The sequence below is a fragment of the Aeromonas sp. QDB03 genome (assembly GCF_027707985.1).
Taxonomy (GTDB): domain Bacteria; phylum Pseudomonadota; class Gammaproteobacteria; order Enterobacterales; family Aeromonadaceae; genus Aeromonas; species Aeromonas hydrophila.
The window spans coordinates 1-55960 of the sequence record NZ_JAPCJG010000002.1 but is presented as its reverse complement, the minus strand read 5'-3'; the positions used below and the strand labels follow the sequence as shown (position 1 = coordinate 55960).

The window sequence follows — 55960 nt, the reverse complement described above, 5'->3', positions numbered from 1 at the left end:
CATTGAGGGCGAGACGGTTGGCGTCGGCCGGGTTCAGTACCAGCACGGGCTCGCTCATGCGGGCCTGGATGACCGGGCTTCTGGCGGACAGCTCTTCGCCGCCAAACAGCTGGTCATAGCTCACCACCTGCAGCGCCTCTTTGGCGCTGAACGGGGCGGGGACGGCGTCGAACCAGCCGAGGCTGTCCTCGCCCGCTTCCAGCAGACGGCGACCGGGATCCCCGGCGCGCAGGTTGCCACCCACTTCATCCTGGAACTTGTTCCAGGCGGACGGGGAGTTCCAGCCCGGCGCCCAGGCGAACGGCACCTGTTGCAGCGGCTGGCGGGCACCGGCGTAGCCTTCCATGGAGAAGTTGAAGGGCGAGTCGGGATCCTGAGCGACTCTGGGCTCGCTCACGTTCTGATCCGCCAGCATGGAGGTGCGGCCACTGTAGCGGTGCGGCTCGCGGGCGAGCTTCATGCCACGGATGCGCAGACCCGCGTTGGGTGCGGCTTCGCGCATGCTGGTCAGCAGCGGGGCGCTGGCGGCGCAGGCACTGCTCACCTCGTCGAAGGTGTTCCAGCGCAGCGGTTTGCGATCCAGCACGCCTTGCAGGGCGGCCAGCCAGCGCCAGCTCTCGCGCACCTGGATGTCGGCGTTGTAGAAGGCGGGGGCATAGACCTGGAAGAAACGCTGGGCGCGGCCTTCCATGTTGATGAGGGTACCATCGGCCTCGGCGAAGCTGGCGGCAGGCAGCACCAGGTTCGCCTTCTGGGCGGTGCCGGTATCCTGATGGTCGATCACCAGCAAGTGCTGAAGATGGTCGATGGCTGCATCGACCCGGCTGCGCGGTGCGCGGCGGTAGAGATCGTTCTCGAGCATCACCAGCGCGAGCTTCTCTTCTCTTTCGATACGATCAAAAGCGGCTTCCAGCGGGGCGGCATTGCCGGCCAGCATGGCCAGCCCCAGGCTGTTGGTCTCCTGAGCTACCAGAGCGAGCTCCACGGCCTGGCCACGGCCCTTGAGGGCGCGGGCGATGTTGCTGGCCGCCTCGAGCAGGGCCTGGCTGCGGGCACCGGTGCCGGCGATAATGAGCGGCTTCTTGGCGTTGCCGAGCAGCGCTGCCCAGCGGCTGGCTTGGGCCAGCTGATCGGCGTCCAGATCCTGCGGGGCAGGGGCGCTGCCATCGAGCAGATGGGCGATGGCGAAGCCGAGGCGCGCCTGATCCGCGTGGGGGGCATGCAGGGTATCGGCGGCCACGTCGTCGAGACGGGTCTGATCCAGGCTGGTGATGAGCAGCGGGTAGCGCTCGTTCTGGGCCAGTGTCTGCACCGCGGCGACCTGCCACAGGTCCACCTTCAGCTTGCGGGCGATTTCGCGGCCCTTTCCCTTGACTGCCTGACGCAGGGCCAGGGCAATGCGGGCGGCGGTCTGGGTGACATCCTCGCCGAGCACCAGCACGGCGTCGGCCTCTTCCATGTCACGCAGGCTGGGGGTGCGCAAACCACCGTGCTGCAGGATCTGCAGCATCTTCTGCAGGCATTCCCATTCGCTTTGCTCGACGCCGCTGTAGAAGTTGGCGGCTCCCACCAGTTCGCGCAGGGCGAAGTTGCTCTCAAGCGAGGCGCGGGGCGAGCCGATGCCGATGACACCGGCAGCGGTGCGCAGGGCATCGGCGGCCCGGTTCAGGGCACCGTCCACCGTGATGGCCAGCTTGTCACCGCCATCCTGCAGCAGGGGCTGGCGCGGGCGGTCGGTCAGATTGACGTGGCCGTAGCCGAAGCGGCCGCGGTCACACAGGAAGTAGTGGTTGAGGGCACCGTGATAGCGGTTCTCGATGCGGCGCAGCTCGCCATAACGCTCACCCGGGCTGATGTTGCAGCCGACCGAGCACCCTTGGCAGATGCTGGGGGCGAACTGCATGTCCCATTTGCGGTTGTAACGCTCGGAGTGGGTCTTGTCGGTGAACACGCCGGTGGGGCAGACCTCCACCAGGTTGCCGGAGAACTCGCTCTCCAGGGTGCCGTCTTCGACCCGGCCGAAATAGACGTTGTCGTGGGCGCCGTAGACCCCGAGATCCTCGCCGCCGGCGTAGTCCTTGTAGTAACGGACGCAGCGATAGCAGGCGATGCAGCGGTTCATCTCGTGGTTGATGAAGGGGCCCAGATCCTGATTCTGGTGGGTGCGTTTGGTGAAACGGTAGCGGCGGCTGTTGTGGCCGGTCATCACCGTCATGTCCTGCAGGTGGCAGGAGCCACCCTCTTCACACACCGGGCAGTCGTGGGGGTGGTTGGTCATCTGCCACTCCACCACCGTCTTGCGGAACTCCTTCGCCTCTTCATCCTCGATGGAGATATAGGTGCCATCGGTGGAGGGGGTCATGCAGGACATGACCAGGCGGCCGCGTTTGTCGTCGGCATTCTGATACTGTTTCACCGCACACTGGCGGCAGGCGCCGACGCTACCGAGCGCCGGGTGCCAGCAAAAATAGGGGACGTCCAGACCAAGGGACAGACAGGCTTGCAGCAGGTTATCTGCCCCGTCTACCTCGTACTCTTTACCGTCTACATGAATGGTGGCCATACAACTTCCCTGACTTCAATGAGATAAATTCTTTGGCTCGCGCCGGTTCAGCGGGCCCGCGGCGGGCGCCCTGCGTGCCTTACCAGCGCTCGCCCAGCAGGTTGGGCTGGATACCCTTGAGCTGCTTGCGATTATCCTGCGGCGCCTTGACGCCAGCCTCGAATTCCGACCGGAAATACTTCATCGCACTGCCCAGCGGCTCGATGGCGCCAGGGGCATGGGCGCAGAAGGTCTTGCCTGGGCCGAGGAAGCTGACCAGCTGCTCCAGGGTGGCGAGATCCCCTGGCTGACCCTCGCCCCGCTCCAGCGCGCGCAGCAGCTTGACACTCCAGGGCAGGCCATCGCGGCAGGGAGTGCACCAGCCGCAGGACTCGCGGGCGAAGAACTCTTCCATGTTGCGCAGCAGGGAGACCATGTTGATGCTGTCATCCACCGCCATGGCAAGGCCCGTGCCCATCCGGGTGCCGACCTTGCCGATGCCGCCGGCGTACATCTGGGCATCCAGGTGCTCGGGCAGCAGGAAGCCGGTACCGGCTCCGCCCGGTTGCCAGGCTTTCAGGCGATAGCCGGGCTTCATGCCGCCGGCATAGTTCTCGAACAGCTCGCGGGCGGTGATGCCAAACGGCAGCTCCCACAGGCCGGGGTTGTTGACCTTGCCGGAGAAGCCCATCAGCTTGGTGCCGTGATCTTCCGAACCCGGCAGCGCTAGCCCCTGATACCAGGCCACACCGTTGCCGATGATGGCGGGTACGTTGCACAGGGTTTCGACGTTGTTGACGCAGGTGGGCTTGCCCCAGACGCCGGAAACGGCAGGGAAGGGGGGCTTGGCGCGCGGGTTGGCGCGACGCCCTTCCAGGGAGTTGATGAGCGCCGTCTCTTCGCCGCAGATGTAACGACCCGCGCCGGTGTGGACGAACAGCTCGAAGTCAAAGCCCGAGCCCAGGATGTTCTTGCCGAGCAGACCGGCAGCCTTGGCCTCTTCGACCGCGCGGCGCAGGTTGGCGGCGGCATCGACGTACTCGCCGCGCAAAAAGATGTAGCCACGGTAGGCCTTGAGGGCCTTGGCCGAGATGATCATCCCTTCGATCAGCAGGTGGGGCAGCTGCTCCATCAACAGCCGATCCTTATAGGTGTTCGGCTCCATCTCGTCGGCGTTGCAGAGCAGGTAACGGATGTTCATGCTCTCGTCTTTGGGCATCAGGCCCCACTTCACGCCGGTGGAGAAACCGGCGCCGCCGCGACCCTTGAGGCCGGCATCCTTGACGGTGCCGACGATCTCGTCCGGGCTCATCTGGCTCAGTGCCTTGCGGGCCGCATCGTAACCCTGCTTGCTCTGGTATTCATCCAGCCAGACCGGCTGACCGTCGTCGCGCAGCCGCCAGGTGAGTGGATGGGTCTCGGCCGCGCGGGCGATGCGGTTGGCGGTACCAAGGGATGCCAGACTCATGGGTAAGCCTCCAGGGTCTTGAGCAGGCTGACGGCGTCGAGCCCACCGTAGGTGTCATCGTCGATCATCAGCGCCGGCCCCTTGTCACAGTTGCCGAGGCAGCAGACCGGCAGCAGGGTGAAGCGGCCGTCGGCGGAGGTCTGGCCGGGGGCCAGGTCCATTACCTCTTTCAGCCCGGCCAGCAGTTGTTCGTGGCCGTTGATGTAGCAGACCATGCTGTCGCAGACGCGGATGATGTGGCGACCAACCGGCTGGCGGAAGATCTGGCTGTAGAAGGTGGCGACCCCCTCCACGTCGCTGGCGGGGATGCCGAGCTCGGCGGCGATGGCGTGGATGGCACCGTCAGGTACCCAGCCGCGGGCCTGCTGCACTATCTTGAGCGCTTCAATGCTGGCAGCACGGGGATCTTCGTAGTGGTGTTTCTCATGCTCGATGGCATCGCGTTCTGCCTGGCTCAGGACGAAATCGTTCCCCTTGCCCTGACATGAACTCTGTCCCTGCGGGGACTGATTGTGTTGGCACTGACATTGCTGGCTCATGGCTTAACCTTTTGTGGCTTGTCCTTTTTGTCGTGTAACGGGTCTTGGTAACAGCCGTTACTCAACGGTCCACATCCGACATAACGAAATCGATACTGCCCAGATAGACGATGAGGTCCGACACCATCTGGCCACGGATCACCGAGGGGATCTGTTGCAGGTGAGCAAAGCTCGGGGTGCGGATCCGGGTCCGGTAGCTCATGGTGGAGCCATCGCTGGTCAGGTAGTAACTGTTGATCCCCTTGGTCGCCTCGATCATCTGGAAGGACTCGGCGGCCGGCATGACCGGGCCCCACGACACTTGCAGGAAGTGGGTGATCAGGGTCTCGATGTCCTGCAGGGTGCGCTCTTTGGGCGGCGGTGTGGTGAGCGGGTGATCCGCCTTGAACGGCCCTTCCGGCATGTTCTTCATACACTGCTCGATGATGCGCATGCTCTGGCGCACCTCCTCGATGCGCACCAGGGCGCGATCGTAGGCATCACCGTTGGCGCCGACCGGCACCTCGAATTCGAACTGATCGTAGCCGGAGTAGGGGCGCCACTTGCGCACGTCGAAGTTGAGGCCGGTGGCACGCAGACCACCGCCCGTGGTGCCCCAGGCCAGCGCCTGCTCGGTATTGTAGGCGGCGACGCCGATGGTGCGGCCACGCAGTATGCTGTTGCGCATGGCGGCCTTCTCATAGTCCATCAGCCGCTTGGGCAGCCAGCTCAGCAGGTTGTCTTGGACCAGTCGCTGCCAGCCGACGGGCAGATCGTGGGCCACGCCGCCGATGCGAAACCAGGCCGGATGCATACGGGCGCCGGTGATGGCCTCGATGATGGTGTAAATCCGCTGCCGGTCGGTGAAGGTGAAGAAGACCGGGGTCATGGCGCCCACGTCCTGGATATAGGTACCGATGAACAGCAGGTGACTCTGGATGCGGAACAGCTCAGCCAGCATCACCCGGATCATGTCGACCCGCTGTGGCACCTTGATGCCGGCCAGCTTCTCGACCGCCAGTACGTAGGGCAGGTTGTTCATCACCCCCCCTAAGTACTCGACCCGGTCGGTGTAGGGGATGTAGCTGTGCCAGGACTGGCGCTCGCCCATCTTTTCGGCACCGCGGTGGTGATAGCCGATGTCGGGCACGCAATCGCGGATCTCCTCGCCATCGAGCTGCAGCACCAGACGGAAGGCACCGTGCGCGGAGGGGTGGTTGGGGCCGAGGTTCAAGAACATGTAGTCCTCGTTCTCGTTGCCACGGGCCATACCCCACTCTTCCGGTTTGAACAGCAGGTTGTCCTGCTCCTGATCCTGCTTGACCGCATCGAGCATGAAGGGATCAAATTCGGTGGCGCGCGCCGGATAATCCTTGCGCAGCGGGTGACCCTGCCAGCTCTTGGGCATCATGATACGGGTCAGGTGGGGGTGACCATCGAAATTGATGCCCATCAGATCCCACACTTCCCGTTCATACCAGTTGGCGTTGGGGAAGTGGCGGCTGACGGTGGGCAGCGTGAGGTCACCCTCCTTGAGCGGCACCTTCAGCATCAGGTCGGCGTTGCGATCGATGGAAATGAGGTGATAGAAGACGGTGAAGTCGCTGTCGGGCAGGTCGTGGCGATGGCTGCGCATCCGCTCGTCGGTGGCGCTGAGATCGAACAGCATCACGAACGGGGAGGGGAGCTTGCGCAGGAAGCCCATGACATCCAGCAGCAGCTCGCGGGAGAGCCAGACCACCGGTACGCCGGTGCGGGTATTCTGGATGGTGAAACGTTCGGCTCCGAAATGGGCGAACAGCTCGCCGATCACCTGAGCGTCTTTGTGATCACTCGGTTGCCACTGGGCCATGGCGTAGTTGCTGGGAAATTCTCGAGTCAGTTTCATGGTCAGATCTCATCCGGCGTGCGCAGGTTGGTGACGTTGATCCGCTCGCCACGCTTGCGGTCCTTCTCGGCAGGCATTTGGGGGCGATAGATACCCTGATCGCCAACCACCCAGGAAAGTGGACGGCGCTCCTTGCCGATGGAGTCCTGCAGCAGCATCAGCGCTTGCAGGAATGCCTCGGGACGGGGCGGACAACCCGGAATATAGACGTCGACCGGCAGGAACTTGTCGACGCCCTGAACGACCGAGTAGATGTCGTACATGCCGCCGGAGTTGGCGCAGGCACCCATGGAGATGACCCACTTGGGTTCGAGCAGCTGTTCATACAGACGCTGGATGACGGGGGCCATCTTGATGAAGGGGGTGCCGGCGATCACCATGAAATCGGCCTGGCGCGGTGAGGCTCGAATAACTTCGGCGCCGAAGCGGGCCACATCATGGGGGGAGGTGAAGGCGGTACACATCTCTACGTAGCAGCAGGAGATACCGAAGTTGTAAGGCCAGAGGGAGTTCTTGCGGCCCCAGTTGACAGTGTCTTGCAGCACCTCTTCGAGGCGCCCGATCATGATGCCGCGGGAGGCCTCTTGAGCCAGAGGATCCTCGACGGTCTGGCGCTGTTCCTGGGGGTAGCGCTCAACGGGCGCATCTGGGTCGATCCGGGTCAGGGTGTACTTCATGGTGCAACCTCAAAGGGATAATCAGTAATTCAGTCTGGCTTCTTGTCGGTCAGGACGCGTTTTTTCGGTGCCCAGTCGAGGGCGCCAATGCGCCACAGGTAGACGAGTCCTACCAGCAGCAGGGAGATAAAGATGGTGGCTTCGATGAAACCGACCCAGCCGCTTTCTCGAACGGAGACGGACCAGGCGAAGAGGTAGAGTGCCTCGACGTCGAAGATGACGAAGAACATGGCAACCAGATAGAACTTGGCGGAGAAGCGTAGACGGGCATTGCCCACCGAATCGACGCCAGATTCGAAGGGTTTGTTCTTGGCACGACCATAGGCTCGACCACCCAGCAGGGCGGCAAGGCCGATCATGGTCAGGCAGATGCAGATGGCCCCAACTACATAGACAGCAAAAGCCCAATGCTGGACAGCAATATCAGCAAACATAGGAGTTTTCCCTAACCGAATTAATCACGCGACTTAACAAGGATGTTACGTATTATGCCACTTTCGTACTGATTTACATGTCATTTCAAAGGATTAATTATTAATCAGCGGGAGGAAAATCGTATTTTGCTAGCGGAGTCAATGTTCCTGTTTGAGAATCATTTTCAATTGCTTTTAGGGTGTGGCGGAAATGGCGGGATCGTGTGAAAAATAAACTAATCGTGAAAGGAGAGACCCCGCCAGGCGGGGTCTGCTCGATCAGGGTTTGAGGATGGGTAGCGCCTCTTCGGCTGCCTTGCCCTGGGAGAGGGTGATCTCGACCCGGCGGTTGGCCTGACGGTGCTCGGGTGTGTCATTGGGATAGCGGGGCTGGGCATCCGCTACCCCCTGAGCGATGACCCGGGTGGCATCGAGTTTGGGGTTGGTCAGCAATGTGTGCACGATGGAGGCGGAGCGCAATACCGACAGTTCCCAGTTGCTGCGATAGAGCTCTACCGGGGCCTGGGAGTTGTCGGTGTGGCCGGTGACCACCACCTTGCCCGGAATGTCAGCCAGAATGCCGGAGATCTTGTTGACCAGCGGGATGAACTGGGGCTGCAGGAAGGCGGAGTCGGCCGGAAACAGTGCCTTCTCGCCGATGCGGATCACCAGCTGGCTGCCCAGTTGTTCCACTTCCAGATCCTTGGATTCAATCTGTGCCTTGAGCTGCTGCTCCAGCTTCTTCTTGGTGACCTGTACCCACTCCTGTTCCTTGGTTTTGTGAGGCCATGACTCCGTTGCGCTCGGCTTTTCCGAGGCGCCGATGGTCTCGTTGAAGGGGTCCGAGGCGGCCATGGGGGCATCCTTCTCCAATACCGTCTCTTTCTTCGGGCTGCTGGGGGTGGTCTTGGACTCGGGTTCCAGGATCCCGGTACCGCCCTGCATCACGGGGGAGCCCGCGGGAGGGGAGATGAGGCCAATTTTGCCCAGCGATTCGATGAAACCCTGGATCAGCACCCGGGTTTCAGACTGTTTGGCCATGGCAAAGGAGTAGAGCACCACGAACAGGGCGAACAGCAGTGTCATGAAGTCGGCATAGGAGACCAGCCAGCGTTCGTGGTTCTCCGGCGCTTCAGCTTTTTTCTTTTTTGCCACCATGGCCTCCGAGGTAGGGTTCTAGGGTGACTTGCAGGCGTTGCTGTGATTCGCCGTCCACGATGCAGAGGATACCGGTGAGGGTCATCTCCTTGTAGTGGCGGATCTGATGGGCAAACGCTTTGTAACGGTTGCCGAAGGGCAGGAAGATCAAGTTGGCGGCCGATACCCCATAGATGGTGGCGATAAAGGCCACCGCGATGGCGCCACCCAGTTTGTCAGGGGCATCCAGCAGGCCCATGGCGTGGATCAGGCCAAACACGGCGCCGACGATCCCCATGGTCGGGCAGTAGCCGCCCATGGCTTCATAGAATTTGACGGTCTGCTCGAGATCTTCTTGCTCGAACTCGATCTCGTTCTCCAGCACCTCGTGGATCTTGGTCTTCTCGTAGCCATCTACCATCATCTGCACCCCTTTTTGCAGGAAGGGATCTTTGATCTCGTCGATCATGCCTTCAAGGGCCAGCATGCCGCTGCGTCTGGCGTTACCGGCCAGGTTTTCCAGCAGTTCGGCCTGCTGCTGCATGTCGAGTTTGAGGGGGGCCAGCAGCCACTTGAAACGCTTGAGAGTGCTGCCGACAACGGAGAAGGGGAACTGGGTCAAGGCGGCACCTATGGTACCTCCGATCACGATGAGGAAGGCGGGCAGATCGAGCAGGGCGCTGGGATGTCCACCCTCGATCATGTTGCCGCCCAGGATGGCGATCAATGCCAGGACCAAGCCGATTAAACTCATTTTTTATACATCCCTGAATATTGATAATGGCTAGTGTAGCTATTTAAGTATCAGTTTTTCAAAATGATATCCAATCGATGAGCAATAAAGTCAGAGCCTTGACCTTGATGGACAGATTTCTTTCCCGGGTGGCAAGGAGCCGGGCCACGAAGGGCGTTTTACCGAAAAAGAGGGGGCTGTCGCGGGATTTTGACGAGAAGGGGGTCTGGCATATCAGACTGCAAATGCTGAAAGGTAAAAACCGGCACCTGAGCCGGTTTTTTTTAGATTGGGTGATGGGGAGAGATGCGTCACTCTGCGTGATCCTTTCGGGGTGGAAGCCAGCCGTTCGCCACAGGTAACGTTGCTTGCCCCTGTGGGGGGTTGCTTTTTCTAACGGGAGTTACGCATCTGAAAACCCAAAAAGCAAAAAACCGACCATCAGGTCGGTTCTTTAAATTTGGCGGTGAGGGAGGGATTCGAACCCTCGATACGTTGCCGTATACACACTTTCCAGGCGTGCTCCTTCAGCCACTCGGACACCTCACCAAATTTTCGATCACAGCGCCGTTGCGCTGGAACGGGGCGTAATTTAGGGGAAAGGGCTGCCTGGGTCAACCACTTTTCCCCTTATTTTTCATAATCTTTATCGAATGCCTATCCCTTGAACAGAATGCCGGTTTTTTAAACCCGCTCAGGGCTTGGGGAGGATGATCAGGCTGTCCGGCAGCTCGTTCTGGTCGCGGGTGGCGGGGAAGGCGTCGGTGAGAATGGCGCTGGTCCGCTCGATGCACTCGAGGAAACCCTGCTCTACCTCCTTGTTGCGCACCCGGCGGGTGAAGTCATCGATGATCTCCTGCCACTGGCCGTTGTCGATGTGCTGGGCGATGCCGTCATCCACCAGGATCTCCACGTAGTGCTCGGCCACCGAGACGAAGATCAGCACCCCCAGCCGATCCTGGGTACGATGCAAGCCCTGTTCGACGAACTGCAGGCGTGCCATCAGGGCGGCCCTGTGCTGGCGAACCTGTTTGGGGATCAGGTACATCTTGATGGGGGTCCAGTGGAACAGGATGCTCAGCACCAGCCAGACCGACCACTGCACCAGCAGGATCTCGTACCAGCCGAGCCAGAAACCGAGCTCGAATACCAGCAGCGGGGTGAGCATGGCCAGCAGCGCCGCCCACAGGGTGGGGATGTAGCGATAGCCGTCGCTGGCGGGGGCCAGAACGGTCACCAGCTCGGCATCAGTTGCCTGCTCCGCCTGCTTGACCCTGGCCTGCAGCGTGTGAAAGAACTGTTTCGAAATCATGTGTCGTCTCTTAATCCCTGTTACCAACCACCGGAGGCACCGCCGCCGCCGAAACTGCCGCCCCCTCCACTGAAACCGCCGCCACCAAAGCCGCCACCGGAGCGACCGGCACCGAAGCCACCGGCAAGGTAAGCGGCGCGGCGCCGGCCACCTCTGCCACCGCCACCACCACCACGCAGGTTGTGCAGCACGATCATCACTATCACCATCAGGATGAACAGCCAGGGCCCGCCCAGCTTGTCCTTACTGGCGTTGTCTACCGGTTTGTACTCGCCCGCCAAGGCCTGCATGATCGCCTGGCTGCCAGCGACCACCCCGGCCACCATGTCGCCGCGTTTGAACGCGGGCAGGATCCGGGTCTGGATGATGTTGGCGGCGATGGCATCGGGCAGGGCACCTTCCAGCCCGTAACCCACTTCGATGCGCACCTTGCGTTCATCCTGGGCGATCAGCAGCAGCACCCCGTTGTCCTTTCCCTTCTGGCCGATGCCCCAGTGACGGCCAAGCTGATAGCCGTACTCCTCGATGGTGTCGCCCGCCAGCGTGTCGATGGAGACCACCACCAGCTGGATGCCGCTGCGCTTCTCGAACGCCGCCAGCTGCTGGGTGAGCTGGTGGGCCTGCTTGCGGGACATCAGGTTGGCCTCGTCCACCACTCGCCCGCTCAAGGCGGGGAAAGTGGGGGCGGCGGATACCACCGCCGTCCACACCAGCAGGCAGGACAACAGGGCATGGATCACGCGCTTCATTGGAAGCTGACCTTGGGCGCCTCATCGGCACCAGGCTTGGCGCTGAACGTGGGTTTGGCCTCCAGATCCGAGTAGAGCAGCTTGGACCAGATGACGCCGGGGAAGGTGCGGATCTCGGTATTGAACTGACGTACCGCTTCTATGTAGTCGCGCCGGGCCACCGAGATACGGTTTTCGGTGCCTTCCAGCTGGGCCTGCAGGGTGAGGAACTGCTGATCCGCTTTGAGTTCCGGGTAGCGTTCGACCACCACCATCAGCCGGGAGAGGGCGCCGGAGAGCTGGTTCTGGGCCGCTTCAAACTCCTTGAGCTGGGCGGGGTCGCTGACCTGCAGGCTGCCTACGCGGGCTCTGGCATCGGTCACCGCCTTGAGGGTCTCCTGCTCGTGGCTGGCGTAGCCCTTGACGGTGGCCACCAGATTGGGGACCAGATCGGCGCGGCGCTGATACTGGTTTTCGACCTGGCCCCAGCTCGCCTTGACCTGCTCATCCAGGGTCGGAATATTGTTCATGCCGCAACCGGTCAGGCCCAGCAGCAGGGTCATAACCAACAGGGACTGGGTTGCCCTCTGCCAGAGTGAAGTGGCCATCTTGTTGTTCTCCATTGACATTTTTTGCAGATAACGGCTCACCATACCAGCTTGTGGTCAACCGCCACAACGGGCGGGCAGCCTGGGTTTGTGGTAAGCCATCGAAACCTTGGGCAGTTGCGGCTTGTCTTTGAGCCAGGACGCCAGCTCGGCGCCGCAGCCGTTGCCGGGCGGGATCGGCGCCTGAGGCTGGCAATCCGGGCTGCCGGCCGGGCAGCGCAGACGCACATGAAAGTGGCTGAAGTGGCCGACCCAGGGACGCAACTTGCCGACCCAGGGTTCATCGGGCGCCCGTTTGCACACCTCGGCCTTGAGCACAGGGTTGATGAAGATGCGGGCGACCTCAGGCTTGCTGGCTGCCAGGCGCAGCAGGTTTAGCTGCTGGGGGCCGAAGCGCCCGGGCAGTACCCGGTAGCTGGGCTCATCGATCAGAGCCCACTCCTTGGGGGCATCCTGCTCCCATGTTGAGATGGGCTGGTTGGCCATGCGAAACCAGATGTCGGCGTCGAGGCCGGTCTGGTGGCTGCGGTGCCCGGAGGTGAAGGGGCCACCGTGGGCCATGGCGAGATCGGCGATATAGAGATCCGGCATGCCGGCCATGCGGGTCTGGTTGGCCAGGGTGGTCAGGTAGGCGATGAGCTCGGGGTGGCCGTAGTAGCGCAGTCGCTTGGTGCGGATCACCTGATAGCCGGGGCCTGTCAGCGGCAGCGCTACTCCATTTTTGAGGCAGCCGGCGGAGTAGCCGCCAATCGCTTCGGCCTGGTGGGGATGAGGTTCGGCAAGAAAAGTACTGGCCATGAAGAGCAGGGTGGTGGCAAGCATGAGACTCCCGACAAGCATGCGAATGGGCTCAGATGAAGAGAATGATACCAAGAGTCCGGTGAGGCCGTCACCCGATGAGCGAGCCCGGTTGCATCCCTGTGTCGGGCTCGCGCACAATGCGCGACAAAATTGGCGCATCCAGGGCGTGTAAACGCACAGGCAAGAGGAGAAGAGAATGAAGGTCAGTGAGCTGGTGAACAAAGAGGGACTGGTCTGGCTGATGCCCCCTGCTCGCCGTTTCTATCCGGTGATGGTTGTGCTGTTGCTGGCGAGCCTGATCACCGTGCTGGCCGCCGTCGGTCTGGGTTATCCGCACATGGGTCTGCTGCCCTGGGTGGGGCTGGTGTTTGGCGGCATAGTGCTGCTGATGATGATACTGCCTCGCAGCTGGCAGCGCTGGCGGCTGGCGGAGCTGGCTTGGGACGAGGCGCATCTTTACCTGCTCAATGGCAGCAGTGATCGGGCACAGGCCTTGCCAAGATCGGTACTGGTCGGGGTCGAGCGGGATCGCAAGGTGGGCCACGATGGTCAGTGGCTGGCCTTCAGCCTGGATCTGGCGCTGAACGATGAACAGCTGGCGGCCGCCACCGCGCTGATGGGACTGAGTCGGGAAGGCACCCATGTCGTGGCGCCCGGCATCTATCGCTTTGGCTTTAAGCGCGCCTGGCATGGTCGACGCACGCTGCAGGGGCTGCTGGATACCCTGCTCCCCATATGAGCTGACTATTTTCTCGACAATCTTCCCCAAAGCTCAGATACTGCCAGTGACTCGAATTGATCTTGCCCGTTCTGTTCACCCAAGAGATCAATGACTTGAGTGAACCGTACGGGGGAGTGCCTAGGCATGATGCCCTGGCAGGTCCGGCATGGGGGTTGTGCCCTTACCTTTGTGTTGGTGATTGGATAGAGAAGGCACCTTGAATCGAGAGTGGATGGCATGAAGATTTACGTAGGTAATCTGTCGTACCGGATGACGGCCGACGAACTGACAACCGTGTTCAGCCAATTTGGGCAGGTAGACAAGGTCGATATCATCATCGATCGCGATACCGGTCAGTCCAAGGGGTTTGGCTTCATTGAAATGCCTGTCAATGGCGAGGCTGAAAAGGCCATCGCCGGTTTGCATGGCACCGAAATCGGTGGCCGTACCATCACAGTCAACCAGGCCAAGCCGAAGACAGATGCACCACGTGGTCGCCCCCAGCGTCATCGCTGAGCTGCCTCGATAACGCAAAACGGCATGGGTTTCCCCCATGCCGTTTTTGTTTCTGGCGTTTGCCGGATGAATCAGGGCACGTCGTAGCCGAGCGCCGCCTTGCGGATGCGGAACCACTGCTGACGATTGAGGACGATGGATTCAGCGGCCACGGCGGCGGCGATGCGCTCCCGTTTGCCGGAGCCTATCAGCGGCAGCGGCTGGCTTGGCAGCATCATGACCCAGGCGTAGACCACCTGTTCGATCTGTTTGGCGCCCACTTCCTGGCGGATCTGCTCGAGCTCGGCGCGCAGCGGGGCATATTCGGGGGCCTGGAACAGGCGCCCGCCACCGAGACAGGACCAGGCCATCGGCTTGATGCGCAGTTGCTGACATTGGTCCAGGGTGCCGTCCAGGGTAGTGCTCTGGTTGAGCGGCGAGATCTCCAGCTGGTTGGTCACCAGCGGGAAGGGCAGGCGCGACTGCAGCAGCTCGAACTGGCGAGGGGTGAAGTTGGAGACCCCGGCATGCTTGATCTTGCCTGCCTGCTTGAGGGTGATGAAGGCATCGGCCACTTCGTCGGCATCCATCAGGGGATCCGGGCGGTGGATCAGCAGCAGATCCAGATGGTCGGTGGCGAGCTTTTGCAAGGAGGCCTCGGCACTGGCGATGATGTGCGCCTTGCCGGTGTTGTAGTGATTCAGCGCGTGTTCCGGCTTGGCGGTGAGGGCGATGCCGCACTTGCTGACGATCTCCATCCGGCTGCGCAGAGAGGGGTCAAGGCGCAGGGCGTTGCCGAAGGCCTCTTCGCACTGGTAGCCACCATAGATGTCGGCGTGATCGATGGTGGTGACCCCCAGATCCAGGTGGTACTTCATCAGATCCAGCAGGGCGTTTGGGGAGAGTTGCCACTCCATCAGACGCCAGTAACCCATGATGAGGCGAGAGAAGGTCGGGCCCTGTGGATGCAGGGAGAGGCGGGATACGGACATTGTGGCTCCTTGGCGGATAAGGGAAAAAATGCTGCCAGCATCTTGGTCTCTTCTGGCTGGCAAGGCAATAATGCGGCGTTTGTTAATTCGAACTTTGGTTCTGAAGGGGAAGGAAATGGACGGTTTTGCCGAGCGCTTGCACAGCCTGATCGGGGCGGGCAGCATCAGTGCCTTTGCCCGCAAGGTGGGGTTGAGCGAAGCCCTGATCCGTAAATATCTGAAAGGGGCTGAACCCGGCCTTGGCAAGGCCAACCAGATTGCCATGGCCGCCAACTGCTCGCTGGAGTGGCTCGCCACCGGCTGCGGCTACCTCTATCGGCAGGCGGAAGTGGTGGACAGAGAAGCGCTGAGCGCCGCCGGCACCCTGTTGCAGGAACAGTTGCCGCAGCAGCGCCTGCCCGCAGAAGACGAGTTGGTAACCCTGCTTGCCTATTACCAGTTCTTGCGCAGTCACAAGCAGGCTGACGGATTTCTGGATCTGGCGCGGGCGCGCGAATTTGGCAAACACCTGCATGAGGCGTGAGCCTGAATGGGGATGGCCGGGAACGGCCGGGGATTATTCTGATACCCTCTAAAGCAGATGAGGGCAGCGGGGAGAGGGAGATGGGCTATCTGATCTTGGGCAGCGGCGGATTGGGCACGGCGCTGGCACATGCGCTATCCGCCCGTGGCGAGGAGCTGGTGCTGGCTGGCAGGCAGCTGCCCAAGGGCGTGGATCCCGCCTGCTATTTTCCGTTGCAGGAGGTGGATGTGCTCTCCTTCGATGCCCTGTTCACCCTCTATGACACGGCGCCGTTGCCGAGCGTGGTGATCAACACCATCGGCCTGCTGCACGACATCAACTTCATGCCGGAGCGGCGGGTGGAGGAGGTCAATCCCAGATGGCTGTGCGACAGCCTGCTGGCCAACGCCTGGCCGCAGCTGGCTCTGGCCGCCTGCTTGAGCCGCCGAATGACGGTGGATACCCGCCTCTGGCTTTGCTCTCTTTCCGATCTGGCCGGCAGTCTTGGCGCCAACGAGACGGGCAGTCGTTACAGCTACCGGATGAGCAAGGCGGCGCTCAACATGGGGGCAAGAACGCTGGCCCATGAGTGGCGGGAGCGCTTCCCCGCCGCCGGGGTTGTCACCGTGCACCCGGGGCTGATGGCCACCCCCATGAATCAACCCTTTCTCGATGAACTGGCGGCCGAGACCTTGCAGGATCCGGCGCTGGTGGCGCCGCGTCTGCTTGATCTCATCAACCAATTGTCGCCGGCCCAGTCCGGCGGCTTCCTCGACCTGCAGGGCCAGCCGCTGCCCTGGTAAGCCGTCACCGGCTTCACATTCCGGAAACGGCCCGCTTGCCAAGCCAGCTCCTGCTGGCTAACGTCATTCTCCTGCTTCAGGAGGGATGTCATGCGCTATATCGATTTACGAAGTGATACGGTCACCCAGCCCACGGATGCCATGCGCCAGAGCATGCTGCATGCCGAGGTGGGGGATGATGTCTACGGGGAAGATCCCGGCGTCAATGCACTGGAGGCCCGCGGGGCCGAGTTGCTTGGCAAGGAGGCCGCACTGTTTGTCCCCTCGGGCACCATGTCCAACCTGCTGGCGGTGATGAGCCACTGTCAGCGGGGGGAGGGAGCCATTGTCGGTCAGGCGGCTCACATCTATCGCTATGAGGCGCAGGGGAGCGCCGTGCTGGGATCGGTCGCGCTGCAGGCGGTGCCGATGCAGGCCGACGGTTCGCTGGCAGTGGCCGATGTCGCCGCGGCGATCGCCCCTGATGATGCCCATTTTGTGCAGACCCGGCTGGTCTGCCTTGAAAACACCCATAACGGCAAGGTGCTGCCCCTTCACTACCTGCAGGCGATGCGCAAATTCGTCGACGAACGCGGGTTGCAACTGCATCTGGATGGTGCCCGTTTGTTCAACGCCGCCGTGGCGAGCGGTCATGGGGTAGACGAGCTGGCCGCCCCCTTTGACAGCATCTCCATCTGCCTCTCCAAGGGGCTAGGAGCACCGGTAGGGTCGCTGTTGGTGGGCTCCCGCCCCTTCATCGACCGCGCCAGACGGCTGCGCAAGATGTTGGGTGGTGGCATGCGCCAGGCGGGGATCCTGGCTCAGGCCGGTCTGTTTGCCCTTGATCAGCATGTGGCCCGGTTGGCGGACGATCACCGCCGTGCCAGACGGCTGGCCGAAGGGTTGGCCGCATTGCCCGGGATCGAGCTGGATCTCGCGCTGGTGCAGACCAACATGGTATTTCTGCGGCTGGTGAAAGGGGAGGCCGAGGCGCTGCTCGCGTTCATGAAGGAGCGGGGGATCCTCTTCTCCGGTTACGGCGAGATGCGGCTGGTGACCCATCTGCAGATCACCGATGACGACATCGACGAGGTGATCGATGCCTTCACCGAGTACCTTGTCGTACGTTAAGGTTCACTCAATAAAACAGGGCGCCAAGGCGCCCTGTTTTATTGTTGAGAAGAAAGCAGGTCACGCCTGGCGCTGGCCGCTCATCAGCATGGCCTCGTCGGTGGCGTCATAGATCATTACCGCGATGTGAGTCACCTGACCGCCAAAGTCGGCCAGCGGCACCAGGGTCAGGTTCTGGAACATGTGGGGGGCTGAGCCGGTGATGGGGCGGTAGTTGGAAAAACGCAGCAGATAGGGTTTCTGCTCCCAGGTACTGAAGGCGCGGTTGTTGAGCTTGAACACCATGTTGGCCTTGCGCTCGAACCAGGCCCGATCCACATCGGGGAAGAGCTCGAACAGCACGCCATCGCGCACCTCGCCGGCCAATCGGCCGCTGTGGCTCTCCATGAAGCCGTTCCACACCTGCACCTTGTACTCCTTGTCGAGCACCACCAGCCCCACATCCAGATTCTGGACTATGTTCATCAGCCAATGAAATTCACGGATTTCCATGGTCACTCCTAGAGCATGTGCATGATTTTGTTGTTCATGGTGGCGATGGAATCTTCGGTAAACAGCAGCAGCAGATCGCACTGCACCGCGTAATCCTGGACCCGGTAGTTGATCTCGATGGCCAGGGTGCGGCGCCAGCGGCTCTTGTTGGTGTTGATGAGCTCGTTGATGGGCCTGTGCTGGCCGAGTACCACAGGATGGCCCTGACTGAAGGGGGTATCGAGCTGGCTGGCATAACCGCGCAAAAAGGCGCCGATCAGCACGTTGGCAGTATCCATCAAGAGCTCCAGCTCTGCATTGCGATCGAGCACGCCCTGATGGTTCATCAGCCGGGCCAGATCCTTGAAGCTAGAGTCGTGGAACAGGATCAGCGCCTCGCCGGCGATACCGGCGCCGATGAAGCCCTGGCAGACGGCGGAGAGGGTATCCGAGTCGGCGGCGGCCGAGAGGGCCATATGCAGCTCGGACACTTCCAGCACGTTGACGTTGGGAATGGGCAGCACCACGAAGGCGTTGAGCAGGCGGGCCAGCAGGTCGGCGGCCTGGCCCATGGAGACGTTGGCGAGCTCCTGATAGACATCGCGCACCTCGGGGCTGATCTTGATGCCGGTATCCAGACTGCCGACATCACTGACACTCTGGCCAGCGGGCCGGATGTCATGTGCAGTGGCGGCACCTTTGGCCTGCCACAGCTCATGCTGTTTCAGCAGGGCGCTGAGGGTTTCCGGTGCGGCGGGTTTCTTGATGAAATCCAGCGCTCCCAGCCCCATCACTCGCTGATAGGCTTCCGGCTGGATATCGCCGGAGACCACGAAGACCTTGTTGCGCAGTCCCTCCCGCTGGAGGGTTTCCAGCACGCCGTAGCCATCCATTTCCGGCATGGTCAGGTCGAGAAAGATCAGATCCCCATGACCCATCAGCACCTGCTCTATCCCTTCTAGCCCGTTGGCGGCGTAATGCAGCGTCACGTCCCAGTCGGCGGGAAGGGCGCGGGCCAGCTGTTTACGGGCGAATCCTGAGTCATCACATATCAATACATTCATAGTGTTAGGCTGGCCTGGTCAACGAGGATTGCTATAAGTGTGGCCCGCCAACGGTCAGATGCAATGGGACAGGCTGGTCGCCGGTGAAAATTGATTGTCCCATTGGCGATTCCGGTAGCGCGCTGAATATTTTTCAACAAATTCAGCGAACATCTTAACACGCAGCGGGGCAAACTGAGGGTGGCAGCGCAACATATAGAAGGGCCGGTTGCCGGTTTTCCAGTCGGGCAGTACCGGGACCAGCTGCTCATCCTGCAGGAAGGGATGCACGTAGTGGAGCGGGGCATTGACGATCCCCAGGTGGCGCCTGGCCGCCCGGACGGCAGCCTGGGTCTGGTTGACGGTCAGTTTGGCGGTACGCTTGATCTGTACCGTCTGCTCGTCCCGATCGGTCAACTGCCAGTGCTGGTGTGGCCAGCAGTAGATCAGCGCGTGCTCTTCCAGCTGGGCGGGATGCGCCGGTGTGCCCATCTTCTCCAGATAGAGCGGGGAGGCAAACAGGCCGTATTCGATGTGGCCAAGGCAGAGTGCGTTGGGCAAGGATTGCGGCAGCTCGCCGTTGAAGAACACCAGATCCCGGTCGTTGTCGAACAGATGCTGGTGGTCATTGGTCTGGGTAATGTCGAACTGCACTTCTGGGTAGTGCAGGCCAAAGTCCGCCAGCATGTCGACCAGGATGGTGTTGGAGAGGGCGATGGGGGCCGCCAGACGGATCACCCCGTTGATGTCGGCCTCTTTGCCCTGGATCTCGCCGGTGGCCTGCTCGATCGCGGCCAGCGGGGTGCACAGGCGCTCGTAGTAGCGCAGCCCTTCGTCGGTGAGGCGGAGTTTGCGGGTGGATCTGTGTAGCAAGGAGCAGCCGAGCTGCTCTTCCAGCTGAGAAATACGTCGACTGATGGTGCCGGTTGGCATGCCCAGTGCGGCAGCCGCGTGGGAGAAGCCTCCCTCTTGCACCACCTTGACGAACAGATAGAACTCTTCGATGTACTTCATAAGCGGTGTTCTGGGTGTAACAAGCCAGTGACCTTAAGAAGAGGCGCCTGCCTTGGCAAGCTCAATCCGGCGTTTAATTGATCTGGATTAGATTCGACTCCCGCTGATACTGGTGCAACAGCCGGACAAATTCGACCGGATCCCGGTCAAGGCTGTTGTCCGGCACCAGCAGATCGTAGCCGAGCAGCTCGCGCAGCCGGGTCATGCGGTTGGCCAGCATGGCGATCACCCCCTCATAGCGCTGGCCGGAGGGAGAGCGAAAATGGCTCTCTTCCAGCAATCCCTCGCCCTGAAAAGCACAAGCACAACCCCCGCCGCTGCAGGCCGGTTGTTCGCTGCGCAGTGCCTGCAGCAAGACGCTGCGTTGCTCGGTCAGCAGGCGTACTGCCAATCTGGGTGTGATCAATGTCAAAAAATCGTCGTAATCTTTTATTTTCAAACCGATATAGGGCAGGGGGACCAGATCCCAGCCCAGATGAATGCGTGGCTGGTCGATTCGCTGAATATTTCTCCATTTCAGGATCCAACCGCCGTATTTATGGTGATATTGCAGACAATCGTGACAGAGCGAGAGACTGAAGTGAGGCTCAATCAGCTTCAATGAGCCGATAAATATCATCATCAGCCCCGCCAGCAGGCCGGAGACGAGGGGGATTAGTGGTTGTTCACCGAATAAAAAAAGTATAAAAATCATAGCAATGGTTACTATGATGCCCAACAATACCAACGTGAGTCCGTTTTTTCTGACCATGGGTTTCACATGTAGCGTTTTCATATGAAGTCAGCCCTTTGCGCATGCTTGTTTCACATTATGGGCTGGATCCGATTTTGTACCAGCACCGGGTGCCCGGGAGGGCCCTCCGTCGCTGGGTTTCCCTGTGATCACACATCATGAATCACCATATTAGATGAATACGCTAGACGAACGGTTATTGAACGGGATGGATGTGCTGCATACCCCAATCTGGGTTTATGACATCCGGCATCACCACATCTATTGGGCCAATCGCGCCGCCTTGAGCGTGTGGGAAGCGAGCTCGCTGGGCGAGCTGCAATCGCGCGACTTCTCGGCCGACATGGCACAGGCCATCGATCTGCTGCTGCAGCGCTACCTCGGGGATTTCCAGCAGGGGCGCAGCTACAGCGAGTGGTGGACCCTTTCCCCCAAGGGCGTGAAAAAGCAGATCTACCTGCGCCTCTCCGGCATCCAGCTGGCGGGTCGGCTGATGATGATGACCGAGGCGGTGATCGACGCCGATACCCTCTATCAGGAGTCCTCGCTCGCCACCGGCGATACCCTGGCCTGTCTGTTTGACAATCAGGGCCAGCTGGAGAGTGGCAACCACCATTTCGACATGTGTTTCGGCAACCAGATCCGCTACCTCTCCCAGCTCTTCTCCGGCAATGACGAGGCTTTCTACCAGAAGCTCTCCCGCCTCGATGAAGTAGTGGCCGAGGGGGAGTGCCGCACCCTCAAGGGGATGCGCTGGTTTCAGTACCAGTTTCGCCACATTCAGCAGGGGGCCCAGATCCTGCTCACCATGCGCGACATCACCGACCGCAAACTGGAAGAGCTGGAGCACCGCCACCTGGCCTGGCACGATTCGCTGACCGGCCTGCTCAATCGCTATGGCTTGATGAAATCGCTGGAGGCCTATTGCGGGCTGGGCGGGCGTTTTGCGCTGGTGTTCATGGACTTGGACAACTTCAAGCTGGTCAACGACAACTACGGCCACAAGGCCGGTGATCGGCTGCTGGAGCGGGTTGCCGGTCGGCTCAAGCAGATCTGTCCGCGGGATGTGGAGCTGGCCCGGCTCGGTGGCGACGAATTCACCGCCCTGGTGCCGCTCAGCCACTCGAGCGATCGGGCGCAGGAGGTGGCCGACCTCATGCTCTCCCAGATGACCAAGCCGCTGCAGCTGAGCGGCGTGCCCGAGGTGACCATCGGCGGCAGCATCGGCATCGCCATCTATCCAGACGATGCGGACGACGGCGACAACCTCATCACCCGCGCCGACATGGCCATGTATCAGGCCAAGCAGATGGGCCGGCTGCGCTGGCAGCGCTTCACCCCCAGCATGCAGCAGACTCTGCATCGCAAGCTGACGCTGAAGCAGTTCTTGGCCAAGGCCATCGGGCGGGGGGAGCTGAGCCTCTGCTACCAGCCTCAGGTGGATGTGGCACAGGGCAAGCTGCTCGGGTATGAGGCGCTGTTGCGCTGGCACAATCCCGTGCTGGGCCACGTCTCGCCGGTGGAGTTCATCCCGCTGGCGGAAGAGATGGGGCTGATCCGCGAGATAGGCAGTTGGGTGCTGTCGACGGCGCTGGCCCAGATGGCTTACTGGCAACGGGAGTGGCGGGTAAACGTGCCGGTGTCGGTCAATCTCTCCGGCTTCCAGCTCTCTTCCGCCCTGCCTGAACTGGTGGCCCAGCAGCTCAAAGAGTTCGGGGTGGCGGCCAGCCTGCTGACGCTGGAGCTGACCGAGACGGTATTGATGCTGGACATGAAGGGGTGCATCGAGATCCTCGACGCCCTGAGTGCGCAGGGGATCAAGATTGCCATCGACGATTTCGGTACCGGCTACTCGTCGCTGGCCTATCTCAACCGGCTGCCTATCGACACCATCAAGCTGGATCGCTCCTTCGTGGTGGGCCTCAACCTGCCGGTGATCCGCGCTACCGTCGCCATGGCCACCAGCCTGGGTCTCGGCATCATGGCCGAAGGGGTGGAGGACGAGCACGAGCTTGCCGCCCTGCGCACCCAGGGCTGCCACGTGTTTCAGGGGTTCCTGTTCAGCAAGCCGATGACGGTGGCGCAGGTGGAAGAGAGCCGTTTCATGGTCAGCTGCAAGGCTGGCCGCTATCCGCTGGCAGGCTAGCGGATTACTCTGCTGCGGTGTTAATGCGAGGGGCCTTGGGCCCCTCGCTGTTTTTGGGTAGAGTGTGGGCTTCGTCTCTGGAGGCAACATGAACCCGACTCTCGACCTTATTCTCGCCCATCGCTCCATTCGTCAATTCACCGCCGAGCCCATCACCGACATTCAGCTCGACCAGATCCTGAGCGCGGCCCAGGCCGCTTCCAGCTCCAGCTTCCTGCAGGCCAACAGCATCATCCGGGTGACCGACAAGGCACTGCGCAGCCGCCTGGCCGAGCTGGCGGGACACCAGGCCTATGTGGCCCAGGCCGCCGAGTTCCTGCTCTTTTGCGCCGACTACCATCGCCACTGCGACGTGGTGCCGGATGCCCAGACCGGCTTTGTGGAGCAGCTGCTGATCGGTGCCATCGACGGCGCCCTGATGGCCCAGAATGCCCTGCTGGCAGCCCAGTCCATGGGTCTTGGCGGCGTCTATATTGGCGGGATCCGCAACAATCCGGCCGCCGTGAGCGAGGCGGTGGGCTTGCCGCATCAGGTGATCCCGCTGTTTGGCCTCTGCCTCGGCCATCCCGCCCAGGCACCCGAACAGAAACCCCGCCTGCCTCGGGCCCTGGTGGTGCATGAAAACCGCTATCAGACCGAACTGGATCGGGATCTGCTTGCCGGCTACGACCAGCAGATCGAGGCTTACTACCAGTCCCGCAGCAGCAACAACAAGCAGCAGAGCTGGAGCGGCCAGATCCGGGGCATCCTGGGCAAGGAGGCACGCCCCTTCATGCAGGATTTCCTGCGATCCAGGGGGTTCAACCTCAAGTAATGGGCCCGATGGGCGATACTAAGGGGTAATGGCGGTGTCGCCAGCGCCGCGTGATCCTGGCTTTCCCTTGTGCTCCTGCCCGTCTGGGCACAACAAATCGGGGGCAAGCTCCGCGCTGCGGACTACCTTAACTAGGTAAGCTGTTGTAGGATCACGCAATTGGATTGGGACAGGAGTTTGGACTTCCTATGATTTTAACCCTGGTATTGCTGTCTATTGGCGCACTCCTGTTTCTGGTCATCGCCTATAACGTGGTGCAGCAATATAAGCAGAAGGCAGAGGCCGACAAGCGTCACGCCATCGCCCGCCACAAGTCGGTGGTGGATGAAACCGAAGAGATGCTGCTCAACGTCAACCTGGTGCCCTTCTCCAAGAACATAGTGTTGCTGTTGCAGCACCGGATCCTCGATGCCTATCGAGCCATCGCCCTGGTGATGCCGAGCGGCCAGCTCAAGCAGCGCATTGCCGACGTGCAGACCCAGATCAAGAATGTGCAGGAGAACTACAGCAGCCAGGATGAGGGGCACTTCAAGACCCCGGAGTCGGATCGCCAGGCCATCCAGATGCTGCAGTTGGTCAAGAAGATGCGGGCCGTGCTGCGGGTTGAACACAACAAGGGCAAGATAGATCCGCAGGGCTTTGCCCAGGAGGATCGCCGCCTCGAGCTGATGCAGCTCAAGATCAACATCGCCAACCTGGTGAAACGGGCTATGGATGCCCAGATCCAGGGGCAGTTCGGCACTTGCCGGCAACTCTACACCAAGGGGCTTGCGGCCCTGGCCAGCGTCACCGACAAGGATCCCTACCTGATGGCCCGTGAAGAGGACATGCGGCAGGGCCTGGCCGGACTCGATGCCCATCTGCAGGAGCACAGCGAGAAAGAGCTGCAGAACATCAAGGACAAAGAGGCGGACGAGCTGGACGTCCTGTTCCAACCCAAGAAGAAATGGTGATTATGTCGCACTCACTCGATACCACACTGGGGCCGATGGCCCCATTTGTTTGTCAGCTGTTGACCGAGCTGGAGGCCCTCGCCATCCATCCTGCCACCATCGAGGTCGACCACCTCTGCTACCGGGCCGCCACCTTGCCTGAGTACCAGGCCCTGAAGGCACTGTTGGCAAGCCATGGTGACCTGCTGGTGGAGGGGATGATCGGCGGACGGCCTATTGCCACCTACCGCCTGCATCAACCGGTGCCCCACGCCCACGGCATCGTGCCCTGCATCGAGCTGGCGGCGCCCAAACCGGGTCGCAGCCACCAGGCGGGACTGGAACATATCGAACTGGTGGTGCCTTCGCTGGACGCCTTGCTGGCGGCCCATCCCGAGGTGCCCTTCAAAACCGGCAACCTGCGCGATGAGCGCAATCCTGACGTGGCGGTGGTGCTGGCCTCGGGGCAGATCAAATTTCATCTGCGCACCTTGGCCGAGGTGATTGAGGAAGAGCTGGTGAGCGGCGCCGTGGTGCCGGTGCCTGCCGGCTACTACGACCAGGATTGATGAGACGGGGCTGCTTGATTGGCCCCGTTTCATAGCCGAGATAGCATCAGGGATGGCAGATGCGGGGGCGGGCGGGGCGCCCCTTCAAGTGGCCGAGCCAGAGACTCAACCCCGCCGTGATGACCAGTACCAGCTCGATGCCGAGCACCAATCCCCCGAGCCCCCCTTGCACCCAGAAGGGGTGCAGATAGAGCCCCCCCAGACTGGCCCCCAGATAGTAACCCACCAGATAGAGCGACGAGGCGAGCGCCCGGTTGTGCTCCACGTGCTGGCCGACCCAGGCGCTGGCGCAGGCGTGGGCAAGGAAAAAGCCGAAACTCGAGATGAGCAGGCCTGAGAGGATGGCGCCGAGCGAGCCACCCAGCAGCAGGGCGCTGCCGAGTGCCATCAGGGCTATGCCGACCAGCAGCAGGCGCTGCGCCCCCCAGCGATGGGCGCAGCGACCGCTGAGGGAGGAGGCCACCGTCCCCGACAGATAGGTCAGAAACAGCATGCCGAGCCATTGGGTCGGCAAGGAGAAGGGGGGGCTGGCCAGCAGGAAGGTGAGGTAACTGTATTGGTTCAGAAACACCATGAAGTTGAGGCCGCCGATGAGGTAGGCCCCCACCAGCAGCGGGTTGCTGAGGTGGCTGGCGATGGCCTGGCGAAACTGGCCCGGCTTGGCGATGACGGGCACGAAACGGGTCTGTGCCGGCAGCAGCCAGATGACAAGGGGCAACAATGCCAGGCTGATGAGGCCGATGCCGAGAAAAGTGTGCTGCCAGTCGTCAAACCAGCCGGCCAGCAGACCGCCGACCACCCGGCCGGCGATGCCCCCTAGCGAGTTGGCGGCGATGTAGACCCCGACGGCGGAGAGCAGGGCCCGCTTGCTGAACTCTTCCCCCATGTAGGCGATGGCGGTGGCGGGCAGCCCCGCCAGCAGGACCCCCTGCAGGATCCGCAGCAGCAGCAGCTGTTCAAACTGACTGACCAGGCTGATGAGCAGGGAGAGCAGGATGGCGCCAGCCAGACTCCATAGCATGATCCGGCGCCGGCCGAAGCGATCCGCCAGTCGGGCGCAGACGAGCAGCGAGACGGCGAGCCCAGCGGTGCAGCCGGCCAGGGTCCAGCCGGCCGACAGCGAGCTGACGGAGAACACCTCGGCCAGCAGCGGCAGCAGCGGGTGGGTTTGATAGAGATTGAGAAACACCAGGAAGGAACCCAGGCTGAGGGCCAGGGTGGCGCGGATCCATTCACGACTACCGACTTCGATCATATGCAATTGTCCTGACAGCTTTGTTGCAGGCTAGTGCGCGCCAGAACATAAATATAATATATTTAAGTTATCCATCTGATAAATTGAATTGATATGGACCTGAAACAGCTCACCTATCTGCTGGCAGTGCGGGATGCCGGCTCCTTTACCAAGGCGGCCAACGGGTTGCACGTGGCGCAACCCGCCATCAGCATGGCCATCGCCAAGCTGGAGCAGCAGCTCGAGCTGCGCTTGTTCGACCGCCAGGATCGCAACGTGCGGCTCACCCCGGAAGGGGAGGTGCTCTGCCGCCATGCCGAGCGCCTGCTGCGCCAGATGCATCAGGCCGAAGCCGAGATGGCCGAACTCAAGGGGCTGGAGCGCGGAGAGGTGCGCATCGGCATCCCCTACATGATGGGCTCCTATTACTTTCCACCGATCCTGATGGCCTTCAAGCATCGCTACCCCGGCCTCAAGATCCGGGTGGAGGAGGCGGGTACTCGCGAGCTGTTGAGCCGCATGGTGGACGGCTCGCTGGATCTCGCCATCCTCATCACCAGCGATCTGCCGCCGGCACTGGAGGGGGCCCAACTGCTGCGTGAAGAGATGTTGATGGTGGTGGGGGAGGAGCATCCGCTGCGTCAGGCCCGGAGCGTGTCGCTGAGCGAGTTCTTCAGCCAGGAGCTGGCGATGTTTCGCCGCGGCTTCTATCACCGCGAACACATGGAAGCGCTGGCCCAGGGACTGGGCTGCGAGCCCGACATCGCCTTTGAGAGCAACCTCATCCCGCTGCTCAAGGCGGTGGTGAAGCAGGGCTTTGCGGTGACCACCTTCTTGCGGATGGCGCTGGACGAAGAGCCCGCCCTGACCGGGATCCCATTTGCACCCCCGATCTTTCTCGATCTGTGCGTGGCGTGGCGGCGAGGGGATCCGCTCTCCATGGCCAACCGTGCCTTGCGGGATTTTTTGCTGGCACAGGCACGGCCATAAATGGCCAAGAAGGAAGGGCTATCAGGCAAAAATTTGTTAGTATTAGTTCAAGTCGCCTTTAGAGCCTAACATCATGAAACTCCAACAATTGCGTTATATCGTTGAGGTTGCCAACCACAGACTGAACGTGTCGGCAACGGCAGAGAGCCTCTACACCTCTCAGCCAGGGATCAGCAAACAGGTGCGCATGCTGGAAGATGAGCTGGGGATCCAGATTTTCGAGCGCAGCGGCAAACATCTGACCCAGATCACCCCGGCTGGCCGGGATGTGATCAAGATTGCCAACGAGATCCTGGGCAAGGTGGAAAGCATCAAGTCGGTGGCGAGTCAGCACACTCACCCCGAGCAGGGCACGCTCCACATTGCGACCACCCACACCCAGGCCCGTTATGCGCTGCCTGACGTGATCAAGGGCTTCATCAAGCGCTTTCCCAAGGTCTCCCTGCACATGCACCAAGGCACGCCGACCCAGATCAGCGAAGCCGTGGTCAAGGGCCAGGCCGACTTTGCCATCGCCACCGAGGCGCTGCACCTGTACGAAGATCTCATCATGTTGCCCTGCTACCACTGGAACCGCAGCGTGATCGTGCCCAAGGGCCACCCGCTGACCCAGGTCGGCAAGCTCTCCATTGCCGACATCGCCCGCTTCCCGCTGGTGACCTATGTGTTCGGCTTTACCGGCCGCTCCGAACTCGACACCGCCTTCAACCGTGCCGGTTTTGAGCCCAACATCGTCTTCACTGCCACCGATGCGGACGTGATCAAGACCTATGTCCGGCTGGGGGTGGGGATCGGAGTAATGGCGACCATGGCGCTGGATCCCCAGGTCGATACCGATCTGGTGGCGCTCGATGCCAGCCACCTGTTTGCCCACAGCACCACCAAGATCGGCTTTCGCAAGGGCTCCTTCCTGCGTACCTACATGTATGACTTCATGACCCGTTTTGCCCCGCATCTGACCCGGGATGTGGTGGAGCGTGCCATCGCCCTGCGCTCCAGCGACGACGTGGATGCCATGTTTGCCGATATCGAGCTGCCCATCCGCTAGCGCTGCGGCGATACGAGAGCAACAAAAAACGCCTCCCGATGGGAGGCGTTTTTCATGGCGACGAGCGGCGAGGCGGGATCACTTCTTGAACATGTGATCCAGCTTATTGGCCTTGGTCGAGAGGTAGAACTCGTTGTGGGGATTGCGCCCTTCCTGCAGGGGGACCCGTTCCGCCACCGGAATGCCGAAGGATTCCATCGCCTTCATCTTGCGCGGGTTGTTGGTCATCAACTTGAGGGATTTCACCTCCAGCTGCTTGAGCATGTCGGCGCAGATGGTGTAATCGCGCATGTCGGCAGCAAAGCCGAGCGCCACGTTGGCCTCGACGGTGTCGGCGCCCTGATCCTGCAGATGATAGGCCCGGATCTTGTTGAGCAGGCCGATGCCGCGCCCTTCCTGACGCACGTACAGCAAGACGCCGCGGCCGGCCTTGGCGATGTTTTCCAATGCAGCCTGCAGCTGGAAGCCGCAGTCGCAACGCAGACTGAACAGGGCATCGCCGGTCAGGCACTCGGAGTGAATGCGGCCCAGCACCGGCTCATCGCCCGTGATATCGCCCATCACCAGTGCGGCGTGATCCTTGCCGGTGCCGGTTTCCTGAAAGCCTACCAGCGTGAAAGTGCCCCAAGGGGTCGGCAACTTGGATTTAGCCACGAGGGTAACGCTGCTCATAGGTTGCTCCTTACTACAGCTGCTTAAAAAAGGGCGGCCAGTTTAGCGCGCCTTGTGCGGAACAACCATAAGAACAAAACATTGCACAACTTAATGGTTTGCCTGGTGGTACACAAAGAGGACAGTTGCGACTGGTTTTGCGCAAATGTGTGCCACGACGACTGCCAGGCTCGGCACATTTGGGTATAATCGGCGCCCATTACCCCATCCCTCCCGGGATGTGTGCAACAAGTGTGCAGGAGAGACGTTATGCCGCAGATGGCCCCCGTGATGACAATTGATGGCCCGAGTGGTGCAGGCAAGGGCACCCTGTGTCAGTTGCTGGCTGAAAAACTGGGTTGGCACCTGCTCGATTCCGGCGCCATCTATCGGGTACTGGCCCTGGCCGCTCTGCATCACGATGTAGAGCTCGATGCCGAAGCTGCGCTGGTTCCCCTGGCTGCCAATCTGGACGTGCAGTTCCAGGTCGATGCCGAGCAGGTGAAAGTCGTGCTGGAAGGGGAGGATGTCTCCCGTACCATCCGTACCGAGGAAGTGGGCAATGCCGCCAGTAAAATCGCCGCGTTCCCGCGGGTGCGCGAAGCCCTGCTGCGTCGTCAGCGTGCATTCCGCCAAGCTCCCGGCCTCATCGCCGACGGTCGTGACATGGGCACCGTGGTTTTTCCGGAAGCCGAGGTGAAGATTTTCCTCGACGCCAGCGCCGAAGAACGGGCTGCTCGCCGCTATAAGCAGTTGCAAGATAAGGGCTTTGATGTTAACTTTGAGCGTCTTTTAACCGAGATTCGGGAACGTGACGATCGCGACAGAAATCGCGCCGTTGCCCCCCTTAAACCGGCAGAAGATGCTCTCGTGGTGGATTCAACCGCCATGTCCATAGACGAAGTGCTGGTAACGGTACTTGCCTATGCAGAGCAACAACTTGGTGATGTCAGTACAAACTGATGTCAGTCGTCTGCACCATGGATGGCGCAGATAATTTAAAACAACCCCGCTTGTGCCGGATTGCAAGTGGATGTTTCATTTGTGACATAAACAATGATCGAATCTTTTGCTCAACTCTTTGAAGAGTCCCTGAACGCCGTTGAAACCCGTCAAGGTTCCATCGTCAAGGGTACTGTCGTTGCTATCGAAAATGGTTTCGTTCTGGTTGACGCCGGTCTGAAATCCGAGTCCGCTATCCCGGCTGAAGAATTCAAGAACGCCATGGGCGAGCTGGAAATCAACGTAGGCGACTCCGTTGACGTGGCTCTGGACTCTATCGAAGATGGTTTCGGCGAAACCAAGCTGTCCCGCGAAAAAGCCAAGCGCCACGAAGCCTGGCTGCAGCTTGAAAAAGCTTACGAAGAGCAAGCTACCGTTATCGGTATCATCAACGGCAAGGTCAAGGGTGGTTTCACCGTTGAACTGAACGGCATCCGTGCCTTCCTGCCGGGTTCTCTGGTTGACGTGCGTCCGATCCGTGACACCGCTCACCTGGAAAACAAAGAACTCGAGTTCAAAGTCATCAAGCTGGACCAGAAGCGCAACAACGTTGTTGTTTCCCGTCGTGCCGTGATCGAGACCGAGAACACCTCCGAGCGCGAAAGCCTGCTGGCTAACCTGCAAGAAGGTCAAGAAGTTAAGGGTATCGTCAAGAACCTGACCGACTACGGTGCATTCGTAGATCTGGGCGGTGTTGACGGCCTGCTGCACATCACCGACATGGCGTGGAAGCGCGTTAAGCATCCTTCCGAAATCGTCAACGTTGGCGACGAGATCGCAGTCAAGGTTCTGAAGTTCGACCGCGAGCGTACCCGTGTATCCCTGGGTCTGAAGCAGCTGGGCGAAGATCCCTGGGTTGCTATCGCCAAGCGTTACCCGGAGACCACCCGTCTGTCTGGCCGCGTGACCAACCTGACCGACTACGGCTGCTTCGTTGAAATCGAAGAAGGCGTGGAAGGCCTGGTACACGTATCCGAGATGGATTGGACCAACAAGAACATCCACCCGTCCAAGGTTGTTAACGTTGGCGATGTGGTTGACGTGATGGTTCTGGACATCGACGAAGAGCGTCGTCGTATCTCCCTGGGTCTGAAGCAGTGCAAATCCAACCCGTGGCAGCTGTTTGCCGAAACTCACGCCAAGGGCGACCGTGTTTCCGGCAAGATCAAGTCCATCACTGACTTCGGTATCTTCATCGGTCTGGATGGCGGCATCGACGGCCTGGTTCACCTGTCTGACATCTCCTGGAACAACCAGGGCGAAGAAGCCGTGCGTGAATTCAAGAAGGGCGACGAGATCGAAGCCGTTGTTCTGCAAGTGGACCCGGAGCGTGAGCGCATCTCCCTGGGCGTCAAGCAGATCGAAGAAGACCCGTTCAATAAGTACCTGTCTGACAACAAGAAAGGTGCTATTGTGAAGGGTAAGGTTACCGAGGTTGATGCCAAGGGTGCCGTGATCGAACTGGCTGACGGCGTAGAAGGCTACCTGCGTGCCTCCGACGCTGCTCGTGACCGTGTAGAAGACGCCACTCTGGTGCTGTCTGTTGGTGACGAAGTTGAAGCCAAGTTCATGGGCGTTGATCGCAAGAACCGCACTGTAAGCCTGTCTGTCCGCGCTAAGGACGAGGCTGATGAGCGTGTTGCTATCGACAGCCTGAACCAACAAGAAGAAGTTGTGTTCAGCAATGCCATGGCTGAAGCGTTCAAAGCCGCCAAGGGTGAATAATCCTTGATGCAAGAAAAGGGCGGCGTGTCACGCCGCCCTTTTTTATCATTGGCGTAATGAATATTGCATGTGATCGGGGAAGGAGATTTAACGTTATGACCAAATCAGATCTCATCGAACAATTGGCTGCCAGCCGCATGCATATGCCGGCCAAGGATGTCGAAGCTGCCATCAAGGAGATCCTTGAGCAGATGGCATCGACTTTGCAAAACGGCGACCGGATTGAAATCCGCGGATTTGGAAGTTTTTCACTGCACTATCGCGCCCCCCGCGTGGGCCGCAACCCCAAAACCGGGGACAAGGTTGAACTGACCGGGAAATATGTTCCCCATTTCAAACCTGGCAAAGAGTTACGCGAGCGAGTGAATATCGCTGAATAATGCAGAAAATGGCATACTTGGGTATGCCTTTTTTGTTTTTATGGTTTGCCTTGTGGCAATTGTCCGGTTTCTCCAAGTCTTTTCCCATTCGCTCTAGAGTCTGCCGGTGATTTTAAGGATAATCAGCCTTTCATTAGATACTGACAGGGAGCTCCTATGAAGCGTATCTTGGCCCTCATTCCACTGGTGCTGGTGTTTATTCTGACCCTGGCCGTCGGTTCGCAAAATGGCCAGCTGGTGCAGTTCAACTATCTGATTGCCCAGGGCGAGTTTTCACTCTCCATGTTGCTGGGATTCTTTTTTGGTGGTGGCTTCCTGCTGGGCTGGCTGGTATTTGGTCTCTTGTTCCTGCGTCTGAAGATGCAGAATCGCACCCTCAATCGCACCATGCGCCGTCAATCCCGCGAGTTGGAGCTGGCTCGGTCGGCTGCCAAGGAATAATGTCCCTCGATGCTTGAACTGCTTTTCCTGCTGTTGCCCATTGCTGCCGGTTACGGCTGGTACATGGGGCGCAGGAGTGTTCGCCAGGACACCCAGAAACAGAGTAACCAGTTTTCCCGCCAGTACGTGGCGGGCCTCAATTATTTGTTGTCCGATGAGTCAGACAAGGCGGTGGATCTCTTTATCCAGCTGCTGGAAGTGGACAGCGAAACCATCGAAACTCACCTCTCCCTCGGCAACCTGTTTCGCCAGCGTGGCGAGGTGGACCGTGCCATCAAGATCCACCAGAACCTGGTGACCCGCCAGCTGACCCGGGAACAGCGCCAGCTGGCGTTGCAGGAACTGGCACGCGACTTTCTTGCTGCCGGTCTGCTGGACAGGGCCGAGGCGCTCTGGAACGAGCTGTGTGATGACAGCGACTATGAAGAGACGGCACTGGCCCAGCTGTTGATCATTCATCAGCAACTGCGGGATTGGGACAAGGCCATCGACGTGGCGGTACGGCTGCAGAAGTTTCAGGGCAAGAAGCTGGCCGAACCCATTTCCCATTTTTACTGCGAGCAGGCAGAGAGCGCCTTGCGTGAAGGGGACAAATCCGCCGGGCTTGCCAAGCTCAAGCGGGCGCTCAGCGTCAACCCCGCCTGTGCCCGTGCCAGCCTGCGTCTGGCGGAGCTGGCCATGGCAGCAGGGGAGTACGAGCAGGCCAGCAAGGAGCTCTTGCGGGTGTTCGAGCAGGATATCGACTTTGCCTCAGAAGCCATTCCCTCCCTCAACGAGTGCTATCAGCGGCTTGGCCGTGCCCACGATCTCATTCCTCTGCTGGAGCAGGCGGTGGAGGATCATGCCGGCGTCAGCGTGACCCTGGCACTGGCCAAGTTGGTGGAGGAGCGCGATGGTCTGAGTCAGGCCCGTGCGCTGGTGCTGCGCCAATTGCGCCGTCATCCCTCCATGAAGGGCTTCTATCAGCTGGTGGGTTTCCAGCTGGCAAGCGCTGAGGAGGGTCCCGCCAAGGAGAGCCTTGAGCTCTTGCAGCAGCTGGTTGGCGAGCAGATCAAGATCAAATCCACCCACAAGTGCCGGCAGTGCGGTTTTGCCACCCACTCCTTGTTCTGGCAGTGCCCCTCCTGCCGTCAGTGGGGATCCATCAAGCCGATCCGCGGCCTGGACGGGGAGTAAGAGCCACCACAAGATCATGAGCCAGGCTGCTGCGGCCTGGTGTTTTCAGGTCGAGCCGGGGCCAAGCTCCGGGCGGCGAATAACCATCGATAGGAAGTGAGATGCTAGATCCCAAAGTACTGGTTGCGCTGGATTATCAGCACGAGGCCGATGCCTTCGCCTTCATTGAACGTATCTCCCCGGCCCAGTGCCGTCTCAAGGTAGGCAAGGAGATGTTTACCCTGTTTGGTCCCCAGTTCGTGCGTCAGCTGGTTGCCAAGGGATTTGATGTCTTTCTGGATCTGAAGTTTCACGACATTCCCAACACCGTCGCCAAGGCGGTGGCCGCCAGTGCCGAGCTCGGTGTCTGGATGGTGAACGTGCACGCCAGCGGTGGCGAGCGGATGATGCGGGCCGCCAAGGAGGCGCTGCTGCCCTATGGCGACAAGGCGCCGCTGCTTATCGGGGTGACCGTGCTGACCAGCATGGAGCAGGCCGACATGGCGCCGCTGGGGCTCACTGTCGGCCCGGCCGAGCAGGTGATCCGGCTGGCCAAATTGACCAAGGAGGCGGGGCTCGATGGGGTGGTCTGCTCCGCCGAAGAGGCGCGTGAATTGAAGGCGCTGCTCGGCGCTGACTTCAAGCTGGTGACGCCGGGGATCCGTCCCACTGGTTCAGCTGCCGGGGATCAACGCCGGGTCATGACACCGCTGGCGGCGGTGGAGGCGGGGGCCGACTATCTGGTGATTGGCCGCCCCATCACCCAGGCGGCCGATCCTGCCGCCATGCTGGCAGGTATCAACGCAGAGCTGGCAAATCGATAACGGACAGGATGCCGGCCCGATGGGGCCGGCATTGCATCAGGGGCGGCTCACTCCTTGGGAGCGGGCTCACGCAGGGTGATCGGGAGCAGGCCGAGCAACAGGCCGGCGCCTGAGCCAATCAGATGTGATTCAATGTGTACCCTGGCGCCGATGAGGGCGGACACCGGGCTTTCCCCCGCACTGTAGAAGTCCACCCCGAGCTTGATCGCCACCCCTGCCAGCATCAACCAGCCGGAGTAGCGGCGATAGCGGATATCCTGCAGCGCGCCCCAGACGAACAGGCCGTGCAGCGCGCCCGACAATCCCATGTACCACTGGGTCTGCGGACACCACCACCAGATACCGAACCCGACGGCGGCGCCGAGCAACAGCAACAGCAGCGGCAGCCGACAACCGGTCAGGTATTCGCGAAACAGGCTGTAAAGTACCCACAACCCGCTCAGATTGAGCAGCAGGTGCCACAGATTGGTGTGGGCCAGATTGCCTGTTATGATGCGCCACCCTTCACCCTGGGCTATCAGGGTGCGATCGAAGGAGAGCTGGTGATTCGGCACGATGAAAAAGAGCAGCAAACTGGCGAGTGAAAGCGTGATGACCCAGAGCAATCCTGATTTTTCTGACAACATGAAACAGTCCGACGACAACAAGAGCCGCTACTGTACACGTTGCACCAGAGCCCTCAAAGCCTGTCTGTGTGATTATATTCGGCAGGTGCCGCATCTCGCCCCTCTTCATATTTTGCAGCATCCGAGCGAAGTCGGGCATCCCAAGGGAACCGCCATCCTGCTGGCCGCCTCGCTGGCGCAGGCCCGCCTGCATGTGGGCGAACAGGTGGCCGACGCTCCCGAGCTGGCGGCCTTGCTGGCCGATCCCGCGCTGCAGTGTTATCTGCTGTGGCCGGATGAGGAGGCCATCTCGCTTGCCAGGGTGCGGGAGAGGGAGACGGCTGAGCCGGCTCGCCGGGTCTGTTTTTTGCTGCTCGATGGCACCTGGCGCAAGGCCTACCGGATGCTGCACAGCAACCCTGAGTTGCAGCAGCTGCCGCGGATAAAGCTGGACGCCGTCGCGGGGCAATATTCCATTCGCAAGAAGCCGTTTGGAGAGGCGCTGTCGACCCTGGAAGCGGGCTACCATCTGTTGTCGCAGTGGGAGAGGGCGCCCGATCGCTTCGCCCCGCTGATGACCCTTTTTACCCATTTGAACCGGCAGTGGCATGATTTTGCCCAGGGCCGGCGCAGTTGAACTGCCCAGAGGAGAGTTATTCGTGAAAAAAGCCGTCGTGGTATTCAGTGGTGGTCAAGACAGCACCACCTGCCTGGTTCAGGCCTTGTCCCGTTATGACGAGGTGCACGCCATCACCTTCGATTATGGTCAGCGCCATCGGGAAGAGATCGAGACGGCGCGCCGTCTGGCCAGTGGGCTCGGCATCGCCGCCCACAAGGTGATGGACGTGACCATGCTGGGCGAGCTGGCCATCTCGGCCCTGACCCGGGACGAGATCCCGGTGAGCTTCGAGCTGCAGGACAACGGCCTGCCCAATACCTTCGTACCGGGCCGCAACATCCTGTTCCTCACCCTGGCCGCTATCTACGCCTATCAGGTGGGTGCCGAGGCGGTGATCACCGGGGTGTGCGAGACCGATTTCTCCGGTTATCCCGATTGCCGTGACGAGTTCGTCAAGGCGCTCAATCAGGCAGTCTCCTTGGGGCTGGATCGCGCCATTTGCTTCGAGACCCCGCTGATGTGGCTCGACAAGGCCGAGACCTGGGCACTGGCGGATCACTACGGCCACCTCGACACCGTGCGCCAGCAAACGCTCACCTGCTACAACGGCATTGCCGGCGACGGTTGCGGTGCCTGTCCTGCCTGCGATCTGCGCAGCCGCGGCCTGCAGCAGTACCTGGCCGACAAGGCGGGCGTGACGGCACGCTTGCACCAAAAAACCGGGCTGGGCGAGAAAAGCGGATGCTGAACCTGCGTCTCGGCCATGCTTGGGGTATAATCCGCGACTTTTGCAACCAGCCGTGACCAAGATGCACTACCCAATCAACGAGATATTCCAGACCATCCAGGGGGAGGGGGTCTTCACCGGCCTGCCCGCCATCTTCGTTCGCCTGCAGGGCTGCCCGGTGGGGTGCCCCTGGTGCGATACCCGTCATACCTGGGTGGTTGATCCGGCTCGTGAAGTGGGGGTACAGGCGGTACTCGACTGCTCCAACGAATCCGATGGCTGGAGCAAGATGAGCACGGCGCAGATCCTGGCCAGCTTCCAGCAGCTTGGTTATCAGGCGCGTCACGTGGTGATCACGGGTGGGGAACCCTGCCTCTATGATCTGCAGGATCTCTCTGCCGCCCTGATTGAGGCGGGTTATCAGGTGCAGATCGAAACCAGCGGTACCAGCGAGATCCAGACCCATGAGCAGACCTGGGTCACCGTATCCCCCAAAATCAATATGAAGGGAGGGCTGCCGGTGCTGGTCTCTGCCCTCGAGCGAGCCAACGAGATCAAGCATCCGGTGGCCACCGAGCGCCATGTGGAGGAGCTCGATGCGTTGCTGGCCACCGCCAGCTTGCGTGAAAACGTGGTGATCGCGCTGCAACCCATCAGCCAGAAACCCAGGGCCACTCAATTGGCGATGGCAACCTGCATTGCCCGCAATTGGCGGCTCTCCATCCAGACCCATAAATATCTGGATATCGATTGAGATGGAGTGGTTGTCCGACGAGCGGGTATTGTTGTCCCTGGCCAACAAGATGCCTTATGGCAAATATCGGGGACGTCGCATCATCGATATTCCGGAGCCTTATCTGGTGTGGCTGGCCCGCACCGGTTTTCCCGCCGGTTCACTGGGTCAAACGCTGGCGCTGGCCTATGAAATCAAGCTCAACGGGATGGAATCCATGATTGTTCCCATTATTAACAGGATGTCGGTATGAGGATATATACGAGGCAGGGCGACAAGGGCATGACTCGCCTGGCCGATGGGCTGCAACTGGCCAAAGACGATATGCGGGTAGAAACCTATGGTTATATTGATGAATTAAATTCTCATATAGGTCTTCTTATTGCCGAGGTGCCTGCGGCCGAAACCGGATTATTGGCTGACTTGTTATTATTGCAACAGGAATTGTTCGATCTGGGCGGGGAGCTGGCATTTTCCAGCGCCGCTCAGGAAGCTGCCATCTGGCAGGTGAATAATGAGTGGACCTTGCGGCTGGAGCAACAAATTGATGCCTACAGCGCCAATTTACCTGTGCTGCGCAATTTTATTTTGCCCAGTGGTTCCCGTGCGGCGGCACAAGCCCATGTGGTACGAACCCTCACCCGGCGCTGCGAGCGACTGCTGCTGACCCTGAGCCGCAGCGAGCAGCTCAATCCGGCCATTCTGCCCTACATGAACCGGCTGAGTGACTGGTTCTTTACTATTGCCCGTTACCTGCTGGCCTGTACGGCGACCCCAGAAGTGCTCTGGGTCAAGGCGGCGGAGCGGGGCTGATAGCCAGGCTACAGACAATAAAAAACCTCGCGATGCGAGGTTTTTTATTGCGCCTGTGTGGCTTTATCAGATGGCAAATTCTTCGACGGATTTACCTTCGGCAACGGCCTTGGCAATCACGGAAGGCATGCGGCCCTGGCCGGTCCAGGTTTTTTCCACGCCGTTGTCCATATAACGGTATTTGGCCGGGCGGGGAGCACGTTTACCCTTGCTGGCCTTGGCGGGTTCAACGGCCACGGTGCCAACCAATTCGGCCGGATCGATGCCGGCGGCTTTCAGCATTTCGGCATATTCGTTAATTTTACGCAGATGTTCTTCGCGAGCCTGACGCTCGGCGGCTTCATCCTGCTGGCGCTCGCTGACAATAGCGGAGAGCTTTTCCAGACCTTCTTCCAATTGTTCCAGCGTCAGCTCACGGCAAGCGGCACGCAGGCTACGGACATTCAGCAGGACTTTCAAAAATTCGTTCATAGTGTTCACCACGCGAGCAAAAGAGTGAATTAAATAGATATAGTAATTTTGGCTAATTTATACGGCCATTTATGATCAAGTCAAGTCAGCTGAATTAATAAATTCATAGTGGAAATTAAGTGATCTATTTTGGATTCAGGCCCGATTCAGCAATATTGGCAACGTACATACTCGACTGAGTTCTTGATAGATGAAAATAGCGACAAAATCATAATGTTTGCACCATTTGACTACCACTATGCCATTTTAAGCCACGCCATTTGGTGATTTAATCAAAAAACTTGCTATAACGTGCCGGCACGATAAAATGTGCCTCGAATACCTTTAAGTAGAGGCGCGCTGCCTATGACTACTTGTGCGGAGGGTGATGCCTGTGATGCACGAGGAAAGGAGTCAGCGCCGAAGTGGCCAGGCCATCATACCGGGCTGCTGGTTCTGCATCTAATAGGTGCAGGACTGCCATAGTCATCCACTATGGAGCGCTACCTGAAGGGGCTGAGGAGTATTACCTCCCCATGGGTTTTGTTTCTTTATCCTCTCGGTAGATCTCCACCTGCTGTCTTTAGGTGCAAAGAGATCATGGACATCATTCACTACGCCGACTCCGGTTGGTCAATCATTCCACCCCTGCTGGCCGTCGCCCTAGCAATCCTGACCCGCCGCGTCCTGCTGTCGCTGGGGGTGGGCATAGTCACTGGCAGTTTGCTGCTGAACCAGTTTTCTCCCCTCGATTCCCTGCATTACATGTTGAACACTGTGCTCAAGATCTTCTGGGTCGACGGGGCACTCAACCGTGACAACATCAACATGTTGCTGTTCATGCTGCTGCTGGGCGGTCTCATCAGCCTGATGAGCGTTTCCGGTGCGACCCGTGCCTTCGCCGAGTGGGCCGCCAAGCGCGCCAAGACCCGCAAGGGGGCCAAGACGCTGACCGGCATGATGGTCTTTGCCTTCTTCATCGATGACTTCTTCCACAGCCTGTCGGTGGGGGCCATCTGCCGTCCGGTGACCGACCGCTTCCAGATCTCCCGCGCCAAGCTGGCCTACTTGCTGGACTCCACCGCCGCACCGGTCTGCGTGCTGATGCCCATCTCCTCCTGGGGTGCTTATATCATCGCCCTGGTCGGCGGCATCATGGCGGCTCACGGTATCACCGGGCAGAGCCCCATCTCCGCCTTCGTCGAGATGATCCCGATGAACCTCTATGCGGTGTTCACTCTGATCATGGTGCTGGTGGTGATCGCGTTCCAGCTCGACATCGGTCCGATGCGTCAGCACGAGCAGTGGGCGCTGGAAGGCAAGCTGTGGGATGAGTCCAAGGGGCGCCCCATCGGCCTGGACATGGAGAGCCCGGAGGAGAGCAACGGCGGCATGATCGACATGGTACTGCCGATCCTGACCCTGACCGCGGCCACCGTCTATTTCATGATTGACTCCGGCGCGGCCGTGCTGGCCGCCAATGGCGAGCCGTTCAGCGTGCTCGGCTCGTTCGAGAATACCAACGTCGGCTCGTCCCTGGTGTATGGCGCCCTGTGCAGTCTGGTGGTCTCCATCGGTCTGGCCATGCGTCTCAAGCTCGGCGCCAAGAACTGGATCAAGGCTGCGCCGCAAGGGGTCATGGCCATGTTGCCGGCCATCAACATCCTGCTGTTTGCCTGGACCATCGGCGCCGTGGTGCGTGACGTCGAGACCGGCAAGTACCTGGCATCGCTTGCCAACGGCAACCTGCCCATCGAAGTGCTGCCTGCCGTGGTCTTTATCCTCTCCTGCGCGATGGCGTTTGCCACCGGCACCAGCTGGGGTACCTTCGGCATCATGCTGCCGCTGGCCGGCGACATGGCGGCAGCCAGTGACATCACGCTGATGCTGCCGATGCTGGCCGCCGTTCTGGCCGGTTCCGTGTTCGGTGATCACAGCTCGCCCATCTCCAGCACCAGTATTCTGTCGGCCACCGGTGCCGGCTGCCACCACATCGACCACGTGATGACCCAGCTGCCCTATGCCCTGGCCATCGCCTTTGGTGCCGCCCTCGGTTATCTGGTGATGGGGCTGATGCACTCGGTGCTGGCAGGCTTCAGCGTCAGTGCGCTCTGGTTCGTCATCTTCTCCAGCTACCATTTGCGCAAGGCAAGGTCCCAAGCGGACCTGGCCATCGCATAAAAAGAACAAGGGGCCGCCAGGCCCCTTGGTTTTGTTGGGGGCTTTGGTTAGCATGCGCCCCATAAATTCAGTTTCGGAACAGTACCATGGCTTCACTGCACTACAAGTTTGCCACCATGAATTCAGGCAAATCGACCCAGCTCATTCAGGCGCACTTCAATTATCTGGAGCGGGGCATGCATCCCTTGGCCATGACACCCGCCATCGACGACCGTTTCGGGGTCGGGGTGATCAGTGCCCGGGTGGGGTTGGAGCTGAGAGTCGAGGTGTTCAGCGATAGCTGCGATCTGTTCGAGATGGTAAAAGCCCGTCATGCCGAGCGGCACATCGACGTGTTCATCGTCGATGAAGCCCAGTTCCTGACCAAGGAGCAGGTCTATCAGCTGGCCCGCATCGTCGATGAGCAGGACATTCCGGTGATCGCCTACGGCCTCAAGACCGATTTTCGCGGCGAGCTGTTTCCCGGCTCCTACCACCTGCTCTGCCTGGCCGACAAGTTCGAGGAGCTGAAAAGCATCTGCTGGTGCGGCAACAAGGCGCACATGAACTCCCGGGTCAATGAAGCAGGCCAGGTGATGCGCGATGGCGAACAGGTGGAGATCGGCGGCAATGATCGTTATGTCTCTCTGTGCCGCAAACACTATCTGGAAGGACGGGCCTTCAAATAACCTCCTCTTCATCGGGATGAGTGGATAGAAAAAGGCGCCAATCTGACGCCTTTTTTGTTGCTGGCGGTTCAGTCAATCTCGATGTCGACGGGGGCTATGATGGGATCGGCCACCGGCAGGCGGTGGAACAGCTGGCGAAAGTGCTGCTGTACCCGGCCGATATCCACCAGCGACATGCCGGAGGCGAAGCCGAACCAGACGTAGAGGCCGGTGAGATCGCGAAACATGGGGGGCAGATAACGGGGCGCACTGATCAGCCCCTCCAGATAGTGCTGATAGAGCACCGGGATGTCGTCCAGGGTCACCTTGCCGACAAACAACATGGGCAGGATCTCGGGCACCCCCTCCAGCACGGCGCTGCGGATGAAGTTGACCGTCTCCACATAGCCCTTCACATAGGAGAGATCCTTGGTGAAGCAGGCGCCCCCCTCGACCATGCCGCCGCGAAACACCCGCTGGGTGATCTTGTAGGCGTCGTGTTCGCTGGTGCCCTGGCCTACGAAGTGCTGGAACACCTCGATGAAGTCGGCGCCGCGCTCCGCCATGTCGATGGCCATCACCCGATCCGAGATGCGCTTGGCCCGGTCCGGGAAGGAGCTGAAGGTGAGGGTTTCTATCAGCACCGCCAACCCCTCCTGGCAGGCGGTGATGCGCGGCGAGCCGGCACTGAGCCAGGTGGCATAGGGTTGCTGGCGCCCGTTGAGGGTGGTGCCCACGTGCACCCAGCCCTCATGGACCTCCAGCACCTGCAGATCCAGCTCGGAGAAGCGGGCGTGGGAGTTGAGCTTGATGTAATCGCCGCCGGCCGCCGCGTCCGAGACGATGCCATCGCTCAGCTTGACCTGCACGGTGCCGTCACTGAAATAGCTCGACAGCTTGCCCTGCAATTTGGCCACAGCCGCTTCTCCCTCGAACTCTTTGGGGTAGGGGCGGACCAGGTGGCGGGCGCCGGGCAGGGAGAAGATATCGCACAGCCTTGCGCCCAGCTCCTTGAGGGTCTTGCGATCGCCGCGCAGGTGATCGCCGGCCGAACCGTACAGCAGCTGGCTGTAGCGCAGGAAGTCCGGTTGGCCGCGCTGGCGCAGCATCTCGATGACCACCATGTATTGATCCACCGTCTCCTGCAGGATGCGGCCAAGCTCGTCCTGGGGGCCGAGCCGGCGGCGGATCCTGTCCCGCAGCTCCTTGAGCTCCAGATACTTGTTGCGAGGATCGAAGCCGAGGGGCAGGCCATCATAGAAGGCTTTGTCGACGGTCGGCAGCGTACGTCCTCCACTGGCCAGAAAGTCGGCCTGCAGGTGACGGGGCCACTTGATGGCATCCAGAATGCGGATGGGCTTTTGCAGGATCAAGAGTTCATCCGAGAGGGATTTCAGATGCAGGCGGTACTTTTCTTGGATGGTCATTTAGCCCCCTGTGGGGCGAGTGTGGCGCTGGAATGGGCTGAGTATATGCAGGCGGCTTGCCAAAAAGAAGCGAGGCATGTGCTTATCCGGCCAGTGCGCTTTTGGTTGCCGGAAAATTGGTTTAGACTGCGCCCCTTGATCCCAATTGTGTCGTGGAAATGATGAATATCCCCAGCTCCGAAATGATAATGCGTTGGTTGCAGCAGGCTCGTATCGAGCACTACGTCTGTGATCAGTGCCACGGTATCCACATTGTCTCTCTGCAGTCCGTCGAAGGCATTCAGGAGAGCCGGATCTTCGTCGAAGAGGAAGGGCTGCTGTTTTCATCCGAGCTGGAGGTGCGTCCCTCCGCCTTGCTGCCGCTGGTGGCCGAACTGGGTCGTCTCAACATGCAGTACCCGTCGCTCAAGGTGTTCCTCGACATCATCGATGACAACCTGCCGCGTCTGGTGGTGGGCCACACCGTCTTCACCAAGGCCGGTCTGTCGGTCGAGCAGTTCCTGCTGTTCGTTGAAAGCACCATCGCCACCACCCATGAAGTGGTCTCCGAATGCGAGCGGTTGGGCTTCCTGAATCTGCCGGAAATCCAGGTTGCCCCGGAGTCTGTGCACTGATTTGTGCGTTAAATGTGCGAACGGCATCGCCTGATGCAAAAAGCCGTTGACGCCGGCGGGGCTTTCCCCTAAATTACGCCCCGTTCCAGCGCAACGGCGCAGCGAACACCGTGCTGGCTGAGCACGTTAAACAACAGACCAAAATTTGGTGAGGTGTCCGAGTGGCTGAAGGAGCACGCCTGGAAAGTGTGTATACGGCAACGTATCGAGGGTTCGAATCCCTCCCTCACCGCCAAATTGAAAGTGAATCAACCCCATGAATTTCATGGGGTTTTTTCGTTTCAGGAGAAGCGAAAATGCCAGTGTCACTATGAGGTGTCACTATCATGTCGAGCTACCTGCTGAAAAACCGAAACGGGAACTACTACACCCGCATTCCGTTTCCCCAATCCCTCCGCCAGTTAGGCTGCCCACTAGAGATCAGGGTATCCCTGCTTACCAAGGTGCGCAGTGAAGCCACGCTACGCAATTTGGTGGCTGCCCACGGTATCAAGCTGCTGATGAGCAGATTGCCCTCACTCTTGAATACCGATAGTCATCAGCCCATAACCCGCTTTCGAGACCTTATCGCGCCGGATCTGGCCCGCTTACGTCAACAACTACTCTCCTCTGGTGACGAGCTTATACAGCCATCTCTAATCCCTGATAGTCAGCCCTATGATGCGTCATCGGCGCCCTGCTGCGACTCTCCAATGAAGGTATCGCAGATACAGCCGCCTCTTGTACCGCGTCAGCATCATGAGTCAGCTGGTACAGTACCTAGGACCATGAGCCAGTTGCAGGGTGAGTTTCTGGAGCGCAAATCGAATGAAAAAATTTCGCCACGCTCGCTCCAGCAGCTCAAGACTCGTACGGCAACACTGATCCAAGCGGTTGGTGGTGGCTCCTTCGTACAGTCATTGAAATTCAGGCATGTAGATCAGTTTGTGCAGGATCTGGCGGCCAGCAAGGGTCTAAAGACTGTACGTGAATACAAGGCGGCCTGCGCCCAGATGCTGAGCTTTGCTGTGCAGATGGAATACACGGCTAAAAATCCATTTGACCAAGTCAAAATTAAACATGCTCAGCCAACCCCACGGCAGCGCTGGGAGCGCCACCAGATCAGGGCTTTGCTCAGCTCGGAGAATTTCACCCAACATGCGTATAGCAACGTGGATGACTATTGGATACCTCTACTACTGCTGCACACGGGGGCTCGGCCAGCGGAAGTCTGTCAGCTGCGCGTCAGTGATGTGGTGACCCAGGATAATATCGCCTGCCTCAGCATTACCAACGAGGGAGAAGCGCAATCGGTCAAAACCGACAACAGCAAACGCCTAGTGCCTATCCACAGCAGGCTGATTACGCTGGGGTTCCTGCATTATGCCGCATTACGGCGTCAGCAGGGCCACGTGCAGCTATTCAGTTGCACAGCCACAGGAGAGTTTGGTGAATGGACCAAAAATTTCGAGTGCCGGTTCTCTCGCTACCTGAGCAAACTGGGTTTTGTGGCGGGGCAGCGCCCCACTGCCTACGGGTTCCGCCATACCGTTATTGATGAGCTGCAACAGCTGGACACGCCCGAGCACGCGGTAGCTGACCTAGCAGGGCACAGCAAAATTGGTTTTACCTATCGCCACTATGGCAAAAAATCCACAGTGCAGCGTTTGCAGACAGTGGTGGAGCAATTAGATTTTTCTGATGAGCTGAAATTTGTTCGCGCCCACCTCCCAGAATAAGATTATTGTTATTTCAGCATTATCTCCTGTGGTAATTTAAGAATATTTAAAATATCTAATGGCCGGTTTCAATGTCTCTGAAAATATTTATAAAAATTAATATTGACAGGCCGTAAAAAATATGAAAGAAACGTGTTGACATGTCGTTGTGGTGCGGTTAGCCTCACCGCAAATGACATGAGGACGGGGTTAATGGCATATAAAAAAAACAGGATGGCGATGACGATTGAAATGGCTCTCAACAATAATGTGCTTATTATGGAACCGACATATGCGCCGGCGACATTTAAGGCGTTTCGTCGAAAATCAGAGCAGTTGAAACAATGGATTGGTAGACAGAGGCTTACTGATGTAACGGCAACAGATATGGGGCTGTTTTTGGCTAAATTGCATCGTGAATACAATAACAAAACCGTAAATCACTATCTCTCGATCCTGCGGCAAATTTTCACACGAGCCGTGGACGATAGACTGATTGCCATGAGTCCGATACAAAATATCAAAACCTATAAAACATCTTCTAACGATCCTGACCCATTTTTACAGAGTGAAATACAGGCATTGATGAGCGGTGAGGAGTGTAATCCAATGGAGGTGGCATTAATCACGCTGGGAATTGGTACTGGGCTGCGGATTAGCGAGCTCATGGCACTCACTGTAGAGTCCATTGACCTGAATAAGCAACGGCTATTTATCGATTTAGCGCTGGTAGATAAGGCATTCAAAATCCCAAAAACCAGAGAGTCAAAAAGAGTAATTGAACTGTGTGGTTGGACTCTCAGAGCTGCCAGAGCACTGGTTGAGCATGCCCATAACAGACAGCCGCAGTTAATTACAGCATTACAGGAGGATAATAAAAAGACTGTACAGATGTATCGAACACTATTGGCGTATTCGCAGGAGGAGGGCAGACCCTATGTATCTGTCGATGAGTTTCGGGAGATATTTTTTAGGCCTTACTGTGAACGAGTTGAGGTGCGCTATCGAGGGCCGAGTCAGTTCCGCCACACCTATGCGAGTCAGATGCTCACTGCGGGAGTATCTGTAGAGCGGATTGCTCGTAAAATGGGGCTCACTAGTACCGCCATGATATATAAGCATTACGGAAAATGGATTGTCGAGGACGCGCCTGATTACGATGCTGTTGAGCATACAGTGCTGAACCGTTGCTTCCATGGCGGTATGAATACAGCTTCGGCTACGATAGTTCAGTCCCATGTGAAGAACAGCACAGATTGTATATCCATTGACGATAACGGTTCGAGAGCACAGGATGTGTCAGTTAATAGCGTGCCTATATCATCGATGGGAAATCCGCGGATGATGGCCATCCATAAATTGAGCCAGCGCTGGGGGGTTGACGCGAAAAATTTAATTTTATAACTCAAGCAATCTCATTTTACTAGCAACCAGTTTACGATATAATTTTTACAGCTCTATTTTAACTTAATAATATTGTTAGCGTACCACTATGCCATACATGCTACGTGTGTTGCTGTCCTATATATTGAAAATAATCTTTATCATCGCATTAATATATACGATTTTCAAATAGGAGCCGAGAAGAGCTCTGGGAGATATATGACTACAAAAAAGACTGAGCTTGAATATACGAAATTGGCTAGATTTTTTTATCAACGCCTAGAGAATAAATCGTTGCCACTCACTGCAAAAAATATCGCTCATGAGTTACTGACATGTGCACCAAATTATCGTCCTGGGTATTGGCAGCGACTACGATGCGCTCTGGTATATCACCAGAATACGCTGGGCTATGTTGATGCTGCCGAGCGCATTAGGGGGACGAAAAATCCAGTGACAGCATATGGTAGTAAATTATCAGTGAAATCCAGACAGCCCCGAGTTAGATCTATCAATCCGACAGATGAGGCCGCGCTTATTTTATATTTCAATCAGCGTGGTGATATTAGTATGGTTTCTACCATCCTTATATTTAAAAACACAGGCATTAGGCCCGCTGAACTCGCAGGGCTAAGAGTGGATGGGAATCGGCTCATTGTGATGGGAGCCAAAAGGAGCCATGATGGAAAACGGGGAGCAGACCGGATTTTGCTGTTGGATGGCATTGACTCTGGCATGCTCAAATATTGTGTCATGCAGGCACAACGGGTAGATGTCGGTGTGATGCAGGACAGGCTGCGGGCCGCTGGTAAAAAACTATGGCCTAGGCGTAAATCGCTACCCACATTTTATAGCTGGCGCCACCAGCTCGGTTCTGAGCTCAAGGGGTCAGGGCTGGACCGCCAACGTATTGCATATGTGATGGGGCATCAGGCAACAGCATCTGTTGACCGCTATGGCAATAGAAAATCGGCTAGGGGTGGGCGACTGCCGAGTTGCCCCACTGATGCAGACCTGATCGGCATTCGGATTACTCACAGTCAGCTATCAGCGGATAACACACATTATATCAAACAGAAACCTCCGGTAATAAATCAGGTCAATAATAACTCAGTGGGGCGTAGGGGATTGGCCGCATTTATACGCAGAGGGAAAAATGAATCCAGTGGGAATGATTTATCATAGTCAAAAAACTCAGGGCTAATTATCTTAATGCAATTATTTTAAAATGGGAGGGAATTGACAAAACACAGCATGGTAATACCGACGTGCCACACACGTAAGTGCGAGGCGGGATACCACGTAAGAACGCGTTTTAAAACCATACTTACGCGCACAAAAGTGCGTAAGTATGTGGATGTGTCGAGGCACGAGACCGGAACCCCGTAGAGAGCTTGCGAACGGAGTGGGTGGAGAATCCATTTTTATGGATGGCATGAAGTGATAAATGTGGAGTGACCGAGAAGCCTGATATATGTGTCAAGGTGGAGTCTGACGAAGCATGAGGAAGAACGACCTTGATACGTATATCGGTGACGGTCATCCATATTTATTACGCAATGCCATTCATAAAAACTGTTTAGATTTAATTGAGTGGGACGGTTAATATGCTGGTTGCTCACGAAATTAAAAAGTAGAAAATGACAAGGGCTTATATATAACAACAATCAGGCGATAAAGCCGAGGACAACAAAAATGAAAAATAATAAAAATACAACAGCGGGGCATGATATTCCGTCATATGACGGTCAGAGCGACGACATTGCCACACAACAGACCCAGCAGACTGTCAGGTCGGTGATGCAGGGAGAGCTGCTGACCCTGCCGGACATGGGCCCTACTGGCCGCCCCATCAAAACCAGCGCGAATTTGTTCGCCCTTATCAAATTCAACGGTTGGTATCCGCGCTACAACGAGATGACGGGTGAGGCGGAACTGGAGGATGCTGATTGTGAGCGCCTGGGGGGCTCTGAGGCTGGACAGCGTTCAGCCCTGGTTGATGCCTGCCAGTTGGCAGGTGTGCCGGATGCGGCGATTGAGGAGCACCTGATCGCGATTTGTGAGCGCCACAGTTATCACCCTGTACGTCACTGGCTCGAACGTGGGGCTCCGTGGGACGGGATACCGCGCATCGATGCGGTGATTGCTACCCTCAATGCCGCAAATCCTGCCTATGCGAGAGCGGTGTTACATGCATGGCTGGTCGGGTGTGTCGCAGCACTGTATCAACCACGCTGGCACTCAAAACTGGTGCCAGTGTTGGCGGGGGGGCAGTCCTATCGAAAAAGCGCGTGGGTGAGCCGTCTGGCTGCCGTGGTGCCAGGTTCGACCCTTGATTGCTCCATCAATCCAGACAAACCGGATGATGTACGCCGCGCGGTGTCAGCGTGGATTGTGGAACTGGCTGAGTTGGAAAGTACGACGAAGCATGAGGCTGGCTCACTCAAAGCTTTCCTGACAAGGGAGAGTGACTGTTTCCGCCTGCCCTATGCCCGCAGCATGACCACTAAAAAGCGCCAGACCGCATTTATTGCCACGGTTAACGGCTCGGATTTTCTCAGAGACACGACAGGTAACGCCCGATTTGCGGTTATCGAGCTAGCCGCTGCGGCTGATGTTGATCGCCTGAATGCGATCCTAGGCTGGAGCTGGAATGCAGGCCGACTATCCTTGGCTGATCCTGAACAACTGCGCCAGTTCTGGCTGGAAGTTCTGGCCCATTATGAGTCTGGCTCGACGTGGTTTCTGGATGATGCGACTGCTGCACTGGCCGCCTCTGTAAACGATGCCCACACCGATAAGGGGGCGTACTATGAGGTTATTTACCATCGCCACTTGTCGTGCTCGCTGCCCTCAACTGAGTGGTTCACTGCAAGCGAGCTGTGCGCCCGCCATGGAGAGAAGCTGAGCATGGCGAGCAACTGGGGTAAGGCGCTCAGGCTGCTCGCGAGCGAGGGCAAGCTCCAGAGCCGCCGGGGGCGTTCTAATCGGACTGAGTACCAGCTTCCAGTCGATAGCCCCAAAGAGAAGAGCAAAGCCGACAAGGCGTGACTCTAAAGCCCTGCCGATAAGGCGGGGCTTTTTCTGCCTGTCTGTTGGGCAGGTGATTAAGTGGTTAAGCACGGGTTAAGTGCAATGTCGCTTGCTTAACCAGCCTCAAATCCGCGCCATTACTGGCCTACAGTGGGTTTTGGTTAATTGATTAAGTGATTTATATATAAAGTCACTGAGTAAGCCTTGATAAGGGCCCCTCCAGCACGCACAGCGCTTTATAGCAACTTCACCTAACCGCTTAACCACCATTACATCAAACGCAGTCATGGCAAGGGTTTGAGGCTGGTTAAGAGGGCTTTGGCTTGCTTAACCAATACTCAACCACAACAACCGTTCTCACTCCATAACGATTACCGATCACCATCACAACTCGGCAGGTGAATTAGGACCTAGAGGCTGTACAACGCGAACAGGGGGAGACTCTGATTTTCTTATTGCCGTTGAATGCTCAACGGCAGATTAGCCATATCAACCCCTCAGTGCCCTTGTTGGTGATTATCAGACAGCACGAGCCATGCCAAGCAGTAGAGCAGATTCATTGACAATATTGGTTTTAGTCGTGATATGGCTCATATTCATGGTGGTAACACCATGGTATGGTTGAAAAATTAATGAGCAAGCGCCCAAATGACTACGACGATACTAATACCCTGACAACGCAGTCAGTCGGGGGCGGTAGCCATGGCATTATAGAGAGCAGCTAAAAGCCTAACTGGAGCTTGCAAACCAAAATGACTCCCTTTGGAGCTCATTGGTGTAGATCTTATGTGGCTTGACGTTGGTATGGCCCGGTTGCCCCTGTACGTTACGGATAACGATCTTTGTGCCAATTGGTGCATAGCAAAGGAGCCTCTTTTAAGGAATATGCGTATCACAAATAACTTTCTGGGCCAAAACAGACACTCCGTGCAATCTGCCGGTTGGGCTCGGCATTGGCACCGGGTGCAGCATAAAGCTGGGTGATCTGTTGGCTCAAGGAAATGCGAAATGTAAGTAGGAACAAGTTCGAAATAATGCACTGAACTGTTCATGCCATACGAGTATATGCGTGCATCGACAAGAACTCTATTCCTTACAATCGGGAGTTATGAATATAAAGTGGTGTTTTTTAGTTGATTTATTTTAACCATTTTAAAATGGAGTGCCTGCATGCAATTCATTAAATTCAATATTTTAAAATACAAATATTACATCATGGTTTTTTGTATAGTTGTAATTATAACTGCATATGCCTTATCCGTTTACATGCCTCCTTTTCGGTCATTTTTCGTGGCAGGCCAAAAAATAACGATAGATATGAGAGAGGTAGATGTGTCTCTTGCATTTGGTAGGAAGTCTGATTGCCCAGAAGCGTTTGATGGTGAGACTAAAACATTAAGCTATGCTGTAGCTCTTAATGAGTTGGATCTTAATATTTGTCGGTATGATATAACTCTTCGTAAGGGGACTGATGGTACGTACAGAGTCAAGACGATTTGCTTTGACAGGGTGTGGAATAAATATATGCCGACACGCGAAGCTTTTATTAATTATGAGCACCCTAAAAAAAATTGGTCGAATGATTTTTATGTAGTACCAAGAACAGAAAGTGAAATTATTGAAGATTTAGGCCACCCTTCTTACACAAGCATAGATGCAGGTGGCACTCTGAAAATAATAAGTTATTCAAATCTCAACGTTGCATTTATGACGGAAGGAAATGAGCTTATCAAAGCTTGTATTTCAAATGAGTTACCACAACGTTTTGCTAATGAGTATAAGAATTGATATTAATTTTTGCTATCAGACCCTGCGTGATACCGGCTAGGTGCGCCTAAGTGACCCGTTCAGTTGAATTCTTTTACCAAATAGGAGAAAAAGATGAAGGTTATGAATGAAATTTTGGAATCTTAGAAGAGCACTCACACACCGGATCCAGCGGGGTGCTGGCTGCTGCGCTGGCATCGGCTTGCAACTCTCACTATTCAGTATCACTGCTCGATGTGTCTACGGGGCTCGATAATAATGGCAGACGACTGGTTGATCGTCTCGCTCAGATCACTCAGGAGCCTGACTATTCGAACGATGCGCAGGATCAGTCTCTCCAGCGCCTTCGGGCGCTCGGGTTCATCCACCGATCGAGGAAAGACGGTCAAATGCCGCCATTATTGGCGGTATTTTTCTATCTATAGGATGGCACTTTATTTTAATCCCACAGTAGGCCTATGATGAGACTTGGCATTAAAGTTTCCTTATATTTTCAGGGGGTGTCCTGCCTTAAATAAATTAGAAATATGCTTGTGTATAGAAAATTTAAGTCCTGGCATGAGAAAGACAGCTAACAAGTTACTTAATTTCGTTCTGGTCATAAACAACGTGGCCTCCACTGGACTGCCTACGCTACGCTGCGGCAGTCCATTAGCTAAGCGTTATGCATTTAGGATGTAATTATGTTCATCGTAAATATTGAATATCCCGGTACTTGGCTAGAACTTCCTGATAAAGACAAAGCATTTGAGGTTAAAAATCTCATATCATCGATGGATTTAGCTATTATTGACATGGCAATCGCACTTACGATGTTTATCGATTGCCAGCATAGAGAATTAGAAGGTTACGCATCCGAATCTCATCGGAATTTATGGGAGCAAGATAGACAATTACGTATGCGTATAGAGCAAGACTACCGTAGAGGGCTGGCTAGTGAGTATGATTTTTATAGTGAGCATGAACATCATCGTTTAGAAACGGAGAAACTTTATCGACAAGAAAAATTGAAAGCCGGAAATATACCTAAAAGTTACAAGCATCGTTTTCCATTTATTCATGCGCATAGCTTTTTATCTTCAGCAGACGCATTCTACAAATATTTATCTGTTCTTTATGAGGAGACGGAACTTGAGCATGTGGCGTTTATAAAACAACAATTAGAAAATGAACTTCCTACATTATCTAAAATACGCAATAGTGCTCAACACTCCGAAGACCGAAGCAGAGGTTATGGAAAACCAGCGGATGTAAGAAAAAAAATAAAAATGGACTTAAAGCCGATAGATAACAGTTTTATAAAAGCAGAAGGCGGTGGAGTTCTTGTGCTCAGCAACTTAAATGGTAATAAACTTGGATACACCATAGATGATGGTTCTTATCAAGAGTTTGAAATTAGCAAAAATACACTAGATCTTATTGCTGAGTCATTTCAAAAATTAGTCAATGGTTTTCAATGGACTGGCTCTCCAGAGTTACGGCCCTATATATAAAATGCATAACAAAAAATTGATGTCAGATGGCTTTCAGTCACCACACAATTCGAAGTGATGTACTTATTCACTTCGGTGTAATGGCCATTAAGTATAAATGACCATGATTGCTGTATCTATTAGCTAAACGATGTCATAAATAATTTAGCTGATACTATTGCGGAGCTGATTTTTTCTAAAGTATCAGAAGACAGTTTAACTGTTTCCGCTGTTTGTGAAATTCGAGTGAGCCATTTGTTAACTCTACTTTGAGTAGGTTTTTCTTCGTTTAATTCATCAGTAAGGTCTTCAATATTGCTTGTTAAACTAGTCGCACCTTCAACTCCATTTAGTGAGTCTAAAATTTCATTTAGCTCTTTAATTAATAGGTCTTTCGTGAAATCGAAGCCTGCTTTATTTTCGCTAGCTATGATATTTGTAGTGTTATCAGCTTCAAGAAATTCAGTTGATGTTGTTTCGTTTTTGGTGAGCGTGACATTGTCACAATTTTTGAGCTTAAACATTGTCATATGTACGACTCCTATTTGTATGGATTATAATTCATGGCGGATAAGTAATTGAGCGCATGAAGCATTGGAGTAGATAGCTGGTAGGTATTGTTTCTTTGGTTTGTATGTTGCAAATATGAATAATCCTGTTTAATGCTTCCGTGTTGATTATTTGCAAAGTCCAGGTCTGTACAGTTTTCAGCATCGATACCTGTGTTGGTATTCATCAACATACCTTTGACACTAATCCCTTGTGAGTTTCTTGCGACTACAGCAGCTTCTAATCCACTGATGCTGCCTCCTATTACTCTACAGTTGATACAGTTTTCAAATAATATTCCAGCACTCATGACAGTTATCTCGTTAAGTTATTTAGGATAGAATATACATTCATGTATATATGGTGTCTACTTATTCTAAGTACATAACAAACGCTTCAAGCGGGCGTTATGCATAAGGAGATGCATCTTGAACTTCCTCCAATATGATCTGGGAAATAGAAAGCACGGAGAAGTTGTAGAGGTCACTTAAGCCTGAGCCAATTGACAATGTCACATAATTGTGACACGATCTTGTCTTCTTTTAACCATAACTGGTTGATTCACAACGTTTTAGTGAGTGATTTCGAGGGTTCGAATCCCTCCCTCACCGCCAAATAAAGTAAAAGGGCCTGTCGCAAGACAGGCCCTTTTACTTTATCCGGTGACGGGCGGCGCGGTTCGGGCCCTGGTTCGACAGGCGGGCAGGATAGTCCGCCTGGACGGCCAGAGGCCGCCCGCAGGGCGAGCGCCATGGATGGCGCGAGTCAATCCCGACCCAGCGTGCAGATTGAAAAACCGACCTGATGGTCGGTTTTTTGCTTCTGGGAGCACAGCAAATCTGATGACCACAGAGGGAGGGTGAGAACCCTCACCGGGTTCGAGCAGAGTAGCTTGCAGTGATGAACGGCGCAGGCCCCCGAAGGGGTGAGCCACGCAGTGGCGAATCATTCTTCCTTCATCGCCAAATAAAGTAAAAGGGTTTGTCGAAAGACAGGCCCTTTTACTTTATGGGCTGAAGACAGCCGGTTCTGACCCAGGCTCGACCTGCGGGCAGGGTAGCCCGCCTGGACGGCCGCAGGTCTCCGAATGGCGCGAATCAACCCTGATCCACTTGCCCAATTTAAAAGCCCGACCTGATAGTCGGGCTTTTGCGTTTCTGGCCAGTGATTATCTGCCGATGCCGATGCCGATGCCGATGCCGATGCCGATGCCGATGGTAAGGGGCATTGAGCCCAAGCCATGTAGTCGGTTCGATGCCGGGTGATGCTGTGTATGGTGTCTTGGCTTTATGCTGGGGAAGTTACCAAGCTGCCCCATCTTGTTAAGCTGTGCGCTCACCACGTTGCCTCTCTTCTTCCTTATTACGCTGGCGCTAAGAGACCTCTTTTTCGAAGACATCTTGGCGCGCTTCTTTCTGTTTCTCTCTGCCAATGGTGAGAGTCTTTGGTCGCCCACGCTTTGATTGGCCAAGTTCCTCTCTTCAGTAAGAGATCGCCGGGTAATAGGTGAGGGGTAGAGATAAACTCTTCCCTGCGCAATGAATTGCCATTTATTCAGTGATTGGTGCTGGTTGTGCAAAGTCGTGTAGTTTTATGTGCCACCTACGCAACTTGTTGCGCCGCATGGCGGCTGTGCAAGTGAGAGTTTATTTTAATTATTTGTTTTTTAAAGAAAAAACTGTTTGGCATGGTCACTGCTAACGGATTCGGTCGAGTGTCATTACCGTTCAACCAATCAGGAGCATACCCATGCCAACTCCATGTTATATCAGCATCGAAGGTAAAACTCAGGGCAACATCACCGCCGGTGCCTTCACTTCCGATTCCGTCGGCAATATCTTCGTGCAGGGTCACGAAGACGAGATGCTGGTACAAGAGTTCCAGCACGTCGTGACCGTCCCGACCGACCCGCAATCCGGTCAGCCTGCTGGTCAGCGTGTCCACAAGCCGTTCAAGTTCACTGTTGCGCTGAACAAGGCCGTGCCGCTGATGTACAACTCCCTGGCCTCCGGCGAAATGCTGCCGAAAGTGACCCTGAAGTGGTACCGCACCTCCGTCGAGGGCAAGCAGGAGCACTTCTTCTCTACCGTGCTGACCGATGCCACCATCGTTGACATCGACTGCCAGATGCCGCACTGCCAGGATCCGGCGAAGTCTGATTTCACCCAGCTGATCCAGGTCTCTCTGGCCTACCGCAAAATCGATTGGGAACACACCGTTGCCGGTACTTCCGGTGCAGACGACTGGCGTGCGCCGATCGAGGCGTAACTTGCCCATCAGGGGGCACTGCGTGCGGTGCCCCTTGTTTTCTTAACGCTTAGCCTGTTGCTTTCAACCGAGTCAGCTTATTTCCCCCTCATTTTTCTTATGTCCGTTTGCCTCGCGTGAGCGGGTACAAGAAAAAATCCGGGTTTACGTCTTGCCGCGCGCCGTCAAGGGCGTGCGGTAGCCATGGTGTCAGAAAAACCGGGGCGATGGCGGATCTCTCACCCGGCTTGCAGTGCCCCGCCTGATGGGGCTACACGACATCTCAGAGGCGCTCAGCGATGGCAGACAGCACAGGATTACAATTTACCGTCAAGGTGGGGGCCCTGCCCGAGAGCACCTTCGTGGTGGCCGAGTT

Annotated in this window: 57 protein-coding genes, 2 tRNA genes, 1 other RNA gene and 1 riboswitch (1 of these 61 cut by a window edge); of the genes, 34 read left to right on the top strand and 26 right to left on the bottom strand. The window is 57.4% G+C overall.

The annotated features are described in order from the left end of the window. The 13 genes from nuoG to mepA all read right to left on the bottom strand — a co-directional run. On the bottom strand, window positions 1-2563 hold the 5' portion of the coding sequence (nuoG, locus tag PG900_RS05020; protein ID WP_270831024.1) for an NADH-quinone oxidoreductase subunit NuoG. Its footprint begins 167 nt before the window's first position; 2563 of the gene's 2730 nt are visible here — the first part of the coding sequence; it begins with the start codon at window positions 2561-2563; the stop codon falls past the left edge of the window. Between the two features lie 79 nt (window positions 2564-2642). Then, window positions 2643-4010, bottom strand: a complete 1368-nt coding sequence (gene nuoF / locus PG900_RS05015; protein WP_187267449.1) for an NADH-quinone oxidoreductase subunit NuoF — start codon at window positions 4008-4010, stop codon at window positions 2643-2645. Beyond that, a complete protein-coding gene (gene nuoE, locus PG900_RS05010; protein ID WP_029303307.1) occupies window positions 4007-4549 on the bottom strand; it encodes an NADH-quinone oxidoreductase subunit NuoE in 543 nt (180 codons plus the stop codon). The genes nuoF and nuoE overlap by 4 nt, the downstream gene beginning before the upstream one ends. Before the next feature lie 61 nt (window positions 4550-4610). Beyond that, window positions 4611-6416, bottom strand: coding sequence for an NADH-quinone oxidoreductase subunit C/D (nuoC, locus tag PG900_RS05005; protein ID WP_011705665.1), 1806 nt, complete (start codon window positions 6414-6416; stop codon window positions 4611-4613). Window positions 6417-6418: 2 nt separating this feature from the next. Beyond that, a complete protein-coding gene (locus tag PG900_RS05000; RefSeq protein WP_005299840.1) occupies window positions 6419-7093 on the bottom strand; it encodes a NuoB/complex I 20 kDa subunit family protein in 675 nt (224 codons plus the stop codon). Window positions 7094-7122: 29 nt separating this feature from the next. Beyond that, a complete protein-coding gene (locus PG900_RS04995) occupies window positions 7123-7527 on the bottom strand; it encodes an NADH-quinone oxidoreductase subunit A (RefSeq protein WP_016350419.1) in 405 nt (134 codons plus the stop codon). Between the two features lie 258 nt (window positions 7528-7785). Continuing rightward, window positions 7786-8664, bottom strand: coding sequence for a flagellar motor protein MotB (locus PG900_RS04990; protein ID WP_175610165.1), 879 nt, complete (start codon window positions 8662-8664; stop codon window positions 7786-7788). Then, a complete protein-coding gene (locus PG900_RS04985; protein ID WP_270831023.1) occupies window positions 8639-9397 on the bottom strand; it encodes a flagellar motor protein in 759 nt (252 codons plus the stop codon). Before PG900_RS04985 ends, PG900_RS04990 begins: the two co-directional genes overlap by 26 nt. Window positions 9398-9837: 440 nt before the next feature. After that, window positions 9838-9925: transfer RNA gene (locus tag PG900_RS04980), tRNA-Ser, on the bottom strand. Window positions 9926-10070: 145 nt separating this feature from the next. Then, complete coding sequence (locus tag PG900_RS04975) at window positions 10071-10688, bottom strand: TPM domain-containing protein (RefSeq protein WP_011705669.1); 618 nt, start codon at window positions 10686-10688, stop codon at window positions 10071-10073. A 20-nt stretch (window positions 10689-10708) separates the two neighbouring features. Next, entirely contained in the window at window positions 10709-11437 is a 729-nt protein-coding gene (locus PG900_RS04970) for a TPM domain-containing protein (protein ID WP_270801479.1), read from the bottom strand. Then, a complete protein-coding gene (locus tag PG900_RS04965) occupies window positions 11434-12039 on the bottom strand; it encodes a LemA family protein (RefSeq protein ID WP_016350422.1) in 606 nt (201 codons plus the stop codon). Before PG900_RS04965 ends, PG900_RS04970 begins: the two co-directional genes overlap by 4 nt. A 42-nt stretch (window positions 12040-12081) precedes the next feature. Beyond that, window positions 12082-12846 (bottom strand): penicillin-insensitive murein endopeptidase, encoded by a 765-nt coding sequence (gene mepA, locus PG900_RS04960; RefSeq protein ID WP_060389098.1) that lies wholly within the window; start codon window positions 12844-12846, stop codon window positions 12082-12084. A 175-nt stretch (window positions 12847-13021) separates the two neighbouring features. Here mepA and PG900_RS04955 point away from each other — a divergent pair, with 175 nt between their 5' ends. Together PG900_RS04955 and PG900_RS04950 are read left to right on the top strand one after the other, a co-directional pair. Further along, on the top strand, window positions 13022-13564 hold the full coding sequence (locus PG900_RS04955; RefSeq protein WP_270801484.1) for a hypothetical protein: 543 nt from the start codon (window positions 13022-13024) through the stop codon (window positions 13562-13564). Between the two features lie 219 nt (window positions 13565-13783). After that, a complete protein-coding gene (locus tag PG900_RS04950; RefSeq protein ID WP_026080382.1) occupies window positions 13784-14062 on the top strand; it encodes an RNA recognition motif domain-containing protein in 279 nt (92 codons plus the stop codon). A 71-nt stretch (window positions 14063-14133) separates the two neighbouring features. Here the strand turns inward: PG900_RS04950 and PG900_RS04945 are convergent, their stop codons facing one another. After that, a complete protein-coding gene (locus tag PG900_RS04945; protein ID WP_270801486.1) occupies window positions 14134-15033 on the bottom strand; it encodes an aldo/keto reductase in 900 nt (299 codons plus the stop codon). 115 nt (window positions 15034-15148) lie between these two features. Here PG900_RS04945 and PG900_RS04940 point away from each other — a divergent pair, with 115 nt between their 5' ends. The 3 genes from PG900_RS04940 to ltaE all read left to right on the top strand — a co-directional run bounded on the left by PG900_RS04940 (window position 15149) and on the right by ltaE (window position 17448). Beyond that, window positions 15149-15556: a helix-turn-helix domain-containing protein gene (locus PG900_RS04940; protein ID WP_135320054.1), complete on the top strand. Its 408-nt coding sequence runs from the start codon at window positions 15149-15151 to the stop codon at window positions 15554-15556. Window positions 15557-15636: 80 nt separating this feature from the next. Then, entirely contained in the window at window positions 15637-16338 is a 702-nt protein-coding gene (locus PG900_RS04935) for a short-chain dehydrogenase (RefSeq protein WP_270801493.1), read from the top strand. Window positions 16339-16428: 90 nt separating this feature from the next. Continuing rightward, window positions 16429-17448: a low-specificity L-threonine aldolase gene (gene ltaE / locus PG900_RS04930; RefSeq protein WP_135320052.1), complete on the top strand. Its 1020-nt coding sequence runs from the start codon at window positions 16429-16431 to the stop codon at window positions 17446-17448. 60 nt (window positions 17449-17508) lie between these two features. On the opposite strand, the gene PG900_RS04925 is transcribed toward ltaE, so the two are convergent. From PG900_RS04925 to PG900_RS04910, 4 genes are all read right to left on the bottom strand, one after another. Beyond that, window positions 17509-17940 (bottom strand): PAS domain-containing protein, encoded by a 432-nt coding sequence (locus tag PG900_RS04925; protein ID WP_005346525.1) that lies wholly within the window; start codon window positions 17938-17940, stop codon window positions 17509-17511. An 8-nt stretch (window positions 17941-17948) separates the two neighbouring features. Continuing rightward, complete coding sequence (locus PG900_RS04920; protein ID WP_039214923.1) at window positions 17949-18983, bottom strand: response regulator; 1035 nt, start codon at window positions 18981-18983, stop codon at window positions 17949-17951. A 54-nt stretch (window positions 18984-19037) separates the two neighbouring features. Beyond that, complete coding sequence (locus PG900_RS04915; RefSeq protein WP_124252857.1) at window positions 19038-19976, bottom strand: LysR family transcriptional regulator; 939 nt, start codon at window positions 19974-19976, stop codon at window positions 19038-19040. Between the two features lie 73 nt (window positions 19977-20049). Further along, on the bottom strand, window positions 20050-20751 hold the full coding sequence (locus tag PG900_RS04910) for a DUF2982 domain-containing protein (RefSeq protein ID WP_103827169.1): 702 nt from the start codon (window positions 20749-20751) through the stop codon (window positions 20050-20052). A gap of 166 nt (window positions 20752-20917) precedes the next feature. Here PG900_RS04910 and PG900_RS04905 point away from each other — a divergent pair, with 166 nt between their 5' ends. From PG900_RS04905 to PG900_RS04890, 4 genes are all read left to right on the top strand, one after another. After that, entirely contained in the window at window positions 20918-22855 is a 1938-nt protein-coding gene (locus tag PG900_RS04905) for a putative bifunctional diguanylate cyclase/phosphodiesterase (protein ID WP_270801544.1), read from the top strand. Window positions 22856-22943: 88 nt separating this feature from the next. Further along, window positions 22944-23669: an oxygen-insensitive NADPH nitroreductase gene (gene nfsA / locus PG900_RS04900; protein WP_043122231.1), complete on the top strand. Its 726-nt coding sequence runs from the start codon at window positions 22944-22946 to the stop codon at window positions 23667-23669. Between the two features lie 188 nt (window positions 23670-23857). Continuing rightward, window positions 23858-24622 (top strand): DNA repair protein, encoded by a 765-nt coding sequence (locus PG900_RS04895; protein WP_270801513.1) that lies wholly within the window; start codon window positions 23858-23860, stop codon window positions 24620-24622. Beyond that, the gene (locus PG900_RS04890; RefSeq protein ID WP_270801516.1) at window positions 24616-25170 is read left to right on the top strand and encodes a VOC family protein; all 555 of its coding nucleotides are present in this window, start codon (window positions 24616-24618) and stop codon (window positions 25168-25170) included. The genes PG900_RS04895 and PG900_RS04890 overlap by 7 nt, the downstream gene beginning before the upstream one ends. Window positions 25171-25216: 46 nt before the next feature. Here PG900_RS04890 and PG900_RS04885 read toward each other — a convergent pair whose 3' ends face one another. Then, a complete protein-coding gene (locus PG900_RS04885) occupies window positions 25217-26425 on the bottom strand; it encodes an MFS transporter (protein ID WP_270801519.1) in 1209 nt (402 codons plus the stop codon). A 93-nt stretch (window positions 26426-26518) separates the two neighbouring features. On the opposite strand from PG900_RS04885, the gene PG900_RS04880 reads away from it, so the two are divergent. Together PG900_RS04880 and cysB are read left to right on the top strand one after the other, a co-directional pair. After that, entirely contained in the window at window positions 26519-27394 is an 876-nt protein-coding gene (locus PG900_RS04880; protein WP_270801522.1) for a LysR family transcriptional regulator, read from the top strand. A gap of 73 nt (window positions 27395-27467) precedes the next feature. Then, a complete protein-coding gene (cysB, locus tag PG900_RS04875; protein WP_010634254.1) occupies window positions 27468-28442 on the top strand; it encodes an HTH-type transcriptional regulator CysB in 975 nt (324 codons plus the stop codon). Between the two features lie 78 nt (window positions 28443-28520). Here the strand turns inward: cysB and ribA are convergent, their stop codons facing one another. Next, a complete protein-coding gene (gene ribA / locus PG900_RS04870) occupies window positions 28521-29114 on the bottom strand; it encodes a GTP cyclohydrolase II (protein ID WP_010634253.1) in 594 nt (197 codons plus the stop codon). A 249-nt stretch (window positions 29115-29363) separates the two neighbouring features. On the opposite strand from ribA, the gene cmk reads away from it, so the two are divergent. The 6 genes from cmk (at window position 29364) to pyrF (ending at window position 34620) form a co-directional block, all read left to right on the top strand. After that, entirely contained in the window at window positions 29364-30056 is a 693-nt protein-coding gene (gene cmk / locus PG900_RS04865) for a (d)CMP kinase (protein WP_011705689.1), read from the top strand. A gap of 93 nt (window positions 30057-30149) precedes the next feature. Next, complete coding sequence (rpsA, locus tag PG900_RS04860) at window positions 30150-31820, top strand: 30S ribosomal protein S1 (protein WP_011705690.1); 1671 nt, start codon at window positions 30150-30152, stop codon at window positions 31818-31820. Window positions 31821-31915: 95 nt separating this feature from the next. Continuing rightward, window positions 31916-32200 (top strand): integration host factor subunit beta, encoded by a 285-nt coding sequence (gene ihfB, locus PG900_RS04855; RefSeq protein ID WP_011705691.1) that lies wholly within the window; start codon window positions 31916-31918, stop codon window positions 32198-32200. Between the two features lie 156 nt (window positions 32201-32356). After that, complete coding sequence (locus tag PG900_RS04850; protein WP_011705692.1) at window positions 32357-32641, top strand: LapA family protein; 285 nt, start codon at window positions 32357-32359, stop codon at window positions 32639-32641. A 9-nt stretch (window positions 32642-32650) separates the two neighbouring features. Next, window positions 32651-33817: a lipopolysaccharide assembly protein LapB gene (gene lapB / locus PG900_RS04845; RefSeq protein ID WP_270831022.1), complete on the top strand. Its 1167-nt coding sequence runs from the start codon at window positions 32651-32653 to the stop codon at window positions 33815-33817. A gap of 101 nt (window positions 33818-33918) precedes the next feature. Continuing rightward, window positions 33919-34620: an orotidine-5'-phosphate decarboxylase gene (gene pyrF / locus PG900_RS04840; RefSeq protein WP_049049063.1), complete on the top strand. Its 702-nt coding sequence runs from the start codon at window positions 33919-33921 to the stop codon at window positions 34618-34620. Window positions 34621-34667: 47 nt separating this feature from the next. Here the strand turns inward: pyrF and rrtA are convergent, their stop codons facing one another. Next, entirely contained in the window at window positions 34668-35246 is a 579-nt protein-coding gene (gene rrtA / locus PG900_RS04835; RefSeq protein WP_270831021.1) for a rhombosortase, read from the bottom strand. Between rrtA and PG900_RS04830 the strand changes: the two genes are divergently transcribed. The 5 genes from PG900_RS04830 (at window position 35176) to PG900_RS04810 (ending at window position 38117) form a co-directional block, all read left to right on the top strand. Next, the gene (locus PG900_RS04830) at window positions 35176-35862 is read left to right on the top strand and encodes a tRNA-uridine aminocarboxypropyltransferase (RefSeq protein ID WP_270831020.1); all 687 of its coding nucleotides are present in this window, start codon (window positions 35176-35178) and stop codon (window positions 35860-35862) included. The two genes, rrtA and PG900_RS04830, sit on opposite strands and share 71 nt — an antisense overlap. Window positions 35863-35884: 22 nt before the next feature. Further along, on the top strand, window positions 35885-36592 hold the full coding sequence (gene queC / locus PG900_RS04825) for a 7-cyano-7-deazaguanine synthase QueC (RefSeq protein WP_270831019.1): 708 nt from the start codon (window positions 35885-35887) through the stop codon (window positions 36590-36592). Window positions 36593-36653: 61 nt separating this feature from the next. After that, entirely contained in the window at window positions 36654-37325 is a 672-nt protein-coding gene (gene queE / locus PG900_RS04820; RefSeq protein WP_045526445.1) for a 7-carboxy-7-deazaguanine synthase QueE, read from the top strand. A 1-nt stretch (window position 37326) separates the two neighbouring features. Next, window positions 37327-37557, top strand: a complete 231-nt coding sequence (locus PG900_RS04815; RefSeq protein ID WP_270831018.1) for a DUF3820 family protein — start codon at window positions 37327-37329, stop codon at window positions 37555-37557. Continuing rightward, a complete protein-coding gene (locus PG900_RS04810; protein WP_011705700.1) occupies window positions 37554-38117 on the top strand; it encodes a cob(I)yrinic acid a,c-diamide adenosyltransferase in 564 nt (187 codons plus the stop codon). The genes PG900_RS04815 and PG900_RS04810 overlap by 4 nt, the downstream gene beginning before the upstream one ends. A 66-nt stretch (window positions 38118-38183) precedes the next feature. Here PG900_RS04810 and PG900_RS04805 read toward each other — a convergent pair whose 3' ends face one another. Continuing rightward, entirely contained in the window at window positions 38184-38588 is a 405-nt protein-coding gene (locus PG900_RS04805) for an H-NS family histone-like protein (RefSeq protein ID WP_011705701.1), read from the bottom strand. A gap of 321 nt (window positions 38589-38909) precedes the next feature. Continuing rightward, window positions 38910-39081, top strand: a riboswitch (Lysine riboswitch). A gap of 86 nt (window positions 39082-39167) precedes the next feature. On the opposite strand from PG900_RS04805, the gene PG900_RS04800 reads away from it, so the two are divergent. Both PG900_RS04800 and PG900_RS04795 read left to right on the top strand, forming a co-directional pair. Beyond that, window positions 39168-40748, top strand: a complete 1581-nt coding sequence (locus PG900_RS04800; protein ID WP_011705702.1) for a Na+/H+ antiporter NhaC family protein — start codon at window positions 39168-39170, stop codon at window positions 40746-40748. 86 nt (window positions 40749-40834) lie between these two features. Next, window positions 40835-41416: a thymidine kinase gene (locus PG900_RS04795; protein ID WP_011705703.1), complete on the top strand. Its 582-nt coding sequence runs from the start codon at window positions 40835-40837 to the stop codon at window positions 41414-41416. Between the two features lie 68 nt (window positions 41417-41484). Here PG900_RS04795 and PG900_RS04790 read toward each other — a convergent pair whose 3' ends face one another. Continuing rightward, window positions 41485-42822, bottom strand: coding sequence for a flavohemoglobin expression-modulating QEGLA motif protein (locus tag PG900_RS04790; RefSeq protein WP_270831017.1), 1338 nt, complete (start codon window positions 42820-42822; stop codon window positions 41485-41487). A 158-nt stretch (window positions 42823-42980) separates the two neighbouring features. Between PG900_RS04790 and PG900_RS04785 the strand changes: the two genes are divergently transcribed. From PG900_RS04785 to PG900_RS04750, 8 genes are all read left to right on the top strand, one after another. Then, window positions 42981-43436, top strand: a complete 456-nt coding sequence (locus PG900_RS04785; RefSeq protein ID WP_029301206.1) for a YbjN domain-containing protein — start codon at window positions 42981-42983, stop codon at window positions 43434-43436. Between the two features lie 147 nt (window positions 43437-43583). Then, a tRNA-Ser gene (locus PG900_RS04780) sits at window positions 43584-43671 on the top strand. Between the two features lie 91 nt (window positions 43672-43762). Further along, complete coding sequence (locus PG900_RS04775) at window positions 43763-45154, top strand: site-specific integrase (protein WP_270831016.1); 1392 nt, start codon at window positions 43763-43765, stop codon at window positions 45152-45154. 192 nt (window positions 45155-45346) lie between these two features. Next, complete coding sequence (locus PG900_RS04770; RefSeq protein ID WP_270831015.1) at window positions 45347-46537, top strand: tyrosine-type recombinase/integrase; 1191 nt, start codon at window positions 45347-45349, stop codon at window positions 46535-46537. A 198-nt stretch (window positions 46538-46735) separates the two neighbouring features. Beyond that, window positions 46736-47701 (top strand): site-specific integrase, encoded by a 966-nt coding sequence (locus PG900_RS04765; protein WP_270831014.1) that lies wholly within the window; start codon window positions 46736-46738, stop codon window positions 47699-47701. A gap of 510 nt (window positions 47702-48211) precedes the next feature. Further along, window positions 48212-49567 carry a VapE domain-containing protein gene (locus PG900_RS04760; RefSeq protein WP_270831013.1) on the top strand — a complete coding sequence of 452 codons (1356 nt, stop codon included), beginning with the start codon at window positions 48212-48214 and terminating at the stop codon, window positions 49565-49567. 1152 nt (window positions 49568-50719) lie between these two features. Beyond that, window positions 50720-51337, top strand: coding sequence for a hypothetical protein (locus tag PG900_RS04755; protein ID WP_270831012.1), 618 nt, complete (start codon window positions 50720-50722; stop codon window positions 51335-51337). A 662-nt stretch (window positions 51338-51999) separates the two neighbouring features. Further along, on the top strand, window positions 52000-52809 hold the full coding sequence (locus PG900_RS04750; protein ID WP_270831011.1) for a hypothetical protein: 810 nt from the start codon (window positions 52000-52002) through the stop codon (window positions 52807-52809). A gap of 119 nt (window positions 52810-52928) precedes the next feature. Here PG900_RS04750 and PG900_RS04745 read toward each other — a convergent pair whose 3' ends face one another. Together PG900_RS04745 and PG900_RS04740 are read right to left on the bottom strand one after the other, a co-directional pair. Then, on the bottom strand, window positions 52929-53318 hold the full coding sequence (locus PG900_RS04745; protein ID WP_270831010.1) for a hypothetical protein: 390 nt from the start codon (window positions 53316-53318) through the stop codon (window positions 52929-52931). A gap of 11 nt (window positions 53319-53329) precedes the next feature. Next, window positions 53330-53647 carry a hypothetical protein gene (locus tag PG900_RS04740; RefSeq protein WP_270831009.1) on the bottom strand — a complete coding sequence of 106 codons (318 nt, stop codon included), beginning with the start codon at window positions 53645-53647 and terminating at the stop codon, window positions 53330-53332. A gap of 528 nt (window positions 53648-54175) precedes the next feature. On the opposite strand from PG900_RS04740, the gene PG900_RS04735 reads away from it, so the two are divergent. Then, window positions 54176-54302, top strand: a non-coding RNA gene (locus PG900_RS04735) — RtT sRNA. Between the two features lie 203 nt (window positions 54303-54505). Here the strand turns inward: PG900_RS04735 and PG900_RS04730 are convergent. After that, on the bottom strand, window positions 54506-54808 hold the full coding sequence (locus PG900_RS04730; protein ID WP_270831008.1) for a hypothetical protein: 303 nt from the start codon (window positions 54806-54808) through the stop codon (window positions 54506-54508). Between the two features lie 278 nt (window positions 54809-55086). Between PG900_RS04730 and hcp1 the strand changes: the two genes are divergently transcribed. Further along, a complete protein-coding gene (gene hcp1 / locus PG900_RS04725; RefSeq protein ID WP_010634822.1) occupies window positions 55087-55605 on the top strand; it encodes a type VI secretion system effector Hcp1 in 519 nt (172 codons plus the stop codon). Window positions 55606-55960: the final 355 nt, after the last annotated feature.

Coding starts and splice junctions, on each gene's coding strand:
- PG900_RS04805 (WP_011705701.1), bottom strand. CDS start 38,588: ATGAACGAATTTTTGAAAGTCCTGCTGAATGTCCGTAGCCTGCGTGCC.
- PG900_RS04795 (WP_011705703.1), top strand. CDS start 40,835: ATGGCTTCACTGCACTACAAGTTTGCCACCATGAATTCAGGCAAATCG.
- rpsA (WP_011705690.1), top strand. CDS start 30,150: ATGATCGAATCTTTTGCTCAACTCTTTGAAGAGTCCCTGAACGCCGTT.
- PG900_RS04940 (WP_135320054.1), top strand. CDS start 15,149: ATGGACGGTTTTGCCGAGCGCTTGCACAGCCTGATCGGGGCGGGCAGC.
- PG900_RS04815 (WP_270831018.1), top strand. CDS start 37,327: ATGGAGTGGTTGTCCGACGAGCGGGTATTGTTGTCCCTGGCCAACAAG.
- PG900_RS04800 (WP_011705702.1), top strand. CDS start 39,168: ATGGACATCATTCACTACGCCGACTCCGGTTGGTCAATCATTCCACCC.
- PG900_RS04935 (WP_270801493.1), top strand. CDS start 15,637: ATGGGCTATCTGATCTTGGGCAGCGGCGGATTGGGCACGGCGCTGGCA.
- PG900_RS04950 (WP_026080382.1), top strand. CDS start 13,784: ATGAAGATTTACGTAGGTAATCTGTCGTACCGGATGACGGCCGACGAA.
- pyrF (WP_049049063.1), top strand. CDS start 33,919: ATGCTAGATCCCAAAGTACTGGTTGCGCTGGATTATCAGCACGAGGCC.
- PG900_RS04975 (WP_011705669.1), bottom strand. CDS start 10,688: ATGATTTCGAAACAGTTCTTTCACACGCTGCAGGCCAGGGTCAAGCAG.
- PG900_RS04750 (WP_270831011.1), top strand. CDS start 52,000: ATGTTCATCGTAAATATTGAATATCCCGGTACTTGGCTAGAACTTCCT.
- ltaE (WP_135320052.1), top strand. CDS start 16,429: ATGCGCTATATCGATTTACGAAGTGATACGGTCACCCAGCCCACGGAT.
- PG900_RS04770 (WP_270831015.1), top strand. CDS start 45,347: ATGGCATATAAAAAAAACAGGATGGCGATGACGATTGAAATGGCTCTC.
- PG900_RS04785 (WP_029301206.1), top strand. CDS start 42,981: ATGATGAATATCCCCAGCTCCGAAATGATAATGCGTTGGTTGCAGCAG.
- PG900_RS05000 (WP_005299840.1), bottom strand. CDS start 7,093: ATGAAGTACACCCTGACCCGGATCGACCCAGATGCGCCCGTTGAGCGC.
- PG900_RS04790 (WP_270831017.1), bottom strand. CDS start 42,822: ATGACCATCCAAGAAAAGTACCGCCTGCATCTGAAATCCCTCTCGGAT.
- nuoF (WP_187267449.1), bottom strand. CDS start 4,010: ATGAGTCTGGCATCCCTTGGTACCGCCAACCGCATCGCCCGCGCGGCC.
- PG900_RS04745 (WP_270831010.1), bottom strand. CDS start 53,318: ATGACAATGTTTAAGCTCAAAAATTGTGACAATGTCACGCTCACCAAA.
- PG900_RS04955 (WP_270801484.1), top strand. CDS start 13,022: ATGAAGGTCAGTGAGCTGGTGAACAAAGAGGGACTGGTCTGGCTGATG.
- PG900_RS04910 (WP_103827169.1), bottom strand. CDS start 20,751: ATGAAAACGCTACATGTGAAACCCATGGTCAGAAAAAACGGACTCACG.
- hcp1 (WP_010634822.1), top strand. CDS start 55,087: ATGCCAACTCCATGTTATATCAGCATCGAAGGTAAAACTCAGGGCAAC.
- mepA (WP_060389098.1), bottom strand. CDS start 12,846: ATGCTTGCCACCACCCTGCTCTTCATGGCCAGTACTTTTCTTGCCGAA.
- rrtA (WP_270831021.1), bottom strand. CDS start 35,246: ATGTTGTCAGAAAAATCAGGATTGCTCTGGGTCATCACGCTTTCACTC.
- PG900_RS04885 (WP_270801519.1), bottom strand. CDS start 26,425: ATGATCGAAGTCGGTAGTCGTGAATGGATCCGCGCCACCCTGGCCCTC.
- nuoE (WP_029303307.1), bottom strand. CDS start 4,549: ATGAGCCAGCAATGTCAGTGCCAACACAATCAGTCCCCGCAGGGACAG.
- PG900_RS04905 (WP_270801544.1), top strand. CDS start 20,918: ATGGATGTGCTGCATACCCCAATCTGGGTTTATGACATCCGGCATCAC.
- lapB (WP_270831022.1), top strand. CDS start 32,651: ATGCTTGAACTGCTTTTCCTGCTGTTGCCCATTGCTGCCGGTTACGGC.
- PG900_RS04830 (WP_270831020.1), top strand. CDS start 35,176: ATGAAAAAGAGCAGCAAACTGGCGAGTGAAAGCGTGATGACCCAGAGC.
- PG900_RS04890 (WP_270801516.1), top strand. CDS start 24,616: ATGGTGATTATGTCGCACTCACTCGATACCACACTGGGGCCGATGGCC.
- PG900_RS04740 (WP_270831009.1), bottom strand. CDS start 53,647: ATGAGTGCTGGAATATTATTTGAAAACTGTATCAACTGTAGAGTAATA.
- PG900_RS04985 (WP_270831023.1), bottom strand. CDS start 9,397: ATGAGTTTAATCGGCTTGGTCCTGGCATTGATCGCCATCCTGGGCGGC.
- PG900_RS04880 (WP_270801522.1), top strand. CDS start 26,519: ATGGACCTGAAACAGCTCACCTATCTGCTGGCAGTGCGGGATGCCGGC.
- PG900_RS04850 (WP_011705692.1), top strand. CDS start 32,357: ATGAAGCGTATCTTGGCCCTCATTCCACTGGTGCTGGTGTTTATTCTG.
- PG900_RS04970 (WP_270801479.1), bottom strand. CDS start 11,437: ATGAAGCGCGTGATCCATGCCCTGTTGTCCTGCCTGCTGGTGTGGACG.
- queE (WP_045526445.1), top strand. CDS start 36,654: ATGCACTACCCAATCAACGAGATATTCCAGACCATCCAGGGGGAGGGG.
- PG900_RS04895 (WP_270801513.1), top strand. CDS start 23,858: ATGATTTTAACCCTGGTATTGCTGTCTATTGGCGCACTCCTGTTTCTG.
- PG900_RS04775 (WP_270831016.1), top strand. CDS start 43,763: ATGTCGAGCTACCTGCTGAAAAACCGAAACGGGAACTACTACACCCGC.
- PG900_RS04760 (WP_270831013.1), top strand. CDS start 48,212: ATGAAAAATAATAAAAATACAACAGCGGGGCATGATATTCCGTCATAT.
- PG900_RS04965 (WP_016350422.1), bottom strand. CDS start 12,039: ATGGAGAACAACAAGATGGCCACTTCACTCTGGCAGAGGGCAACCCAG.
- ihfB (WP_011705691.1), top strand. CDS start 31,916: ATGACCAAATCAGATCTCATCGAACAATTGGCTGCCAGCCGCATGCAT.
- PG900_RS04915 (WP_124252857.1), bottom strand. CDS start 19,976: ATGAAGTACATCGAAGAGTTCTATCTGTTCGTCAAGGTGGTGCAAGAG.
- PG900_RS04755 (WP_270831012.1), top strand. CDS start 50,720: ATGCAATTCATTAAATTCAATATTTTAAAATACAAATATTACATCATG.
- ribA (WP_010634253.1), bottom strand. CDS start 29,114: ATGAGCAGCGTTACCCTCGTGGCTAAATCCAAGTTGCCGACCCCTTGG.
- cmk (WP_011705689.1), top strand. CDS start 29,364: ATGCCGCAGATGGCCCCCGTGATGACAATTGATGGCCCGAGTGGTGCA.
- nuoC (WP_011705665.1), bottom strand. CDS start 6,416: ATGAAACTGACTCGAGAATTTCCCAGCAACTACGCCATGGCCCAGTGG.
- PG900_RS04810 (WP_011705700.1), top strand. CDS start 37,554: ATGAGGATATATACGAGGCAGGGCGACAAGGGCATGACTCGCCTGGCC.
- PG900_RS04925 (WP_005346525.1), bottom strand. CDS start 17,940: ATGGAAATCCGTGAATTTCATTGGCTGATGAACATAGTCCAGAATCTG.
- PG900_RS04990 (WP_175610165.1), bottom strand. CDS start 8,664: ATGGTGGCAAAAAAGAAAAAAGCTGAAGCGCCGGAGAACCACGAACGC.
- PG900_RS04765 (WP_270831014.1), top strand. CDS start 46,736: ATGACTACAAAAAAGACTGAGCTTGAATATACGAAATTGGCTAGATTT.
- nfsA (WP_043122231.1), top strand. CDS start 22,944: ATGAACCCGACTCTCGACCTTATTCTCGCCCATCGCTCCATTCGTCAA.
- PG900_RS04995 (WP_016350419.1), bottom strand. CDS start 7,527: ATGTTTGCTGATATTGCTGTCCAGCATTGGGCTTTTGCTGTCTATGTA.
- PG900_RS04945 (WP_270801486.1), bottom strand. CDS start 15,033: ATGTCCGTATCCCGCCTCTCCCTGCATCCACAGGGCCCGACCTTCTCT.
- PG900_RS04920 (WP_039214923.1), bottom strand. CDS start 18,983: ATGAATGTATTGATATGTGATGACTCAGGATTCGCCCGTAAACAGCTG.
- cysB (WP_010634254.1), top strand. CDS start 27,468: ATGAAACTCCAACAATTGCGTTATATCGTTGAGGTTGCCAACCACAGA.